The organism is Arthrobacter sp. TJ-58, from assembly GCF_058269295.1.
The window spans coordinates 1-56,458 of record NZ_JBZCNM010000005.1 but is presented as its reverse complement, the minus strand read 5'-3'; the positions used below and the strand labels follow the sequence as shown (position 1 = coordinate 56,458).

52 protein-coding genes, 1 tRNA gene and 2 rRNA genes (1 of these 55 cut by a window edge) are annotated in these 56,458 nt (G+C 65.2%); 25 read left to right on the top strand and 30 right to left on the bottom strand.

Going from position 1 to position 56,458, the window contains the following annotated elements; genetic code table 11:
- Positions 1–195: the 3' portion of a WXG100 family type VII secretion target gene (locus AC4D2W_RS14775; RefSeq protein WP_490927678.1), read on the top strand. It extends 96 nt beyond the left edge of the window; 195 of the gene's 291 nt are visible here — the last part of the coding sequence; the start codon falls outside the window, past its left edge; its stop codon occupies positions 193–195.
- An 89-nt stretch (positions 196–284) separates the two neighbouring features.
- Here the strand turns inward: AC4D2W_RS14775 and groL are convergent, their stop codons facing one another.
- The 4 genes from groL to AC4D2W_RS14755 form a co-directional block, all read right to left on the bottom strand.
- On the bottom strand, positions 285–1,922 hold the full coding sequence (groL, locus tag AC4D2W_RS14770) for a chaperonin GroEL (protein WP_490927677.1): 1,638 nt from the start codon (positions 1,920–1,922) through the stop codon (positions 285–287).
- Positions 1,923–2,273: 351 nt separating this feature from the next.
- Positions 2,274–2,477 carry a cold-shock protein gene (locus AC4D2W_RS14765; protein WP_400933835.1) on the bottom strand — a complete coding sequence of 68 codons (204 nt, stop codon included), beginning with the start codon at positions 2,475–2,477 and terminating at the stop codon, positions 2,274–2,276.
- Between the two features lie 211 nt (positions 2,478–2,688).
- Complete coding sequence (locus AC4D2W_RS14760) at positions 2,689–3,294, bottom strand: LytR C-terminal domain-containing protein (RefSeq protein ID WP_490927676.1); 606 nt, start codon at positions 3,292–3,294, stop codon at positions 2,689–2,691.
- Between the two features lie 38 nt (positions 3,295–3,332).
- Positions 3,333–3,635, bottom strand: a complete 303-nt coding sequence (locus tag AC4D2W_RS14755; protein WP_490927675.1) for a DUF3263 domain-containing protein — start codon at positions 3,633–3,635, stop codon at positions 3,333–3,335.
- A 320-nt stretch (positions 3,636–3,955) separates the two neighbouring features.
- Here AC4D2W_RS14755 and AC4D2W_RS14750 point away from each other — a divergent pair, with 320 nt between their 5' ends.
- Positions 3,956–4,648, top strand: a complete 693-nt coding sequence (locus AC4D2W_RS14750; protein WP_490927763.1) for a uracil-DNA glycosylase — start codon at positions 3,956–3,958, stop codon at positions 4,646–4,648.
- A 27-nt stretch (positions 4,649–4,675) separates the two neighbouring features.
- Positions 4,676–5,533, top strand: coding sequence for a siderophore-interacting protein (locus tag AC4D2W_RS14745; protein ID WP_490927674.1), 858 nt, complete (start codon positions 4,676–4,678; stop codon positions 5,531–5,533).
- A gap of 68 nt (positions 5,534–5,601) precedes the next feature.
- Here AC4D2W_RS14745 and AC4D2W_RS14740 read toward each other — a convergent pair whose 3' ends face one another.
- Together AC4D2W_RS14740 and AC4D2W_RS14735 are read right to left on the bottom strand one after the other, a co-directional pair.
- Positions 5,602–7,437 carry a threonine/serine exporter family protein gene (locus AC4D2W_RS14740; RefSeq protein WP_490927673.1) on the bottom strand — a complete coding sequence of 612 codons (1,836 nt, stop codon included), beginning with the start codon at positions 7,435–7,437 and terminating at the stop codon, positions 5,602–5,604.
- A gap of 48 nt (positions 7,438–7,485) precedes the next feature.
- Positions 7,486–8,559: a lipid II:glycine glycyltransferase FemX gene (locus AC4D2W_RS14735; RefSeq protein ID WP_490927672.1), complete on the bottom strand. Its 1,074-nt coding sequence runs from the start codon at positions 8,557–8,559 to the stop codon at positions 7,486–7,488.
- A gap of 253 nt (positions 8,560–8,812) precedes the next feature.
- Between AC4D2W_RS14735 and AC4D2W_RS14730 the strand changes: the two genes are divergently transcribed.
- Positions 8,813–9,847, top strand: coding sequence for an LLM class flavin-dependent oxidoreductase (locus AC4D2W_RS14730; RefSeq protein ID WP_490927671.1), 1,035 nt, complete (start codon positions 8,813–8,815; stop codon positions 9,845–9,847).
- A 27-nt stretch (positions 9,848–9,874) separates the two neighbouring features.
- Here AC4D2W_RS14730 and AC4D2W_RS14725 read toward each other — a convergent pair whose 3' ends face one another.
- Positions 9,875–11,443: an MFS transporter gene (locus tag AC4D2W_RS14725; RefSeq protein ID WP_490927670.1), complete on the bottom strand. Its 1,569-nt coding sequence runs from the start codon at positions 11,441–11,443 to the stop codon at positions 9,875–9,877.
- A 13-nt stretch (positions 11,444–11,456) separates the two neighbouring features.
- Complete coding sequence (locus tag AC4D2W_RS14720; RefSeq protein WP_490927669.1) at positions 11,457–12,473, bottom strand: CHAD domain-containing protein; 1,017 nt, start codon at positions 12,471–12,473, stop codon at positions 11,457–11,459.
- Between the two features lie 157 nt (positions 12,474–12,630).
- Here AC4D2W_RS14720 and AC4D2W_RS14715 point away from each other — a divergent pair, with 157 nt between their 5' ends.
- Positions 12,631–13,608, top strand: coding sequence for an aldo/keto reductase (locus AC4D2W_RS14715; RefSeq protein WP_490927668.1), 978 nt, complete (start codon positions 12,631–12,633; stop codon positions 13,606–13,608).
- On the opposite strand, the gene AC4D2W_RS14710 is transcribed toward AC4D2W_RS14715, so the two are convergent.
- From AC4D2W_RS14710 to AC4D2W_RS14700, 3 genes are all read right to left on the bottom strand, one after another.
- A complete protein-coding gene (locus tag AC4D2W_RS14710) occupies positions 13,605–14,540 on the bottom strand; it encodes a sugar ABC transporter permease (protein ID WP_490927667.1) in 936 nt (311 codons plus the stop codon). The genes AC4D2W_RS14715 and AC4D2W_RS14710 overlap by 4 nt on opposite strands.
- Positions 14,537–16,144: an ABC transporter permease subunit gene (locus tag AC4D2W_RS14705; RefSeq protein WP_490927666.1), complete on the bottom strand. Its 1,608-nt coding sequence runs from the start codon at positions 16,142–16,144 to the stop codon at positions 14,537–14,539. The genes AC4D2W_RS14710 and AC4D2W_RS14705 overlap by 4 nt, the downstream gene beginning before the upstream one ends.
- Before the next feature lie 129 nt (positions 16,145–16,273).
- On the bottom strand, positions 16,274–17,563 hold the full coding sequence (locus tag AC4D2W_RS14700) for a sugar ABC transporter substrate-binding protein (protein WP_490927665.1): 1,290 nt from the start codon (positions 17,561–17,563) through the stop codon (positions 16,274–16,276).
- 280 nt (positions 17,564–17,843) lie between these two features.
- Between AC4D2W_RS14700 and AC4D2W_RS14695 the strand changes: the two genes are divergently transcribed.
- The 8 genes from AC4D2W_RS14695 (at position 17,844) to AC4D2W_RS14660 (ending at position 25,660) form a co-directional block, all read left to right on the top strand.
- On the top strand, positions 17,844–19,568 hold the full coding sequence (locus tag AC4D2W_RS14695) for a glycoside hydrolase family 13 protein (protein ID WP_490927664.1): 1,725 nt from the start codon (positions 17,844–17,846) through the stop codon (positions 19,566–19,568).
- Positions 19,569–19,690: 122 nt separating this feature from the next.
- Positions 19,691–20,710, top strand: a complete 1,020-nt coding sequence (locus tag AC4D2W_RS14690) for a LacI family DNA-binding transcriptional regulator (protein WP_490927663.1) — start codon at positions 19,691–19,693, stop codon at positions 20,708–20,710.
- Positions 20,711–20,824: 114 nt separating this feature from the next.
- A complete protein-coding gene (locus tag AC4D2W_RS14685) occupies positions 20,825–21,190 on the top strand; it encodes a DoxX family protein (RefSeq protein ID WP_490927662.1) in 366 nt (121 codons plus the stop codon).
- A 10-nt stretch (positions 21,191–21,200) separates the two neighbouring features.
- A complete protein-coding gene (locus AC4D2W_RS14680) occupies positions 21,201–22,127 on the top strand; it encodes a hypothetical protein (protein ID WP_490927661.1) in 927 nt (308 codons plus the stop codon).
- A gap of 98 nt (positions 22,128–22,225) precedes the next feature.
- Positions 22,226–22,516 carry a DUF1540 domain-containing protein gene (locus AC4D2W_RS14675; protein ID WP_490927660.1) on the top strand — a complete coding sequence of 97 codons (291 nt, stop codon included), beginning with the start codon at positions 22,226–22,228 and terminating at the stop codon, positions 22,514–22,516.
- An 84-nt stretch (positions 22,517–22,600) separates the two neighbouring features.
- A complete protein-coding gene (locus tag AC4D2W_RS14670; protein ID WP_490927659.1) occupies positions 22,601–24,214 on the top strand; it encodes an AMP-binding protein in 1,614 nt (537 codons plus the stop codon).
- 113 nt (positions 24,215–24,327) lie between these two features.
- Positions 24,328–25,263, top strand: a complete 936-nt coding sequence (locus tag AC4D2W_RS14665) for an HNH endonuclease (RefSeq protein ID WP_490927658.1) — start codon at positions 24,328–24,330, stop codon at positions 25,261–25,263.
- Between the two features lie 13 nt (positions 25,264–25,276).
- Positions 25,277–25,660 carry an RNA-binding S4 domain-containing protein gene (locus AC4D2W_RS14660; RefSeq protein WP_400933899.1) on the top strand — a complete coding sequence of 128 codons (384 nt, stop codon included), beginning with the start codon at positions 25,277–25,279 and terminating at the stop codon, positions 25,658–25,660.
- Positions 25,661–25,741: 81 nt separating this feature from the next.
- Here AC4D2W_RS14660 and AC4D2W_RS14655 read toward each other — a convergent pair whose 3' ends face one another.
- The 3 genes from AC4D2W_RS14655 to AC4D2W_RS14645 form a co-directional block, all read right to left on the bottom strand.
- Entirely contained in the window at positions 25,742–27,031 is a 1,290-nt protein-coding gene (locus AC4D2W_RS14655) for an MFS transporter (protein WP_490927657.1), read from the bottom strand.
- Between the two features lie 34 nt (positions 27,032–27,065).
- Complete coding sequence (gene scpC, locus AC4D2W_RS14650) at positions 27,066–28,595, bottom strand: succinyl-CoA:acetate CoA-transferase ScpC (protein ID WP_490927656.1); 1,530 nt, start codon at positions 28,593–28,595, stop codon at positions 27,066–27,068.
- 134 nt (positions 28,596–28,729) lie between these two features.
- Complete coding sequence (locus tag AC4D2W_RS14645) at positions 28,730–28,909, bottom strand: hypothetical protein (protein ID WP_490927655.1); 180 nt, start codon at positions 28,907–28,909, stop codon at positions 28,730–28,732.
- Positions 28,910–28,985: 76 nt separating this feature from the next.
- Between AC4D2W_RS14645 and AC4D2W_RS14640 the strand changes: the two genes are divergently transcribed.
- The 3 genes from AC4D2W_RS14640 to AC4D2W_RS14630 all read left to right on the top strand — a co-directional run bounded on the left by AC4D2W_RS14640 (position 28,986) and on the right by AC4D2W_RS14630 (position 31,089).
- Positions 28,986–29,837 carry a DUF1684 domain-containing protein gene (locus AC4D2W_RS14640; RefSeq protein ID WP_490927654.1) on the top strand — a complete coding sequence of 284 codons (852 nt, stop codon included), beginning with the start codon at positions 28,986–28,988 and terminating at the stop codon, positions 29,835–29,837.
- Between the two features lie 18 nt (positions 29,838–29,855).
- Positions 29,856–30,554 carry a bifunctional 4-hydroxy-2-oxoglutarate aldolase/2-dehydro-3-deoxy-phosphogluconate aldolase gene (locus AC4D2W_RS14635; RefSeq protein WP_490927653.1) on the top strand — a complete coding sequence of 233 codons (699 nt, stop codon included), beginning with the start codon at positions 29,856–29,858 and terminating at the stop codon, positions 30,552–30,554.
- Positions 30,555–30,627: 73 nt separating this feature from the next.
- Positions 30,628–31,089: a GatB/YqeY domain-containing protein gene (locus AC4D2W_RS14630; RefSeq protein WP_490927652.1), complete on the top strand. Its 462-nt coding sequence runs from the start codon at positions 30,628–30,630 to the stop codon at positions 31,087–31,089.
- A 46-nt stretch (positions 31,090–31,135) separates the two neighbouring features.
- On the opposite strand, the gene AC4D2W_RS14625 is transcribed toward AC4D2W_RS14630, so the two are convergent.
- The gene (locus AC4D2W_RS14625; RefSeq protein ID WP_490927651.1) at positions 31,136–31,774 is read right to left on the bottom strand and encodes a peptidyl-tRNA hydrolase; all 639 of its coding nucleotides are present in this window, start codon (positions 31,772–31,774) and stop codon (positions 31,136–31,138) included.
- A 34-nt stretch (positions 31,775–31,808) separates the two neighbouring features.
- The gene (locus tag AC4D2W_RS14620; RefSeq protein ID WP_490927650.1) at positions 31,809–34,853 is read right to left on the bottom strand and encodes an alpha-mannosidase; all 3,045 of its coding nucleotides are present in this window, start codon (positions 34,851–34,853) and stop codon (positions 31,809–31,811) included.
- Positions 34,854–35,041: 188 nt separating this feature from the next.
- Here AC4D2W_RS14620 and AC4D2W_RS14615 point away from each other — a divergent pair, with 188 nt between their 5' ends.
- A complete protein-coding gene (locus AC4D2W_RS14615; RefSeq protein ID WP_490927649.1) occupies positions 35,042–35,626 on the top strand; it encodes a dihydrofolate reductase family protein in 585 nt (194 codons plus the stop codon).
- A 12-nt stretch (positions 35,627–35,638) separates the two neighbouring features.
- Here the strand turns inward: AC4D2W_RS14615 and AC4D2W_RS14610 are convergent, their stop codons facing one another.
- The 4 genes from AC4D2W_RS14610 to AC4D2W_RS14595 form a co-directional block, all read right to left on the bottom strand.
- Positions 35,639–36,058, bottom strand: a complete 420-nt coding sequence (locus AC4D2W_RS14610) for a hypothetical protein (RefSeq protein WP_490927648.1) — start codon at positions 36,056–36,058, stop codon at positions 35,639–35,641.
- A gap of 33 nt (positions 36,059–36,091) precedes the next feature.
- Positions 36,092–37,171 (bottom strand): PLP-dependent cysteine synthase family protein, encoded by a 1,080-nt coding sequence (locus AC4D2W_RS14605; protein ID WP_490927647.1) that lies wholly within the window; start codon positions 37,169–37,171, stop codon positions 36,092–36,094.
- A gap of 5 nt (positions 37,172–37,176) precedes the next feature.
- The gene (locus AC4D2W_RS14600; protein ID WP_490927646.1) at positions 37,177–38,148 is read right to left on the bottom strand and encodes a patatin-like phospholipase family protein; all 972 of its coding nucleotides are present in this window, start codon (positions 38,146–38,148) and stop codon (positions 37,177–37,179) included.
- A gap of 122 nt (positions 38,149–38,270) precedes the next feature.
- Positions 38,271–38,768, bottom strand: a complete 498-nt coding sequence (locus AC4D2W_RS14595; protein ID WP_490927645.1) for a GNAT family N-acetyltransferase — start codon at positions 38,766–38,768, stop codon at positions 38,271–38,273.
- 74 nt (positions 38,769–38,842) lie between these two features.
- Between AC4D2W_RS14595 and AC4D2W_RS14590 the strand changes: the two genes are divergently transcribed.
- On the top strand, positions 38,843–39,589 hold the full coding sequence (locus tag AC4D2W_RS14590) for a dienelactone hydrolase family protein (protein WP_490927644.1): 747 nt from the start codon (positions 38,843–38,845) through the stop codon (positions 39,587–39,589).
- A gap of 30 nt (positions 39,590–39,619) precedes the next feature.
- On the opposite strand, the gene AC4D2W_RS14585 is transcribed toward AC4D2W_RS14590, so the two are convergent.
- The 4 genes from AC4D2W_RS14585 to gap all read right to left on the bottom strand — a co-directional run bounded on the left by AC4D2W_RS14585 (position 39,620) and on the right by gap (position 42,821).
- Entirely contained in the window at positions 39,620–39,847 is a 228-nt protein-coding gene (locus tag AC4D2W_RS14585; protein ID WP_490927643.1) for a hexameric tyrosine-coordinated heme protein, read from the bottom strand.
- A 183-nt stretch (positions 39,848–40,030) separates the two neighbouring features.
- Entirely contained in the window at positions 40,031–41,068 is a 1,038-nt protein-coding gene (locus AC4D2W_RS14580; protein WP_490927642.1) for a CU044_5270 family protein, read from the bottom strand.
- Entirely contained in the window at positions 41,034–41,630 is a 597-nt protein-coding gene (locus AC4D2W_RS14575; protein WP_490927641.1) for an RNA polymerase sigma factor, read from the bottom strand. The genes AC4D2W_RS14580 and AC4D2W_RS14575 overlap by 35 nt, the downstream gene beginning before the upstream one ends.
- Positions 41,631–41,813: 183 nt before the next feature.
- Entirely contained in the window at positions 41,814–42,821 is a 1,008-nt protein-coding gene (gap, locus tag AC4D2W_RS14570; protein WP_490927640.1) for a type I glyceraldehyde-3-phosphate dehydrogenase, read from the bottom strand.
- Between the two features lie 98 nt (positions 42,822–42,919).
- On the opposite strand from gap, the gene AC4D2W_RS14565 reads away from it, so the two are divergent.
- Positions 42,920–44,128: an ROK family protein gene (locus AC4D2W_RS14565; RefSeq protein ID WP_490927639.1), complete on the top strand. Its 1,209-nt coding sequence runs from the start codon at positions 42,920–42,922 to the stop codon at positions 44,126–44,128.
- Between the two features lie 300 nt (positions 44,129–44,428).
- Positions 44,429–45,808: a histidine-type phosphatase gene (locus AC4D2W_RS14560; protein WP_490927638.1), complete on the top strand. Its 1,380-nt coding sequence runs from the start codon at positions 44,429–44,431 to the stop codon at positions 45,806–45,808.
- Between the two features lie 76 nt (positions 45,809–45,884).
- Here AC4D2W_RS14560 and AC4D2W_RS14555 read toward each other — a convergent pair.
- Positions 45,885–45,961, bottom strand: a tRNA-Thr gene (locus AC4D2W_RS14555).
- 151 nt (positions 45,962–46,112) lie between these two features.
- The gene (locus AC4D2W_RS14550) at positions 46,113–46,985 is read right to left on the bottom strand and encodes a DsbA family protein (RefSeq protein ID WP_490927637.1); all 873 of its coding nucleotides are present in this window, start codon (positions 46,983–46,985) and stop codon (positions 46,113–46,115) included.
- 167 nt (positions 46,986–47,152) lie between these two features.
- On the opposite strand from AC4D2W_RS14550, the gene otsA reads away from it, so the two are divergent.
- From otsA to AC4D2W_RS14525, 5 genes are all read left to right on the top strand, one after another.
- Complete coding sequence (gene otsA / locus AC4D2W_RS14545) at positions 47,153–48,613, top strand: alpha,alpha-trehalose-phosphate synthase (UDP-forming) (RefSeq protein ID WP_490927636.1); 1,461 nt, start codon at positions 47,153–47,155, stop codon at positions 48,611–48,613.
- Positions 48,610–49,386 (top strand): trehalose-phosphatase, encoded by a 777-nt coding sequence (otsB, locus tag AC4D2W_RS14540; RefSeq protein WP_490927635.1) that lies wholly within the window; start codon positions 48,610–48,612, stop codon positions 49,384–49,386. The genes otsA and otsB overlap by 4 nt, the downstream gene beginning before the upstream one ends.
- Positions 49,387–49,516: 130 nt before the next feature.
- The gene (locus tag AC4D2W_RS14535; protein ID WP_490927634.1) at positions 49,517–50,608 is read left to right on the top strand and encodes an ABC transporter ATP-binding protein; all 1,092 of its coding nucleotides are present in this window, start codon (positions 49,517–49,519) and stop codon (positions 50,606–50,608) included.
- Positions 50,609–50,729: 121 nt separating this feature from the next.
- Positions 50,730–52,100: a DUF4032 domain-containing protein gene (locus AC4D2W_RS14530; protein WP_490927633.1), complete on the top strand. Its 1,371-nt coding sequence runs from the start codon at positions 50,730–50,732 to the stop codon at positions 52,098–52,100.
- 129 nt (positions 52,101–52,229) lie between these two features.
- Positions 52,230–53,960 carry a glycoside hydrolase family 13 protein gene (locus tag AC4D2W_RS14525; protein ID WP_490927632.1) on the top strand — a complete coding sequence of 577 codons (1,731 nt, stop codon included), beginning with the start codon at positions 52,230–52,232 and terminating at the stop codon, positions 53,958–53,960.
- On the opposite strand, the gene AC4D2W_RS14520 is transcribed toward AC4D2W_RS14525, so the two are convergent.
- The 4 genes from AC4D2W_RS14520 to AC4D2W_RS14505 form a co-directional block, all read right to left on the bottom strand.
- Complete coding sequence (locus tag AC4D2W_RS14520) at positions 53,944–55,317, bottom strand: FAD-binding oxidoreductase (protein WP_490927631.1); 1,374 nt, start codon at positions 55,315–55,317, stop codon at positions 53,944–53,946. The two genes, AC4D2W_RS14525 and AC4D2W_RS14520, sit on opposite strands and share 17 nt — an antisense overlap.
- Before the next feature lie 9 nt (positions 55,318–55,326).
- Entirely contained in the window at positions 55,327–55,812 is a 486-nt protein-coding gene (locus tag AC4D2W_RS14515) for an SRPBCC family protein (protein ID WP_490927630.1), read from the bottom strand.
- Between the two features lie 95 nt (positions 55,813–55,907).
- Positions 55,908–56,024, bottom strand: a 5S ribosomal RNA gene (gene rrf, locus AC4D2W_RS14510).
- 310 nt (positions 56,025–56,334) lie between these two features.
- A 23S ribosomal RNA gene (locus AC4D2W_RS14505) occupies positions 56,335–56,458 on the bottom strand; the annotation flags it as partial.

The following is a 56,458-nucleotide window of genomic DNA, read 5'->3' as shown; positions in this document are numbered from 1 at the left end:
CAGTCAGGCCTGCAGTCCCTCAGCGAGTCGTGGCAGGGCCAGGCGTCGGCGAACTTCCAGTCCCTGGTGGCGGACTGGCGCAGCACCCAGGCCAAGGTTGAGGAGTCCCTGGCCAGCATCAATCTGGCCCTTGGTCATGCATCGGCGCAGTACGCGGAAACGGAAGCAGCCAACGTCGCTCTGTTTCGACACTAGGCCTGTCTGCGAACGCTAAAAGGCGCGGCACCTCAAAGGTGCCGCGCCTTTTAGCTGGCTAGCTGGGCCTTGCGGATCAGCAGTGGGGGCTAGAAGCCGCCCATACCGCCCATGCCGCCCATTTCATCGCCGCCGCCCATGGCCGGTGCAGCCTTTTCAGGCTTGTCGGCAACCACTGCTTCGGTGGTCAGGAACAGACCGGCGATGGAAGCCGCGTTCTGCAGGGCAGAGCGGGTTACCTTTACCGGGTCGTTGACGCCGGCGGCCAGCAGGTCTTCGTACTCGCCGGTTGCAGCGTTCAGACCCCAGCCCTCGGGCAGGCCGCGGACCTTGTCGACAACAACGCCCGGCTCCATGCCGGCGTTGAACGCGATCTGCTTCAGCGGAGCGTCGATGGCAACGCGCACAATGTTTGCGCCCGTTGCTTCGTCGCCCTCAAGGGTCAGGTTGGCGAAAGCCTTCAGGCCGGCCTGGATGAGGGCAACGCCGCCACCGGCGACAATGCCTTCTTCAACGGCTGCCTTGGCGTTGCGGACAGCGTCCTCAATGCGGTGCTTGCGCTCCTTGAGCTCAACCTCGGTGGCTGCGCCGGCCTTGATGACTGCAACGCCGCCGGCCAGCTTGGCCAGGCGTTCCTGCAGCTTCTCACGGTCGTAATCGGAATCGGAGTTCTCGATCTCGGCACGGATCTGGTTGACGCGGCCCGCGATTTCCTCGGCGTCGCCGGCGCCTTCCACGATGGTGGTCTCGTCCTTGGTGACAACAACCTTGCGGGCCTTGCCCAGCAGGTCGAGCGTGGCATTTTCCAGCTTCAGGCCGACTTCCTCGGCGATGACCTGGCCACCGGTGAGGATGGCGATGTCTGCCAGCTGGGCCTTGCGGCGGTCGCCGAAGCCCGGAGCCTTGACGGCAACGGACTTGAAGGTGCCGCGGATCTTGTTGACAACCAGGGTTGCCAGGGCTTCGCCCTCAACGTCTTCGGCGATGATCAGCAGCGGCTTGCCGGACTGCATGACCTTCTCGAGGACGGCAACGAGATCCTTGACGTTGGAGATCTTCGAGTTGACGATCAGGATGTACGGATCTTCCAGGACTGCTTCCTGACGCTCGGCGTCAGTCACGAAGTAGCCGGAGATGTAACCCTTGTCGAAGCGCATACCTTCGGTGAGCTCAAGCTCAAGACCGAAGGTGTTGGACTCCTCGACGGTGATGACGCCTTCCTTGCCCACCTTGTCCAAGGCTTCGGCGATGAGATCACCGATCTGCTGGTCGCCGGCGGAGATGGAAGCCGTGGCAGCAATCTGCTCCTTGGTCTCAATTTCCTTGGCGGAGGCCAGGAGCTCGGCCGTAACAGCCTCGACGGCCTTCTCAATGCCGCGCTTCAGGCTCAGCGGGTCAGCGCCGGCAGCAACGTTGCGCAGGCCTTCCTTGACCAGTGCCTGGGCGAGGACGGTAGCCGTGGTGGTACCGTCACCGGCAACATCGTCAGTCTTCTTGGCAACTTCCTTGACCAGCTCTGCGCCGATCTTTTCGTAGGGATCGTCGAGCTCGATCTCCTTGGCGATGGAAACGCCGTCGTTCGTGATGGTGGGGGCGCCCCACTTCTTCTCAAGGACCACGTTGCGGCCGCGGGGGCCCAAGGTGACCTTTACGGCGTCAGCGAGGATATTCAACCCGCGCTCGAGGCCGCGGCGTGCCTCTTCGTCAAATGCAATGATCTTGGCCATAACGGCTTTCGTCCTTCCGGAACAGTCATGCTGGGTGCTTAGATGTTGCATTCCAGACTGCGGTGCCCGCGACGGACGGGCCTGTGCGCGCGATCTCTTTTACGCGTACCCAGGCCCTCACCTCAGTGGCTTGCTCTTTCACTCAACGCCGACCGCTTTTTAGCAGTCATCCGGCAAGAGTGCTAAGTCAATAATTAGCACTCCCTCACACTGAGTGCAAGCGATCACGGCTTCGCGCTGTGTCCCTCACGCTCATCTGCAACCCGGAGCACAGGCAGGGGCACGCCAAACGGCGGCGGGCCATGCAGAGGGGGCCGCCGCCGCTTTGCCCGCCGGACGGCGGACGCTCGCCTACACTGCGCGGACGTCTTCCGCCTGCGGGCCCTTCTGCCCCTCACCAATCTCAAACTGCACCCGCTGGCCCTCTTCCAGGGTGCGGTAACCGGACGCCTGGATCGCGGACCAGTGGACGAATACGTCCGTTTGAGCCTCATCCACGGTGATGAACCCGTAGCCCTTTTCTCCGTTGAACCATTTGACGATCCCCTGCGCCATGCTCTTTCTCCCGCCTTGTTGCGAACGTGCCTTCCGCCAGGCTGCCCGTGGCGGAACGGGCCGGCACACAGCCGGTCCGGCGGACAGCGGATTTCCCCTGCTCGATTGGGACCGGGCGCGGCACGGCTGGCACTCACTGTAGCCAGCAGAAAACGGGTCGCGGACCGGGATGGGCGATCGTTATGCAGTTTTTACGAAAAGAGAGTTGTTCCTACTGGAATCCCGGACCGGCCACCACGGTGACCAGGTCAAATTCCGCGGATTCAGAGAGTGCGGGGATCTCCAGGAGCCGGGACAGCTCCTGGGCACCGGCCAGCTGGTCCGCGCCGTTGTAGAAAATGACCGATCCCTGAAGCGGCTGTCCGCTCCACACGGCGATCTCTTCGGCGGTCCAGCCGTCTGCTGCGATCCGGCCGGAAACGATGGAGCCCACCCCGGGAATGCCGGTTCCGTTCAGCACCACCACGGGCTGACTGCGGTCCACCCCGTCCGAGGCCTCCGGGGAAGCCGGAGATTCACTCGGGGAGGCACCGGCGGAGGTATCGGGTTCCTCCGACGGCTCGGGCTCTGAAGCCGGCGCTGAAGCTTGTGCCGCTGCCGCCGGATCTCCGGCCGGCCCTGCGGCGTCGTCCGCCCCGATGCCAAGCCGGGGAAGGACAAAATAGGCGGCGAGGCCCAATACCAGGGCAAGCACCCCCACGGTAATGATCAAGCCAAGTCCGCGGGACCGTGCGGGGATCAGCCGTTCCCGGTGGACGCCCTGGCGCGATGATGTCTCGGGAACCTTGTCAAACTCATCCCGGGGATATGGGCTCATGGTGCGTATCAGTCCTTGGGTCTGCGGCGGCGACGGATTTAGACGTCAAAGCCTGAGCGACGGGCGGTGCGCGCACGCTGACGGGTTGTACGTAGTCTACGCAGTCTCTTGACGAGCATCGGATCGTGCGCGAGGGCGTCCTCGGTGTCGATGAGCGCATTGAGGACCTGGTAATAGCGGGTGGCGGACATGCCGAACAGTTCACGGATGGCCTGTTCCTTCGCCCCGGCATACTTCCACCAGGCCCGCTCCAGCGCGAGCATCTGCTGTTCCTGCTCTCCCAGGGGACTTTCGGGGTCAACCGCGCCGTCCAGCGAAAAGGCTTCGGTTGTTTCGGCCACAGAAATCTCCCAGATAAGTTGACGGTTTCGATCCCATGCTAGTGGGGAAATAACATGCTTGCCATTTTGGCGCCGCCCGTCACACGGGCCCGCAGTCCTGCACGGCGTTGGCACCCGGGCGCGGCTGATCCCGGCGCCGGAACTCCCGCGGACACAGCCGGCGGCCCTAGTCTGGAGGGGTGAGCTCCAATGAACCGACCCTCTTCTCCCTGCCGCCGGATTCTCTTCCGGCCGGTTCCCGCCGTCCCGGGACAGGCACCGCCAACGACGACGCCGCGTCCGGCCCGGGTGCTGAACCTTTTCCTTTCGCAGCGCCCGCCGTGCTCAGGGACGTCATGGCACCGGACTGGGCCGCTGCCCTGGCCCCGGCCGCTTCTGAACTGCACCGGATCGCAGCCTGGCTCGAGGAAGAGCGCGCATCAGGCAACACCGTGCTGCCTGCCCCCGGAAACATTCTCCGTTCCTTCTCCCGTCCCCTGGCCGAGGTGAAAGTCCTGCTCATCGGTCAGGACCCGTACCCCACCCCGGGCCACGCCGTCGGACTGTCCTTCTCCGTGGACCGCGGCGTGCGGCCGCTGCCCCGGAGCCTGAACAACATATATAAGGAACTCGACGCCGACCTCGGCATAGCGCCCTGCGCGCACGGGGACCTCAGCGCCTGGTCGGACCAGGGCGTGCTGCTGCTGAACCGTGTCCTGACCGTTCGGGCGGGAGACGCCGGTTCCCACCGCAGACGCGGCTGGGAGCAGATCACCGAGCTGGCCGTGCGCGCCGTCGTCGCCCGCCGGTCCGCCGACGGCGGCCGCGTACCCCTGGTGGCCGTGCTCTGGGGCAATGACGCGCGCTCAATAGTGCCCCTGCTGGGTGAGGTGCCCCGCATCGAATCTGCCCATCCCAGCCCGCTCTCGGCATCGCGGGGATTCTTCGGCTCACGCCCGTTCAGCCGGGTCAACGAGCTGCTGCAGAGCCAGGGTGCTGAGCCCGTGGACTGGGCCCTGGACGGGATACGGTAGGGGAAACGCCTGACCAAGGAGAATTACATGCCCGACTCTGCTGTGCCCGCCGGAAAGCCTGCCCAGGATCCTCCCCGCCGGTCCCGGCCGCTGCTGACCCTGGAGGTCCTGCGGCGCGAGCAGTTGACTCCGCATATGGTGCGAATCATTGCGGGCGGACCCAACTTTGAGCACTTTGCAGACAACGGCTTTGCGGACGCGTACTGCAAGATCTGGTTTGGGCCGGACGGGAAGCCGCTGGACGGCAGCGCCGAGCTTGAGGCCCTCCGGGAGCAGTTCCCGCGGGAACAGTGGCCGGTCTCGCGGACCTACACCATCCGCAGCGTCAATGCCGCGGCGCGGGAGCTCGCCATCGACTTTGTGGTCCACGGCGACGAGGGGCTTGCCGGTCCCTGGGCGGCCCGTGCGGCCGCCGGCGAAAGCCTTTCCTTCACCGGCCCCGGCGGAGCCTTCGATCCGGATCCCGACGCCGGCTGGTACCTTTTTGCCGCCGATGAATCCGCGCTTCCCGCCACGGCTGCCGTGCTGGAAGCCCTGCCCTCCGCCGCCGTCGGGCAGGTTTTTGTGGAAGTGGGCGGACCGCAGGACCGCCAGCCTCTCACCATGCCGGCAGGCATGACCGTGACCTGGCTCTACCGGGGAGAACTTCCGGCCGGGAACACCGGCCTGCTCGCCGCGGCCGTGGCCGCCGCTTCCTGGCCAAGCAACGACGTTCAGGTCTTCGCCCATGGCGAGCGGGAAGCCATGAAGGCACTGCGGGACGTTCTTTTCGGTGCCAGGGGCCTGGAACGCCGGCAGGTATCGCTGTCCGGGTACTGGGCGGCGGGACGCACTGAAGACGCCTTCCAGGCAGAAAAAAGGACCCCGGTGGGCAAGATCCTCTAGATCTCATCCTCCGGGGCCCTTCGGCCCGGCTGCCGGGAGCCGGTCAGCGGCGTTCGTCAGCCGGGTTCCTAGCGGCGGCGGTTTCGGCGGTCCATGCCTGACAGGTTCCGGGTCAGCGGGCGGGCCAGGTTGTCTCCAAACACCACGCCTCCGGCGATCGCCAGGATCACGGTCAGTGCATTGAAGATCCCCACGGCACCAACCGTGATGTCATCGGACGCGATGCTCAGGCCGTACATGGCGCGGAAAATGGAAAGCCCCGGGAACAGGAACAGCACTGCCGGAACTGCCACAATCAGCTGCGGAGCCCCCATGCGCAGGGCAATGATCCGGGCCATCATGCCAATAAAGATGGCGGCGACGGCCGGAGTGAGCCGCGGTCCCATGCCCACCAGCTCCGCGAGCTCGAACACGAGGAACCCGGCAGCCCCGGTGAGGACCGTGGGCAGCACCAGACTGAGGGGTGACTGCTCCACCACGCAGATGGTTGCCAGCGCCACGGCGAGCAGCAGCAGCGTCAGCACAAATGGATACTGTGACCCTGCCACCTGGGTAACGTCCACGCGCGGCACCCCCAGCAGCGCTCCCGTCACCAGTGCGACGGCGATGCCCGCCACCAGTGCGCCGAACGTCAGGAACGCGGACAGGAAACGTCCCGCAGCCGTCACGGGGAACCCGTTGATCGCATCCTGTACGGCGGAGACAAGCCGGCCTGTGGGCAGGAGCAGCAGGATTCCTCCGGCCACCACAATGCCCGGGGTGATGGGCACCTCGAATGACCAGAAGATCATGGCGATGGCCGTGACCAGGAAGCCGCTCGCCGCAGTGGTGAAGAAGTCCGGCACCCGCCACCGGCCCAGCACGCGCTGCAGCAGGCTCACCAGGAAGGTACTGACAAAAGCCACCGTTGACGCCAGCGGTCCGCCGCCGATGAAACCGACAATGGCGGCGGAAAAGGCGCCGGTGGAAAAGGTCACTGCCCACCGTGGAAACGGCTTGGGCCGGTGCGTGATTTCATTGAGCCGGTTGGCCGCTTCGGCACGGGTGATGCCGTCGTCGATGATGTCCGTGACCAGCTGGTGGACCAGGCCAAGCCCGGCATAGTTGTTGGTCCAGGACCGGACCACCCGCATGACGGTGATGGGGGTCTGGTCCTTGGGCGAATAGTTCAGCAGCACCGACTGGTTGGTGATGTCCACCTCGATGCTGTCCAGGCCGAAGGCAGCGGTCACCGCAATGATGGCAGTTTCCACTTCCAGGGCGCCGGCGCCGTAGCGGAACATGGTTTCGGCCAGGCCGAGGGCAAGGTCAAGAGTCTTCCGTGCCGAGGCATCCGGTCCGGCGCTGCGCACCAGCGGGTTGGCATAGGGAGATCCAGCCAGCCGCTCCACAATGGACATGGCCTGCGTGGGCGGAGTTTCGCCCTGCACCAACTTGCGCAGCATCCGCCGGGCGGCCGCAGAGGACCGGTCCTGCCGCAGGGCATTGGCGCTGCCGGGATGGTGGTGGCTGCCCGGCACGGTTTTGCGCGCCCGGGGCTTCCGCGGCGCCTGGCCCGTGTCCGGCCGTGGCCGGCCGGGCTGGGTTTTATCCTGGGCAATCCCGCCTGCGCCGCCCTTGGCCGGGGTGATCATGACCGAGGTGGTGGGAGGCGGCGGCTTCGGTTTTGTGCTGCGCAGGCCGGTCCCTTCGGGACCGGTGGGCAGGCCCGCTGCCTTAGCTGACTGCGGCGCCTGGCCGGGCGCCGCCGGGCGCCGCACCCGGGCGCCGGGTGTTTTGGACCCGGGCCCCTTGGAACCGGCCGCCTTGGGCTGCCGGACTACTGGAATCGGTCCCACCATCGGATCGGGGTTCTGAGCAGGCTCTTGGCGGTCTGCATCGGACGTGTTCTCCAAAGGACTCACCCTTTCGCCTTTGTTGTGCCTGAATCGGCGTTCAGGCATGCTTCCTGGTTAGTAAAACGGCTGCTGGTGCCGGCGCCAGTAGATCTGGCGGGCCACCCGCTCACCAATGGTGTTCCAGATCTTGTACCGCACCGGATCCAGGACCAGGTCATAACAACCCACAAAATCCGTGACCGTCTTCGAGAAGCTGGTCTTGAACAGGCCAAGGCCGTGGTGCGGGTGCTCCTTGTTTTTCAGCTGATCGCTGGGAGGAGTTCCGCAGAAGTCATACTGCTCAATGCCGAAGTCTTCCTTCAGCTCATTGATGGCGGTCCACTGGACCAGGTGGGAATCCCCGTACTGGTTGCGGCGCGGCTTCGATCCGCCGTCCTTGTACGTGCCCTTTTTGCCATAGGCAATGACAAAGGCACCCACTGTGGGTTCGCCGTTCTCGAAGGCGAAGTAGAACCGGCCCTGGCCGGCGGCCACGAAGTTGGACCAGAAGCGGTGGTAGTACTCATAGGAGCGCATCCGGGCCGAGGACCGGTCCTCGATGTGGCTCATCAGCTTGTACATGATGCGCATGTTCTCTTCGGTGGGTTCCACCCGGCGTACATCCGCTTCCTCGCGGATCGCCCGGCGGACGGCGTTGCGCCCGCGCGAGGAGAGGTTCTTGAGCAGCTGTTCACTATCCGGCGTGGTATCCAGCAGTGCCGTGGAGTCATTGGGCTGCAGATTGAAGGTCTTCACCAGGCCTGCGCCCAGGAACTGGGCACGCACCTCCGGGCTGTCCACAATGTCCGGCTCCACCTTGACGGCGAACACGTTGCGCTTGGTGTCCTTGATGAACCGGCGCAAAGCATCCAGCACCTCGGGCACATGCGACGGTTCCGCTACGTCCGGGCCCTTGATGAGGTACCAGAGACTGCCCAGGCCGGGAACCTTCTTTTCGATGGCCAGGTTGTACGTGGTGTAACCGTGGCCGGTGAACACCAAATGGATCGGATTCCACCCGTGGTGCGACTTGACTTCCGCATAGGACGCCGACTGCAGCACGTTCCCGCCGCACGGGTTGGACAGCACATGGCTGTCCCACTTTTCCATCTCGTCGGCTGTGGCCAGGCGTGCACTAAAGTCTCGCAAAATACCTCAACTAATCACTTGATCGCTTGATCACTTGCGCCATCGGCTGCTGATCCGAAGCGGACCCCGGAATTGCCCAAGGAACCGCCCCCAAGTCTATCCGGTGTGGTGTTCCCAGTATGAAATCCGAGCTCCCGCAGCAGTGTGACGTGGCCCCGGCTGCCGCGGCCTGTGGTGCGGCGCCCCGGCGGCCCCGGCCCCGGCTACACTAGATGCAAAATCATGTACTTTTAGCGGAAGCGGGAAGCACCACATGGGTCAGCATCTGGAACTTGGACTGGACACCTTTGGAGACGTCACTTCGGACCCGGACGGTGAGCGGCTTCCACAGCACCAGGTCCTGCGCAATGTTGTGGCCGAAGCAGTGCTGGCCGATTCGGTGGGCATTGACTTCATTGGCATCGGCGAACACCACCGCGAGGACTTTGCCGTCTCCGCTCCGGATGTGATTCTCGCAGCCATTGCCGGCCAGACCAGCCGGATCCGGCTGGGTTCGGCAGTAACGGTCCTGAGCTCCGATGATCCGATCCGCGTCTTCCAGCGCTTTTCGACCCTGGACGCAGTGTCCAACGGCCGTGCGGAGGTGATCCTGGGACGGGGATCCTTCACCGAGTCCTTTCCCCTGTTTGGCCTGGACCTGGCACAGTATGAGGAGCTCTTTGAGGAAAAGCTCGAGCTCTTTTCCGAACTGCGCCGCGAAAAGCCGGTGACCTGGAACGGCAGCACCCGGGCGCCGCTGCAGAACCAGCGCGTGTATCCGCCCACTGCCTCCGGCGAGCTCCCGGCCTGGATCGCCGTGGGCGGAACGCCGCAGTCCGTAGTCCGGGCTGCCCATTACGGCCTGCCGCTGATGCTGGCCATCATTGGCGGCGAACCGGCACGCTTCGCGCCGTTCGTGGATTTGTACAAGCGGGCGCTGACCCAGTTTGGGCGTCCGATGCTTCCGGTGGGCGCACACTCCCCCGGTTACATAGCGGCCAGCGATGAGCAGGCACTTGAAGAGGCCTGGCCACATTTTGAACGCATGCAGAACCGGATCGGCCGCGAGCGCGGCTGGAGCCCCACCACCCACAGCGACTATTTGGCCTCAGCAGGTCCCGACGGCGCCCTGTTTATCGGTTCCCCGGAGACCGTCGCTGCCAAAATCGTTCGGGTGGCCCGGGAACTGGAGCTGAGCCGCTTCGATTTGAAGTACAGCCTCGGAACATTGCCGCACGAGCTGCTGATGAACTGCATCCGCCTGTACGGCACGGAAGTGGCCCCGCTGGTCCGCGAGCAGCTCGCGTAGCGCCTTCCCGTCTCCGCCTGGTACAGGCTAGACCGAGGCGGGGAGGAACCAGCGCACCCGGGGCGGCTCCTCGGCCATCTCCGCGGCCCGGTCCATAGCCCTGCGGTCCTCGCCCGTGATGCGTTCCTGTTCCTGGCGCAGGTACTCCCGCCAGGTGGCGACGTCGTAAATCTCGCGGAACTGGCGGGAGTCCGTCACCGAGTGGACCAGTTCCCAGTCCCGGGCGCCGGTGCGCATCCTCGCAAGCTTCACTTCATGCATGGCCTGCACAAAGTCGGCCGCCTTGTCGGGAGCAAGCTCATAGGCGATGAGGACGGTGACCGGCCCGGCATCGGGCTCGGGTTCCTCCTCCGCCTCAATGCCGAGATCAGCTTCCGCGACGCTCCGATCCAGCTTGCCGGTGCGCGGAAGCAGCGGCAGGACGGTAATACTCAGCCCCGCGGCCACCAGCAGAATTCCCGCCGCGGCCAGTACCGGGGCATAACCGAAGGCGGTTGCCAGGGATCCCCAAACAACAGCGCCGAGCGCCTGGGCCCCGGTGGTCACCATCAGCTGGACCGAAAGCCCGCGGGCACGCACCCATTCCGGCAGCGTGAGCTGAATGGCGCTGTTAAGAATGGAGAAGGTGGCAATCCAGGAAATGCCCGCGAACACCAGCAGCGCAGCCAGCACGCCGGCGGGCAGGAAGCCGGCGGCAAACGTCGCGACGCCGAACACGGCCGCCGCCAGCCCAAGCATCAGGTTGTCATTGATCCGGTCCGTGACCCTGGGCAGCAGCACCACACCGACGACGGCGCCGCCGCCCAGCGCGCCCAGCAGCAGGCCGTAGCCGGTGGACCCGAGGTGGAGGTGCCCGTTCACGGCCACCGGAAGCAGGGCATACAACGCGCTCGCGGGCGTCACAAAGAAACCGGTCCGCAGAAGAATGCGCCGGATCCGCGGTGCTGCCCGAATGTAACGCATTCCGGCCGCAAGTGCCTCGCGCAGCCGTTCCGGGTCATCCGGGCCCGGGGGCGCGCGCCACACGTAGACGGCCAGCGCCGTTCCCAGAAACGACACCGCGTTGAGTCCGAAGACAAAGGCCGGACCGAAGAAGGAGACGAGAACACCTGCCACGGCAGGACCAACGGCTCGGGCACCGTTTACCGCCATGCTGCCCAGGGCAGCCGCCGCCCGAATCTCCTCCCGCGGCACCAGGTCGGGGTTAATGGCCTGCCATGCCGGCTGACTGAGGGCCACCCCGCAGCCGATCAGGAAGGTGTACAGAAGCAGCGAATCCGGATTCAGCAGACCCAGCGCCGCAATCACGGTCAGGACGGCGGCAGCGGCCGCCGCAAAAAGATTGGCCCCGAGAATCAGGCGCCGCCGGTTGAAGGCATCGGCAAGGAATCCGGCAATGAGTCCCAGCAAAAGGGAAGGCAGCAGATTGGCCGTCTGGACCAGGGATACCAAGGCGGGATTGGACGCTTTCTCCACCAGAAACCACTGCGCGCCCACGGTCTGCATCCACGTGCCAATGCTGGACCCGAGATTGGCGAGCCACAGAATCAGGAAGGCGCGGCGCCGCAGGGGCGCCCAGGGCGATACCGAATCCATCAGGACACCTCCGTCAGACCACGCGCGGGAATCCTGCCCATGCTTTCCGGAACCGCTTCCGTGCTGTTCTTCCGCGTTCCTCTTCCGCCGCGTACATCAGTCCGTAGGTGAACCCGTTCCGGCCGGCGCCCGCGGCTTCGGCACCGAGCCGGCGCAGATACTCCCGGCTGACCACACTGTCCTGATGCTCGCCAAGGATTTTTTGGATATGTTCGGCACCGGCCGCAAGCTCGGCCGACCCTTCGGTACACACCGGCTGAGCAACCTCAGCCGCGTAGCGCAGGCGTTTGGCATCCTTGCGCGCCTCGTGCAGGGATTCGGACCGGAGATCCTCGCTGCCCGCCGTGCGGGCGTCCCGCACCTGCCGGTGCAGGCGTTTTCGGTCCCGGGTCAGCATGCGGGCTGCTGTTTGCGCGGCCGGCGCATCAGCTTCGGGAGTGAAGTCCGGTTTGGTGACCACAATCTCCAGCCGCTCAAGCAGGCTGCGGTAACGCCCGCCGTCGAGCGCCTGCAGCACCAGTGCGTGAGCGGCCCGATAATCCCCCAGCAGCTCTTCGTCGATGCGCTGGCGGACCGGCCCCATGACCAGCTCGGCGGGCTGCGCTGCCGCCAGGGACTGCAGGCGTGCCCGCATCACCTGGGCGTCGCGGGCGGCGCCCAGAACCCCGGCCAGCCATTTCAGTTCATCCCGCACCTCCTGCACCTGTTCAGGACCCAAAACCTTGCGGTAGCTGGCCAACGCCGATCGCATCCGTCTGGTACCCACGCGCATCTTGTGGATGGCATCCGCCTCGTTGGCCCGCACCCGCGGATCCTCCCGAAGCATGGCCAGGAGCTGTCCGTGCAGATACTCCACCAGAAGCAGTCCAACCGGGCCGTCGGGTTCGGGCGGCGCCGGTTCGCTGGCGGCCACTCGCACCGCAATGTGTTCCGCGGCTGCGGCTGGGATCGGTTGGGCGGGAGAAGAGGCATCCGTGTTGCCGGGGATCCGGAAAGCTGCCCGGATCTGCGGCTCCTGAGCGGTAGGCATGGCTCAGTATAGAACCGCGAAACTGGTTCCCGGCAGGGGTTCGGCGCGGTGCGGAGGCGCAGGCCGGCCAGGCTCTTTCCGCTTCTCGGCCCCGGCTGTAGCATCGCCGGTACCCGGGCCGCCGGGCCCTGTTCCGCCAAGGCAAAAGAGCGAACGCATGAGATACGTAAAACTGGGAAACTCGGGCACCACGGTGTCGGCACTGGGCCTGGGATGCATGAGCTTCGGCGACCCGCAGCGCGGGACCCACGGGTGGACGCTGCGCGAATCCGAGTCCCGGCCGGTGCTGCGCCGCGCCCTGGAGCTGGGTATCACTTTCTTTGACACCGCAAACGTCTATTCCTCGGGGGACAGCGAGCGGATTATCGGCGGCACAGTCCTCAGGGACGCACGCCGGGAAGAGGTGGTCATCGCCACCAAGGTCCACGGGGAAATGGCGCCCGGCCCCAACGGATGGGGCCTGTCGCGCAAACACATCCTCTGGCAGGTGGACGAAAGCCTGTCGCGGCTGGGGACGGACTACATCGATCTCTACCAAGTCCACCGGTGGGACAATTCCACCCCGCTGGAGGAAACCCTTGAGACCCTGGACGGCCTGGTGCGGGCCGGAAAGGTCCGTTACCTGGGCGCCTCCACCATGTACGCCTGGCAGTTCGCGCAGGCGCTGGCGCTGCAGCAGGCGCACGGCTGGTCCCCCTTCGTGACCATGCAGGCGCATTACAACCTGATCTACCGCGAGGAGGAGCGGGAAATGTTTCCTCTGTGCACGGCCGCGCGCACCGGCGTGCTCGCCTACTCGCCGCTGGCCCGCGGCAGGCTGGCCCGCGGATGGGACGAGGTCAGCCTCCGGCAGCAGCAGGATGAGCTGGGCCACTCCCTCTACTCCGGGCAACAGGACGCCAACCGGGCAGTGGCCGACGCGGTGCTGCGGGTGGCCCTGCGCCACGGAGTAACCCGTGCCCAGGTGGCTCTTGCCTGGGTCCTGGCCCACCCGGTGGTGAGCGCGCCCCTGGTGGGCGCCTCCGCCGTCGGACACCTGGATGACGCGGTGGCCGCCCTGGACCTCCGGCTTTCGCCGGAGGACCTGGACGAATTGGAGCAGGACTACACTCCGCGGGCCCCGGCGGGGTTTTAGCCCTTCACCGCTCCGGAGGTCAGTCCGGAGGAAATGAACCGCTGCAGGAACAGGAACAGGGCCATGACGGGCAGCGCGGCCAGGACGGCGCCGGCTGAGAAGACACCCCAGGTGCGGGACTGGCTGTCCCCCACGAAGGAGTACAGGCCTACGGCCAGTGTCTGGCTGTCCGGATCGTTCAGCACAATGGAGGCGATCAGGAATTCGCCGGTGGCGGTAATGAAGGACAGCAGTCCCACGATGGCCAGGATGGGCGTGACCAGGCGCAGGATGATCGTGAAGAAGATCTGCACATGGCTGGCACCGTCAATCCGCGCCGCCTCGTCCAGGGACTTGGGAACGGTGTTGAAGAAGCCGTACATCAGATAGGTGTTCACACCCAGCGCTCCGCCGAGGTAGACCATGATCAGGCCGGTCTGGCTGCCCAGTCCCAGCCAGGGCACGACGTCGGAGATGCCGCTGAGCAGCAGGAAGATGGCCACCACGCCGAGCATCTGCGGGAACATCTGCAGGAGCATCAGGCTCATCAGCCCGAACCGGCGGCCGGTGAACCGCATCCGGGAAAATGAATAGGCCGCGAGGGCGCCCAGGAAGACGGTGCCGGCACTGGTGATCAGCCCGACGACGAGCGTGTTCACGAACCACTTGGCGAACGGCTTCTGCGGATCCGAGAACAGGTCGACGAAGTTGTCGAACTTGACGGTGGTAAACAGTCCGTTGGAGGAGACCAGCGTGCCGGTGGGGCTCAGCGCCGCCGAAAGCACATAGGCCAGCGGGAAGAGCGCAAAAACGCCCATGACCACGCCTACGAGGTGGCGCCAGCCCTTGTCCCGGAACCAGTGCCCAAAGCTTTTGCGGGGCTGAGGAACAGCCCGGCCCGTTGTGCCCGCCGGGGATTTATTGCCGGCCGGGGTTTGAGTCGAAATGCTCATGAGTTCACTTCCTCCAGCGCCCTGGTCTGCCGGAAGCTGACCGCTGAGATAACTGCCACGATGATGAAGATCAGGACTGCCAGCGCACTGGCCAGCCCGTAGTCACGTCCGGACCCCTGGCCGAATGCCACCTTGTAAACCAGCGTGATCAGCAGGTCGGTGGCTCCGATGTCCATGTTGGTGTCGGAGAACCGGGGGCCGCCGCCGGTGAGCATGAAGATCACGTTGAAGTTGTTGAAGTTGAACGCAAACGTGGAGATCAGCAACGGAGCCGTGGAGACCAGCAGCAGCGGCAGCTTGATGGACCGGAAGATCCGCCAGGCGGAGGCTCCGTCCATGCGCGCGGCCTCATTGACGTCTTCGGGCAGTGACTGCAGGGCGCCGGTGCACACCAGGAACATGTAGGGGAAGCCCAGCCACGTGTTCACCAGCAGCACACTGAACTTGGCCAGCCACGGATCGGTCAGCCACGGGATATCCGCCCCGCCAAAGAGCGCTTCGTTGATGAAGCCGAACTGCTCGTTGAGCATTCCGGACCACACGAGCCCGGCCAGGAAGGCCGGGAAAGCGTAGGGAAGGATCATGATGGTGCGGTAGATCTTCTTGCCCCGCAGGTTGGAGTGGTTGAACGTCAGGGCCAGGAACAGCCCCAGCCCAAAGCACAGCAGCACGGAGCAAAGGGCAAAGGCGAAGGTCCACAGGATGACGCTGACCAGCGGGCCGCGGAGGTCCGGGTCGGTGAAGGCGCGCTCGAAGTTGTCGAAGCCCACGCCCACCTTCCAGCCGGTGGCCAGCCGTTCGCCGTTGTCCGCCACAAAGGAGCCCTCGCCGCCGTCCTTATATACGGCGCCTGTTTCAGTGTCGGTGAAGGTGTCGGCTGCTTCGTCGTAAACCAGTACCGGTTTGAAGACGTAGGCATTGGAACCGTCCGCGGTCTGCAGGGTGCCGTCGGCGAGATCATCCGAGAGCGGCACCTTGATGGCGGTGATGTCCTGCTGGACGGAAAGCAGTTCGTTGAAAGTCAGGGTGCGGTAACCGTCGGCGCCCACGGCTTTGCCGGTGCCGCCGATCTCAGCGTCATCGACGTCCTCCAGCGGTTCGCCGGTGGTGCCGATGCGGACGCTGCCCTCGGGGTCGGTGACCAGCAGGGAGAGCACGTCATCCTTTTCCACGACGGACACCTGATAGGCGGGAGAGTCCGGAACGCGCTTCTGGGCGCTCATGGAAATGGAGGAGACGGCGTCGTCCTTGGTGCTGTTGTGCCCGTCACCGTAGTTGGTGAATGCCACGTAGCCGCTGTACACCACCACAAAGACCTGGAAGATGAGCAGGAACAGGACCCCGGGGGCCAGGTATTTGGCCGGGAGGCCTCCGCGGCGCAGATAGATCCAGTTGATCAGCACCGTCACCGCGGCGGCGACGGCGAGAATGAGCCATTTCTCGTTCATGAACAGGGCCATGAGGACGAACACCGCAAACGCATCTGTCAGGCCCAATAGGAGGATCTTGGCCAGCAAACCGGCTGTTGAATCGGGGCTGCGGCGGGGCTTTTTGGGCGGTGCGGGACTGTCGGAGCGGACAGGTGTGTCCAGCTGGTCAACCATCGGGGTTCTCCTTGAACCGGTTCGGGCCGGGACGGCGCTCAGAAACTGGGCGCCGTCCCGGCCCGCAAACCTGGTCCGCCGGCGAAACCGCCGGCGGACGTATCTAACTTAGGTGCGGCTGATGCCGGACTACTTGGCGATTTTGGCTTCCACGTTGCCGACCATGGTGGCCCAGGATTCGGCGGGATCGCCCTGGCCCTTGATCAGGGCAAGCTCGGTGCCGCCCCAGTCGGCCCAGACGGAGCCCATTTCGGGGATGGCGGGCATGGGGACGCCGTCCGCGCCGATCTTGCCGAAGGCGGCAACGATCGGATCTTCGGCAGCCTTGTCGAAGGAGGCAGTCAGGGCCGGAGGACGTCCGCCGCCTTCGAACATGGCGTCCTGGACGGCCTCGGTGGTGAGGTAGTTCAGGGCGAATTCGGTGGCTGCCAGGGAGTTCTGGCTCTTGGAGCTGATGAAGAAGCCGTTCACGCCGATGAAGGGCTGGGCGGGCAAGTCACCGGTGGTGGGAAGGGGATCGACGACGACGTTGATCCCGGCTTCCTGCGCCAGCGGCACGTTCCACGGGCCGGTCAGGAAGTACGGGGACGCTCCGGCGTTGAACTTTTCCTTGGCGATGTCAGCGGTGATGTTGGAGTTCAGGATGCCTGCGCCGGCCTCGCCCCATTCCTTCACCTTGGCGGCGAAGGCCGCACCGTTTTCGTTGCCCAGTTCCAGCTTGGAGGCGTCATAGCCGCCGTCCTCGTCAGTTCCGAAAACGGGCACGCCCATGGAGGTCTGGAACGGGTACAGGTGGTACGGATCGCCCTGCTTGGGATCCATGCCCACCAGGAACGGGAACTCGGCACCCTTTTCCTCGACCGCGGCCTTGCCGTTGGCAATGACTTCGTCCATGGTGGCTGCCGGCTCGGGAACCAGGTCAGCGTTGCGCAGCAGGCCAATGTTCTCGATGGAGTAGGGAACGCCGTAGGTGCTGCCCTCATAGGTCATGGCGGCGACCGAGGACGGCTGGAATTCGTCTGCCTTGTCACCGAGCTCGATGGGCGCAATCACGCCGTTCTGGACAAACTTGCCCAGCCAGTCGTGCGGGCCGACAATCAGGTCCGGGCCCTTGCCGGTGGGAACCTGCGTGATGAAGTCATCGGAAACCTGCTCAAAATCCTTGGTCACCAGCTTGATTTCAATGCCGGTGTCTTCCTTGAACTGGGCAGTGACATCGGTCAGGGCCGGGGAACGCTCCGCGTCAACCCACATGGTGAGGGTGGTGGCGCCGGCGCTGGCCAGGTCGGTGGAGTCCTTGCTCTCGGCGGCGTCGCTGCCGCCGCAGGCGCTGAGGACAAGGGCAGCGGTGACCGAAACGGCCCCGAGAGCGAAGGAACGGCGGCCAAACGCCGTCGTTCCCGTGGTGTGCACCTTCATTGGTGTACCTCTCCTAGATTTTCAAGTGGTTACCGGCGTTCTCGTACCGGCACGGAAACCTCTTTGAACCGCGCCGGCACAAGGGTCGGGAGCAGACGGAACTCTCCGTCAGAACCTATGTATGGAGAAAGTGTAAGCGTGTACACGTTGTGCGTCCAATCACAGATCTGCATCACTTTGGAGGGTGTGGCGGGTCACAAAAGATAAGCGACCTGAGGGGTTGCAGGCGCACATGTAAGCGTTTTCATTAATGGGCCGAGATGCCCCTAGTATGGCTCCCATGCTCAGCGATGTAATCTCCGTCACCGGCCCTGTTGCCGGACCCTCCCTTGTTCCCCTCCACGCCGCCTCCAGCGAGCACGACCGCCAGTGGTGGCGTTCGTCGGTCATCTACCAGGTGTATCCGCGCTCCTTCCGCGACCTGAGCGGAGACGGCATCGGGGATCTGCCCGGAATCACGGCTGAGTTGGGCTCGCTGGCAGAGCTGGACATTGACGCCCTGTGGCTTTCCCCGTTCTACAAGTCCCCGCAGAACGACGCCGGCTATGACGTGGCCGACTACTGCTCCGTCGATCCCCTGTTCGGAACGCTGGAAGATTTCGACGCCCTGGTGGCGGCTGCGGACGGCCACGGAATCCGGATCATTGTCGACCTCGTTCCGAACCACTGCTCCAACGAGCACGCCCTCTTCCAAGCCGCGCTGGTCTCAGGGCCGGGTTCCCCGGAACGGGACATGTTCATCTTCCGCGACGGCACCGGCCACAACGGCGATGCTCCGCCCAACAACTGGCAGTCCCACTTCGGCGGATCCGCCTGGACCCGGACCACCGCCGCAGACGGAACCCCGGGCCAGTGGTACCTGCACCTCTTCGACTCCACGCAGCCTGACTTCAACTGGGACAACCCCGCCGTGCACGCCGAATTTGAGCGCGTCCTGCGGTTCTGGCTGGACCGCGGCGTGGGCGGCTTCCGTGTGGACGTGGCCCACGCCCTGGTCAAGAAGTCAGGCCTCCCCGACTGGGGCGGCCGGGCAGACGGCTGCTCCTCGGACGGTTTTCCGGGCCATGAGGCGCCCATGTTCGGCCAGCAGGAAGTCCATGACATCTTCCGTTCATGGCGGAAACTGCTGGAAGAGTACGACGGCGAGCGCGTGCTCTGCGCCGAAGCCACCATCGATCCGCTGGACCGGCTCTCCGACTGGGTCCGCCCGGATGAAATGCACCAGACGTTCAACTTCGCCTATCTGAACCATGACTGGAATCCCGGCTCCGTCCGCCACGTCATCGGCTCCTCACTGGAGGCTTTTGACAAGGTGGGGGCACCCACCACCTGGGTGCTGTCCAACCATGACGTCGTCCGCCACGCCACGCGTTTTGGCATCGAAGGCCACCAGGAGCGCCCCGGCGACGGTTTGGGCCCGGAGGATCCGCAGCCCAACCACGAACTGGGCCTCTCCCGCGCCCGCGCGGCCACGCTGCTCATGCTGTCCCTGCCCGGGGGCGTCTACCTGTACCAGGGCGAGGAACTGGGCTTGCCGGACCACACCACCATGCCGCACGATTTCCGGCAGGACCCCAGCTACCACCGCACCGGCGGTGCGCGCCTGGGCCGTGACGGCTGCCGCGTTCCCCTGCCCTGGTACTCGGCCGTGGACAGCTTCGGTTTCAGCAGCACCGGCCAGGCCTGGCTGCCCCAGCCTGCGGACTGGGCTTCGATGGCCCGCGACGTCCAGCGCGAGGATCCGGCCTCAACCCTGAACCTGTACCGCAGCGCCCTCGCCGTGCGCCGGGAATACGCCCTCGGGGCCGGTTCGCTGGCCTGGTGGCCCGACGTCGACGGCGACTCAGTCGTGGCCTTCCTCAACGGGAGCGTGCTGACCGTGCTGAACATGGGCACCGAACCGGTGGCCCTGCCGGAAGGTGAGGTGCTGGTGGCCAGCGAGCCGGGCGCAGCTGCCGGTGGAATGCTGGCATCCAACCGCGCCGTCTGGCTCCGGCTAAGCTAATGCGTGCGGCACCGGACCCCGGTCCGGTGCCGCAGCCCGGTTCTGCTTCTCCCAGCAGCCGGTTTTCCCCAACCAGCAGCTAAGGCAGCCGCCAGGCGGTCGCCGAATTGAGGCAAAATTACGTGGCAGGCATCAAAGATGTGGCCGCACGTGCCGGAGTTTCCTCGGCCACGGTCTCCCGTACCCTCAGCGGCAACGGGAAAGTCTCCGAGGCTACCCGCCAAAAGGTGCAGGAAGCCGCAGATGAACTGGGCTACGTCCTGTCCTACAACGCGTCATCGCTGGCCTCCGGCCGCAGCCGCAATATCGGCATCGTGATGCCCACGGTTGGCCGCTGGTACTTTTCCCAGGTGCTGGAAGGTGCTGCCGCCGCCCTGATCGATGCCGGGTATGACCTCACGCTCTACAACACCAGTGACGGACCGGGCCACCGCGAAAGCGTGTTGACCGAAATGCTGCGGCGCAAGCGGCTCGATGCCGTCATAGCCGTGGCACTGAGACTCACCGATGAGGAACTGGCCCAGCTCCATGCCGTCGGAAAGCCGATTGTCGCCATCGGCGGCCCGCTGCCCCAAACCCATACCATCCGGGTGGACGAGGCCAACATCTCTGCGTTCGCCACGGAACATCTGATCTCGCTGGGGCACCGCAGGGTTGCCCACATCGGCGGAGGCGAGGAACTGGTGCGTGACTTCCGGCTGGGCAGCACCCGCCGGGACGGCTATGAACAGGCCATGGGCCGGGCGGGGCTGGACTGCCTGCACATTAACAGCGCCGACTTTTCCGTGGCCAGCGGTACACAGGCCGCCAAGACGCTGCTGGCATCTCCTCACGGCCGGCCCACCGGCATCTTCTGCGCCTCGGATGAGCTGGCCATCGGTGCCATCCTCGCCGCCGGAGCCCTGGGTCTGCGTGTTCCCGAGGACCTGTCAGTCATCGGCATTGACGGACATGAACTCGGAGAGGTTTTTGGGCTGACCACCATCAGCCAGGATCCGAAGGGCCAGGGGGCAACCGCCGTCGCCGCCGTTCTGTCCCTTCTGGCGCAGACACCGCTGGAATCCGACTGGATTCAGCGGTTCTACCCCACCGAATTCGTGGTCCGGTCCAGCACTTCGGTGCCGGCCGATCTGCGCCGGTGACCGGACGGACCGGACCCGCCCCCTCCGCAGCGGCACCCGCGCCCTCGTTTTGGTGTTCCAACCGTGCTTGACTGAAACGTCAATTAGTCCTGCTGAAGGAACACTCTCCCGGCCATGTCTCTCTTTCTTTGGATCCTGCAGATAGTCCTGGCCCTGATGTTCATGGGAATCGGCGGCCAGCGACTGACGCGATCCTCCCGGCAGCTGGGTAAACTGCCGTGGACTGACGGCTACTCCCCCGCGGCCATCCGCGTCCTGGGAGCCGTGGAAGTTCTTGCCGGGCTCACCCTGCTGCTCCCCGGAATTCTGGGCTGGGCTCCGGCCCTCACACCCCTGGCCGCCTGCGGACTGGTGGTCCTGATGGCCCTGGCAGTCCTGCTTCACCTTCACCGGAACCAGCGGCAGGCGGCAGTCCTTCCGGCTATCCTGCTGGTGATGGCTGCACTCGTGGCGTGGGGCCGGATTGACCGGATGGAGTGAGTAAACCGCAATGACGGACAATGCCCGGATCATCGCCGACCTGTATGCGCTGATGCCGGACGGCTTCACGGCAGCCAGGAACAAGCTCGCCGCGGAAGCGTCCAAGGCCGGAGACAAAGAGCTGGGCAGGGAAATCCGGTCGCTGCCCAAGCCGTCCGCCGGCGCCTGGCTGGTCAACATGCTCGCGCTGCACCGACCGGAGCTGGTGTCCGAGGTCTTGGAACTGGGCGCCGTCCTGCGCGAAGCCCAGCAGGACCTTGACCAGCAGGAACTGCGCCGTCTCAGCGGTGAACGCCAGCGCCTGCTGCGTTCAGCCGCCCGGGAGGCCCGCGCACTCGCCCAGGAATTGGGCCGCCCCGTCAGCGCGGCCGTTGGTGCAGAGGTGGAACAAACACTGTGGGCCGCCATGACCGACGCCGAAGCAGCCGACGCCGCCGCCAGCGGCCAGTTGGTCCGGGCGCTCGAAGCCAACGGCTGGGACCCCGTAAACGTTGACGGCGCCGTCGCGGATCCTGCGCTGGTCCGGCCTGCTGCCGCACTCGCCGGGAGGCGGCCGCCCCGGTCCCCCCGGACCAGGGACGGGGAGACCCACGCCGGAAGCGCGCCGTCACCAAAGGAAAAAGCTGCGTCCGTCCGCGCGCTCCGTGCCGCGCGGACCACCCTGGCGGACGCGCAGCAGCGTGCCGAGCAGGCCGAAGATGCCCTGCGGACCGCTCAGGAGGAGGTCGGCACCGTCGCGGACCACCGGGATGAGCTGACGGATGAAATCGACGAGCTCCGCGAACGCATCCGCACCCTTGAAAGTGAAGTGGTTGCCGTGGACCGCCGCGCCGGCACCGTGGAACGCGCCCGCGATGCTGCCCGCCGCTCCGCGCGCGCCGCACGCCGGGCCGTGGAAAAAGCCCAGGCAAGGCTGGAGGCCCTGGATGAGGGCTGACCTGGGCCAAATACGTCCAACAAATTCGTCCTAATTATTGGCGTCCGCCGGTGGTACGTTCGGAATTCGACAGACAGCAACTCCCCCTTGGAGGAACCATGACTGATCATGTGGCGCCCGTCAGCGATTGCTCCGTCCACAGCTGCGATTACAACCATGACGGCTGCACGGCCTATGCCATTACCGTTGGCGGAGCCCCGGACCACGCCAGCTGTTCCACGTTTATCGACACCACGGCCACCGGAGGCCTGCCGAAGGTCCTGGCCTCGGTCGGAGCGTGCGCCCGGAGCGAGTGCACCCACAATGACCACCTCATGTGCACCGCCCACGATGTCAGGGTGGGCCCCGGAGCAGAGTCGGCGGACTGCTTGACCTACCAGTCCCGCTAACCGGCCGCCACCAATCGGATATGTGACCCAAGCCTCACAGTCCCTGTAACGTTGGGTGCCATCGACCTGCCCTAAAGGAGAACAATGCCCGGCTTGGACACTGCTTTGACGCCCCTGCGCTTTCTGGAACGTGCAGCTCAGGTACACCCGGACAAGACGGCTGTGGTCGACGGCGACCGCACCCTGACCTACCGGGAGCTGGCCGCAGAGGTCACCCGCACCGCTTCCGCCCTGCGGGCGTCCGGACTGGAAGAGGGCGGCCGTGCGGCGTTCCTCGGCACCAATTCCGCCGAACTGCTGATTGCCCACTACGCGGTGCCCTTGGCCGGCGGCGTCATCGTGGCGTTGAATACCCGTTTGTCCTCGCCCGAAACCGCCTACATCTGCAACCATTCCGGAGCCACACTGCTCTTCGGGGATCCGGACCTGCTCCGCGGCCTGGGTTCGCCGGAACTGGAAACCGTCACCGAAGTCTTCTCTTTCCCCCTGCAGGACGGAACCGCGGACACGGTGGAGGGAACGACGTCGTACGCTCACTTCCTGGACCGCGGAACCGACGCTCCGCTTTCCTGGGAGGTGCCGGACGAAAACGCCGTCATCAGCCTGAATTACACCTCGGGCACCACGGGAGCGCCCAAGGGCGTGATGTACACGCACCGCGGGGCGTACCTGAACTCGCTCGGCGAGGTGCACCACCAGGGTTTCGATGCGGACACCGTCTATTTGTGGACGCTGCCCATGTTCCACTGCAACGGCTGGTGCACCACGTGGGCGCTGACCGCCGCTTCGGGCACGCACGTTTGCCTGCGTGCCGTGCGCGGGCCGGACATCTGGCGTCTGATTGACACCCACCGGGTCGACCACCTCGCCGGCGCCCCCACGGTCCTCAGCGCCATTGCCACCGCAGCGGAAGCCCATGACCTCGAGCATCCGCTGACGATCGTCACGGCCGGCGCCCCGCCCAGCCCCACCATCATTTCCAAGATCCATCAGTTGAAAGCCGCCGTGGTGCATGTCTACGGGCTCACGGAATCCTACGGCCCGTATGCGGTCTGCGAACCCCAGGCTGCGTGGTCCTCGCTGGATGAAGACACCCTGGCGCGCAGGATGGCGCGGCAGGGCGTGGGGATGCTGACGTCGGACCGGATGCGCGTTGTCCGCGACGAGGTCGGAGCCTCCGGAGACCTCATCGACGTCGCCGACGACGGCGTGGAGATGGGCGAGATTGTCATGCGCGGAAATTCCGTGATGAAGGGCTACTACCGCGACGACGCCGGCACCGCAGATGCTTTCCGCGGCGGCTGGTTCCATACCGGGGACCTGGGTGTCATGCATGCGGACAGCTACGTCCAGCTGCTGGACCGCTCCAAGGATGTGGTGGTCTCCGGAGGTGAGAACATCTCCACGATCGAGGTGGAACAGGCCCTGGCCAGCCACCCGGCCGTGGCGGATGTGGCCGTGGTCGGTGTTCCGGATGACCGCTGGGGTGAACGGCCCAAGGCATTTGTGGTGCTGTCCCCCGGCTGCACCACAACGGCGGAGGAACTGACGGCACACGTTAAGGCCCAAATCGCCTCCTACAAGGCTCCGCGCAGCGTGGAATTCATTGTGGAGCTGCCCAAGACATCCACCGGGAAAATCCGGAAGAATGAACTGCGTGCCCGCGAATGGGACGGCCGGGAGGCCCGGATCAACTAGGCCCTCCCGCCGCAGCCCGCGGCAAGCACCTGCCCGCTGATGATTCACACCGTCACGGCGGGTAAGCTCGGCCGGGTCAAACACGCCCGTGGAGAACAAGCAGAGGAGAACTAATGGCCGCCGTAGTGCTCGGCTGGAATCCGGCCACAGCATTTGGTGCCGGCCCCGGCCGTACGGATTACGCGATGGCTGCCGCGACGGTGGACAGCACGGGGCTCTTCGGCACCCGGTGGCGCGTGGGGCGCGGTCAGCATCTGGACCGCGGAACCGATGTGTGGCTGTTTGCCCAGGGCCGGCACGGCCGCGGACTGCTCGGACACGGCGTCGTGGCTTCGGGTCCACAGCCCGGGGCAGCCCTGCCGGCCCGGCTGGGGCTGCTGGCAGGCATCGTCTTTGATCTGCTTCTGCCTCCCGGTGACGCCCTGCCGGCCGAGGTGCTGACGGCGAGCGTTCCGGATCTGAACTGGAGCGCGGTGCGCAGTACGGGAACCGTGGTTCCGGAGCAGGTACAGGGACAGGTTCGTGCGGCGTGGGCCTCATATCTGCGGTCGAGGCCGGTCCCGGAAGGCTGGCAGGGCGCAGTGGATCCCACCATCCCGGTTCCGGGAAGCATGTCCCAGGACACGCTCAGGCAGGTGGCCGTGAACCGCTATGAACATGATCCCGATGCCGTTCAGCGGTGCGTCGCGTTCCACGGCACCTCCTGCGCAGCGTGCGGGTTGTCGATGCAGCAGGTTTACGGGCCGAACGGGGCGAACTTTGTGCAGGTGCATCACATTGTCCCGCCCGCCGCCATCGGACCGGACTACACCCTGGATCCGGTGGCTGATCTGGTGCCGCTGTGCCCCAACTGCCATGCCATGGCCCACCGCGGCGCCCCCGATCCCTACACTCCGGCGGAGCTTCGGCAGATGCTGGCCTCGGCCGCCGGCCCGCTGCCCGTCCGGAATTCCCTGCCCGGCACGGTGCCCACACCCGAACAGCTGGACGCCCAGGACGACGCCGACCGCCTCCGGAATGCGCCCTCCAGCGGTGCGGACACGCAGTAGAATCGGTAACCCCATGAGCATTCCAGCCAGTACCTCAAAATCAGTCCGCGTGGATGCCTGGCTCTGGGCCGTTCGGGCCTACAAGACCAGGTCTGCTGCCACCGCCGCCTGCCGGGCCGGCCATGTGCGGCTCAACGGCAACCCGGCCAAGGCTGCCCAGCCGGTCCAGCCCGGGGACACCATCCGGGTGCGCCAGCCGGGCTACGAACGCATCTTGGAAGTCCGCCAGCTGATCGCCAAGCGGGTGGGCGCAGAGGCTGCGTCCCATTGCTTTACCGACCACACGCCGCCGCGCCCCGTTGGTCCCGCCCTCGGGATACCGATGCGGGACCGGGGCGCGGGACGCCCCACCAAGAAAGACCGCCGCGAGATCGACCGGCTGCGCGGGGACCGCTGACCCGGCCGGACCGGCGGTAACCGGCGGGTCAAGGTATGCGGGTCAGGTCTGCGGGTCAGGCCTGCGGGTCAGGCCTGCGGGTTAGGCCTGCGGCAGGACTCCCGCGCCGGCAGGGCGCAGCTGATCGTCCACAAACCGCGGGGCGGCCGCAAGGATCCCGGCGGCGGCCATGGCCGCGGAGGAAGCGATCAGGATGATCAGCGGCACCGTCCAGCTTCCCGTGGATTCATGCAGCGCGCCGATGGCGAAGGGCCCCAGCGCCGCCAGCAGGTATCCCGCGGGCTGGCAGAATCCGGATAGCTCGGCCGTGACCAGAGGGCTTCGGGAACGCGCGATGATCAGGGTCAGCGCCGTCGGGAAAGCGAAACCTCCCACGCCCAGCAGGAGGGCCCAGAGCCAGGGCACCTCGGCGGGTGCCAGCAGCAGGCCCACGTAGCCGGCACCGGTGCAGACGGCCAGCGCGGCAACATAGAACTTCAGGCCCGGCGCCCGTGCCACCAGCGAGGGCATGATCAATCCGCCCGGAATTCCGAGTGACGCGATAATGGCTGTCATCAGGCCCGCGGAGGACTGGCTCAGCCCCGCGTCGCGGTAGATTTGCGCGGCCCAGCCAAACTGCACGTACGCATTCATGGACTGGACACCAAAGTACACGCACAGAGCCACAGCAGTGCGCGACGACGTGATGCGCACGCGCCTGGCGCCACCCGCCGTCGTTCTTCCGGCCTCGGCGCGTTCGTCCGCTCCCGCGCGCCGGTCCCGAAGCGAAATCAGGGTCCAGGGGACAACGGCAATCAGCGCGGCGGCGCCCCACACCCTGATGCTGAGCTGCCAGCCGTCCGCGCCGCCCGCGGACAGCGGTCCGGCGATCAGCAGCGGAAGGGTTGCACCCACCGCCAGCGTAGTGCCGTACACGGAGTTCAGCAGGGCAGTCCGAGCACCCCCGTGCCGTTTAATGAAGGCCGGGACGAGGATGTTGCCCACCGCCATGCCGGAAAATGCCAGTACTGTCAGGGCCAGGAACACCGCGGAGGACTCCACCACGGACCGCAGCAGCAGCCCCGCCGCCACTGCGGCCAGCCCCATAGTGATGGTGCGGCTGAGCCCTGCCCTGCGGGAGAGGGACACGGCGAGCGCTCCAATGACCGCGAACGTGAGCCCGGGCAGAGCGGTCAGGACCCCGGCCTGAGTGGATCCCATGCCCAGGGCTGCTTCCAGCTCGGCCAGGACCGGGCCCACCGACGTCGCTCCGGGACGAAGGTTGACGGCAATCAGGACGACGGCGGCAGCAGCGGCCCAGAGGGGCAGCGCAACACGTCCCTTGCGCCGGCCTTTTGGTTTTCCGACTCCCGGGCTTTGAATTTCACTCACTGAAGAGTTCTAGCATGCGCCGGGGAAAATTACGTTAGGCCGGAACCTGCTCCGGAATACGGCTGTCACCGGTCTCCACGAATCGCTGATGCCAGGACAGGGCCTCGTCCAGCAGATGCGGGGTGTGCTTGCCGAAGCTCTCCCGGCAGGCGCGGTCAAAGTAGTCCTGCAGCAGCGGCTGGAAGTCCGGGTGCGCGCACTTTTCAATAATCGTGCGGGCGCGCTGCTTGGGAGAGAGGCCGCGAAGGTCGGCGAGGCCCCGCTCGGTCACAACCAGCATGGTGTCATGCTCGGTGTGGTCCACGTGGCTGACCATCGGAACGATTCCGGAAATCTTGCCTCCCTTAGCCGTGCTCGGCGACAGGAAGGCAGACAGGAAACCGTTGCGGGCAAAGTCGCCGGATCCGCCGATCCCGTTCATCATGGCGGTTCCGGCAACGTGGGTGGAGTTCACATTGCCGTAGATGTCCGCCTCGATCATGCCGTTCATGGCGATGCAGCCCAGGCGGCGGATGAGTTCGGGATGGTTGGAGATTTCCTGGGTGCGCAGGATGATCCGCTTGCGGTAGAAGTCGATATTGGAGTTGAACTCCTCAATTCCTGCCGGGCTGAGTGAGAAGGATGTTGCGGACGCCACCCGGATAACCCCGTCCCGGATCAGGTGCAGCATGCCGTCCTGGATCACTTCGGTGTAGGCAGTCAGGCCGGTGTATCCCGAGGTGGCCAGCCCGCCCAGGACCGCGTTGGCAATGTTGCCCACGCCGGACTGCAGCGGCAGCAGCTTGTCCGTCAGGCGGCCGGCCCGGATTTCGTCGCCAAAGAAGTCGATCAGGTGTCCGGCTATCTGCTGCGAGGTTTCATCGGGGGCCGCGAACGGCGTCATGCGGTCCGGAGCGTCGGTTTCGACAACGGCGATGACCTTCTCGGGGTCCAGCCGCAAATAGGGTTCACCGATCCGGTCATCGGGGTTCACCAGCATGATGGGTTTGCGGTGCGGCGGCAGGGCGGTCCCGTAATAGACGTCGTGCATTCCGTCCATGGCTTCGGGCTGCTGGAGGTTGACCTCCAAGATGATCCTGTCCGCCTGCTCGATCCAGGTCTTGTTGTTGCCAACTGACGACGACGGTATCAGCGAGCCGTCCTCGTTGATGCCCACCACCTCGATCACGGCAAGGTCAATATGGCCGTAGAACCCAAACCAGGTGTACTGGGCCACGTGCCCAAGGTGGATGTCGATGTACTCGAGTTCGCCGTCGTTAATCCGCTTCCGCAGGGTGGGATCGGACTGGTACGGCAGACGCAGTTCCATGCCTCCGGCCTTTGCGAGCACGCCGTCGAGCTCGGGGGCGGTGGAGGCGCCGGTCAGCACCTTGATCTGGAAGTCCTCGCCGCGGGCATGGGCTTCCTCCATTTGGAGGGCGAGAGCCTGCGGCACTGCCTTGGGATAGCCTGCTCCGGTGAAACCGCTCATCGCCACGGTCATGCCTGGTTTGATGAGCGCGGCGGCCTGTTCAGCAGACATCCTGCGCCCAAAAAGTCCTTCGTGGTGAATGCGGTCGTGCATGGTGGCCTTTCCTAGATGGGACCAACCAACACTATCCGCTGTGAGGCGTGCGTCATATTCGGGTGTCTTTCAGGACACAGCCGGGGCCTGCCGCGGGACGAGTTTCGCGCGAGGAAGGAGGCGGCAGGAGTGCGCTACACCGACCGGCCGGAGGTCTGCTGGATTTGTTTCAGGACGGACTCCAATTCCGTGCTCAGGGCGCCCAGCGCGGCACTGTTGTTTTCGACGGCGAGGGCAGCCACCAGTTCTGTCTGGCGGCGCCGCAACTGCTCAAGTGAAGGACCGGATGTGTTGCTGTTTTCCATGTTTTCCATGCCTCATCCTACAAAGCTCCCCGCTACACTTCCTCAAGCGGCGGGTTAAACAATCGTCCGCTGAACCGGAGGAACCATGGACACCCCCACGCCCGAAGCTTTGGAGCAGTGGCACCACTTTCGCAGCACCAGAAACGCCGAGCTGTTGCAGGAGCACGGCTGGCTGACCCTGACGTCCCTGCAGTGGCTGACGGACCGGCCCGCACCGGCGGAAGGCCTTCCCGGGCTGTGGTCCGCAGACGGCGCCGCCGCAGTGCTGTCCGCCGCCGCGGCGGACGGCCTGGCCCTGGCATCAACCGGCCTCCCCGTTGACGGGACAGTGACCGCGTCCCTCGAGGACGAGGAATCGCTGTCCTGGGTGTACACCGGCGGCCCCGGCGGCCGGCAGATTTTGGTGGAGCTGGCCCGTCGCGGAGGGCGCTTTGCGCTGCGCACCCGGGACTCAGCATCTCCCGTATTTACCGCTTTCACGGGCGTCCCGATGTTTGATTTCCGGCCGGATCTGGTAATCCGGGGCCGGTTTGCGGCGTATCCCGAGCCGGTGGAGGTCCCGATCCGCACCGCTCATCCCGCCGTCGACGGCGTGCATCTCACGGTGGGTGAAGTGGTGTTCCGCCTGCCCGGTTCGGAACAGGACTGCCGACTGCAGGTCAGCGGCGAAGGGGACAGCCGTCTGGCCCTCACCTTTCACGACGCAACCAACAACCACAGCACGGCCGGATGGCGGAAGGTCGCCTTCGAGGTGCCCGCACCGGGGACGTCCGAGGTGACGGTGGACTTCAACCGCGCCGTCAATTACCCCAGCGCGTTCACGCCTTTTGGAACCTGCCCCATGCCGGTGGGCGGCAACATTATCGGTTCCCCTGTGGAGGCCGGTGAAAGGCAGCCGGAGATGCAGCCAAACATACAGCCGGCGCCGCACGAGTAGCGTCCCGGAGGTTTCACCGTGAGCACCGAACCCGTCAGCCCCCTGCCAAACCGGGCCCCGATGGGCGGCGCCCTCCAACAGAGCCGGATCATGGCAGTGCTTGAGACGGGCGCTTTCCCGGATGCCGGATCCGGCCCGGACCTCACCCGGGTCGCGGCTGCGGCGGACACGCTGGTGGCCAACGGTGTGGGCTGCCTGATGCTGGCACACGCTTCGCCGGGAACTCTCCAGGTTCTGGAACATCTCCGGCTGCGGCTTCCCTCGGACGTGGAGCTGGGTATCGGCGGGGTTCTGACTCCCGACGACGTGGTCCGGGCCGCCGGTGCCGGAGCCCGCTTTGTCACATCTGCCCATGTGGCCCCGGACGTCGTCCATTCCGCCCACAGCTGCGGAATTGCCAGTTATCCCGGTGCCCTCACACCGAGTGAGGTCCACCTCGCCTGGCGGACCGGCGCAACAGCGGTGCAGCTCTTTCCCGCCGGGTTCCAGGGACCGGCCTATCTGACCGCGATCCGGCGGGCGCTTTTTTCGGTGCCTCTGATCGCTGCCGGCGGCATCGAGTGGAAACAGGCGGCCGACTGGCTGGCAGCAGGTGCAGCCGCCGTTGGACTGGGCCGTTCCCTTCTCGGCGATGCCCTGCTCCCCGGCGGGAACCTCCGTGCCCTGGGTGTTCGGACCCGTTTGGTCTGCGCCGCCGCGGCGGAAGCGCCGCTGTGATCTCCGGGCTAAGACCGCGCAGCTGAGATCATGGAAGAAGCATCCCCACGTTCTCCACCGGAAATGAGACCCCATGACACTCAAAGAACAGCTCCAGGCCGATATGAAGACCCATATGAAGGCCGGCAACCGCACCGCCCTGATGACGGTGCGCAACGTGCTCGGTGAAATCGAAACCCGGGAGAAGTCCGGCAAAACCCCCGTGGAACTCGACGACGCGCAGGTCATTTCCCTGTTGCAGAAGGAATCCGCCAAGCGCCGGGACACCGCGGGAATTTACCGTGAGGCCGGCGAAACTGAGCGCGCTGACGCTGAAACCGCGGAAGCCGAAATCATCGAAGCCTACCTGCCGGCGCCCCTCACCGCGGCTGACGTCGAAGCCATTGTGGACGAGGCTGTGGCTGAGCTGACGGCCAACGGCACCGAACTGTCCATGCGCCAGATGGGTGCGCTCATGAAGCCGGTTACGGCCAAGGTTGCCGGACGTTTCGACGGCAAGGCTGTCAGCGAGATTGTCCGCAGCCGCCTCTCCTGATTTCAGCATTGCTCCGTATCACCGCCGGAGTGCGCGGCCGCCGGATCTAGCCGGCGGCCGCAACGAAGGCGGTAGCCGTATTCGGGGCAATCTCCGTCATCCCCGCATCAACAATCAGCGGTCCGGCGCCCGGATCCTTTGCGAGCGCAGTGAACTCGGTTCCCGCGGCGAGCCGGACGCTGGCCGGGCGTCCGCCGTCGTACCAAGCGGTCCGTTCCTCACCGGACAGTGTCAGGTACCAGGCCAGCAGGGCATGGGCTGCCTGGGCGCCGGCTTTACCCGTGGACATCTCCAGATCCTCGTTCACCACGATCACCGGCGCCCCGGGCGCCCCGGGAGCCGGAGCATCATCGGGCAGATGCGTGCCGGAAACCTGCAGTCCGCGCAGTTTCTTGGGCATCTCCTCGTAGGTCACCGGCTCAAAGGCAACAGCCTTCGCGCGGCCGACGACGACGGTTCCCGACGGCGCTGAAGCCGCCATCTTTTCGAACACCTTCGGTCCCGCCCGCCGAACGGTCTTGGTGAACCGGCCGAACACCCAGTTCTCCCAGGCGGTGTCCTCGGTCCTGCGGGCGTAGGCGCTCACGCTGGCGACGGCGGCCGCAGCCACCGCATCCAGGTGGGCTGCGGGATCTTCCTTATCCACGAGCAGGACGATCGGCTGGACAGTGTCGCTGGGTTGCATGCTTCTAGTTTTTCACGACCCGGCAGTCTGTTTTTTACCGCCCCCGTGCCCCGCGCCGGAATCGCAGCGTGGCGATCTGGAACGGACGGAGCAGCAGTTCCACCGTTTCCCCTTCCGCTCCCCCGCCAATCACCAGCGGCAATCCGGACGGTACGGCCCGTTCCAGCAGGTCGGCGGCGACGACGTCGTCGTAGCTGAACCCCGTCCGCACCGTTGCGCCGGCACGGCTTCCGTGCGCTTCATACAGCCGCACAATGACATCGCCGCTGCGGTCTTCGGCCAGTTTCACTGCTTCCACCACCACGGCCGGGTTGTCCACCGTCACCACCGGAGTTACGGCCGTGCCGGCAACGCCGCTGATCCGGCGCAGGGGAAGGTTCAGCCGGTAGCCTTCGGCAACCGCCTCCGGAATTCCGGCCGCCGGACGCAGCGAAAACCGGAAGCTGTGCGGACCTTGATCAGCCGTGGGATCGGGAAACACCGGGCCGCGCAGCAGGGACAGCCGGACAGTGGTGCAGCTCCGGCCCTCCACCAGTTCGCGGAAGGTGTCATGGCCGTAGGTGGAATCGTTGGCCACGGCCACCCCGTAGCCCGGCTCCCCCACATGGATCCACCGGTGTGCCACTGCCTCAAACCGTGCCGCGTCCCAGGAAGTGTTGGCGTGGGTGGGCCGGTACAGGTGGCCAAACTGGATTTCCGATGCCGCTTGGGCGGCGTGAACGTCCAGCGGGAAGGCGAGTTTGAGCAGTTTCTGCTGCTCATGCCAGTCGACCTCAACCTCCAGGTCCACCGCGGCTCCGTCCGGGCTCAGGGAGATCCGCTGCACGAGGGTGGAGTTGCCAAAGGAGCGCGTGATCCTCAGGATGCGGTTGCCGCTGCCGTTCTCCATCTCCATGGCGTCCGGCTGCATCAAATCCAGGGTGCTGAACTTGTAGGAGGCATCGAGGTCCCAGGCATCCCACTGGTTGGGGGTGTCTCGGAAGAGCTGGAACAGGTTGCCCGGACGCCCCGGCAGGAAGACTTCCCGGCCGCCGGGCAGGTCCGACAGTGAACGGAACAGCCCCTCGCTGTCTACGGCCAGCCGCAGCCGGCTGCTGCTGATGACCCATCCGTCCATCCAGCGCTGCCAGGTCCACGGACCGGGTTCGGGCGCCGGTCCCGCTCCGCCGGCCGGCACTCCCGCCACGGGATACGGCCCGGCATTCAGCGCCGCCCTCTGGCCGCCGTCGCCCAGCAGCGCCCGCGCGGAGTTTTCAATCAGAACCCGCAGCCCGGCGGCCACGAGCGCGTAGTTGCGCTCAGCCTCCTGGTAGACCCAGGCGATGGACGTACCCGGCAGGATGTCATGGAACTGCTGCAGCAGAACCGTCTGCCACGCCTGTTCCAAGCCCTCGTAGGGGTATTCAGCGCCCATGCGCAGGTGCGCAGCCACAGCCCACAGCTCCGCTTCGCGCAGCAGGTGTTCGCTCCGGCGGTTTCCCTGTTTGGTGTTGGCCTGGCTGGTGTAGGTGCCCCGGTGGAACTCCAGGTACAGCTCTCCGGACCAGATGGCCGGCTCCGCGAGCTCGGCCTCCGCCGCCGCAAAGAACCGCTCCGGTCCGGAGAGCCGGACCGCAGGGGATCCTTCCAGCGAGGCCGTGCGGCGGGCAGCCGCCAGCATCTCCCGCGTGGGCCCGCCACCGCCGTCGCCCCAGCCGAACGGCACCAGCGAGGTGTTTCCGAACCCCTTTTCCTTGTACTGGCGCTGGGCGTGGGCCAGCTCCCGTCCGGACAACTCGGAGTTGTACGTATCCACCGGCGGGAAGTGGGTAAACAGAGATGAACCGTCGATGCCCTCCCACCGGAAGGTACTGTGCGGCATGACGTTGGTTTCATTCCAGGAAATCTTCTGCGTCAGGAACCAGCGCGCACCGGCCGCCCGGGCAATCTGCGGCAGGGCCGCCGAGTATCCAAATGAATCCGGCAGCCACACCATCTCCGATTCCACCCCGAAGTTCTCCAGGAAGAACCGCTTGCCGGCCAGGAACTGGCGGGCCAACGCCTCTCCTCCGGGCAGGTTCGTGTCCGCTTCCACCCACATGCCGCCCGCCGGAACAAACCGTCCGGCCGCCACCTGTTCCGCCACCCGGGCGAACAGCTCCGGGTAATACTGCTTCAGCCAGGCGTACTGCTGCGCCGAGGAGGCAGTAAAAACGAAATCAGGGTCCTGCTCCATCAGCTCCAGCACGTTGGCAAAAGTGCGTGCCACCTTGCGCACCGTTTCCCGCACCGGCCACAGCCAGGCACTGTCAATGTGGGCATGCCCCACTGCGTGGACCCGGTGCGCGCTGGCGTAGGCCGGAGATGACAGCACTCCGGCCAGCTCCGCCCGGGCCGCCGCTGCCGTACCCGAAACATCCGCGGGGTCCACCGTGCTGACCGCCCGCTCCATGGCCCGCAGGATGTCATAGCGGCGGGGCAGGTCCATCGGCAGTTCATGCATCAGTCCGTTGAGGGTGATGAAATCCTGGGCCAGATTCCACGCCTCGACATCCAGCAGGGCGGCGTCGGCCGTCCGGAAAACGTAGAGCGGATCAGTGCCTGCCGTCGCCGGGTCGCCCAGCGGGGTGGGCGCATAGCTAAATCCGGCAATGACATTGGGGTTGGAAGCGGCTTCCACGTAAAACTCAAAGGGCTCGCCCGGACCCTGCCGGAGCGGAACGTGCAGGTTCCGCGGTTCCACCGCTTTCACAATGTTGCCGGACGGCGTGTAGACCAGAGCTTCCGCCTGAAATCCCGGACCCTGCCCGTCAAAGCCGAGATCGATGAGCAGCTCCGGCCGGTACCCGCTGCCCTCATTGATTTCAGGAACCAGCCCCGACACGTGGAACCATGTGGTTCCCCACGGGGCGCCCCACGGCTGTCCAGCACTGAAGGGCAGGAATTCCCGGGTGACCGCCTGGGTGAACGGCACCGGTTCCCCCGGCGCCTCCCAAACAGAGACTTCCGCCGGCGTCCGGTTTCTCCAGAGGCTGCCGGGCAGGCGTTCACGGAGGAACCTGTTGATGCGGGCTTCCGCCAGTTCGCGGCTGTCGTGCACGGGGAACCTACCCTCTCATCAGCCTGCTCCTGGCGAAGGCACCGTCCTCTTTACCGGAGGAGCCCGCATTGGCAGATACCGGATGCTAACGTGGCGGCACGACCCGGCGGAAGGCATCGGCCGGGTCCCTTCAGCAACATCCCTTCAGCAACATTCAGCGGGATCCCTTCAGAGAAGAGGAGGACGGCATGGGGCGGTTGATCTATACGTGCATTACTTCGCTGGACGGTTATGTGGCGGATGCGGACGGGAACTTCGACTGGAGCATGCCGGATGAGGAAGTCCACGCCTTCGTCAACGACCTGGAGCGCAACACCGGCACCCAGCTCTACGGCCGGGGACTGTATGAGGTGATGGCGGCCTGGGAAACCATGGACACCGCTTCCGAGCCGCCGGCTGTCCGGGATTACGCCGAAATCTGGAAGGGTGCGGAGAAGATTGTCTTTTCCCGGTCACTGGCAAACGCGGACACGTCCAACACCCGGCTGGAGCGGGACTTCGATCCCGGCGCCGTCCGCCGGCTGAAGGAAGAATCCGGCCGGGACCTGTCCATCGGCGGCCCGCTGCTGGCCGCTCAGGCGCTGCGGGCAGGGCTGGTGGATGAGATACAGCAGCTGCTCTCGCCCGTCGTCGTCGGCGGCGGAAAACCGTTCCTGCCCGACGGACTGCGGCTCAACCTCGAACTGCTCGACGAGCGCCGGTTCAACAACGGCGTGGTGTTCCTGCGCTACGGTATCCTGCCCGGCACCGCCGGACGCGCGGGCGCCGGTTAGAGCCCGACCGTTCTACAGGCTGACGGCGGCGGTGATTTCGTTGACGAACGTTTCGGTTTCGGCAGCGTTCCGGAAACCGTAGGACACTTCGCGGACTGCGTCTTCCCGGGACTGGGGAACCGTGTGGTACTTCAGCGCTTCAAAGCTGCCGGGCTCGGTAACCGGCTCCACCAGTGACCGGTGCACCAGATGCGGGAACTGGCGCAGGGTCGGATCGATGCGCCACTGGTCCGTTTCAATCCAGAAATGGTCCCCCATGCCCGAGCTTCCGCTGGCCACGCGGACGCCCTCAATGCCCGCGCCCGCCATCAGCCACGCCAGGGTGAACGACGCCGGGGCGCCCAAACCTGATCCGTAGGGGATGTGGGCCTCAGCTACTGCCGCTGTCTGTTCTGCAAGGCGGGTGGCTTCCTGGTGGCTGAGTGATCGCATAGTTCCATATTCCCAGTCCGATGCCAGCAGAACCTATTTGGGCCAGCGCCCGGTCTCGAACAGCTCCTTCAGCTGCGCGGCCGCCGGGGCCGGATCCAGTCCCCGGGAGGCCAGCCAGGCGTCGTCGCCGTAGGAGGCCGCGTACCGGTCCCCGGAATCACACATGAGGGAAACAATGCTGCCGGCCCGGCCCTCGGCTTCCATCTGCGCCCCCAGCTGCCACACTCCCCACAGGTTGGTTCCGGTGGAGGGCCCGGCATGAAGACCGGCGGAGGCATAGAGGTGCCGGGCAGCGGCAACGGAGGCACCGTCGGGCACCTGGATCATGTGGTCGATGACGGCGGGAACAAAACTGGGTTCCAGCCGCGGCCTGCCTATGCCCTCAATGCGGGAGGGACCGCCGACGGCGGATGTCCCGGGACTCTGCCAGGCCGGGAAAAACGCGGAGTTTTCCGGGTCCACCACTGCCAGCCGGGTTCCATGGCGGTGGTACCGGATGTAGCGGCCGATCGTCGCGCTGGTTCCGCCGGTTCCGGCTCCCACCACAATCCACTCCGGCACGGGGAAGTCCTCCAGCTTCAGCTGTCCGAACATCGATTCGGCAATATTGTTGTTTCCGCGCCAGTCCGTGGCCCGCTCCGCGTAGGTGAACTGATCCATGTAATGCCCGCCGGCGGTGCGCGCTATCTCCTCCGCAGCCGCGTACACCTGGGAAGGATCATCCACAAAGTGGCAGGTGCCGTTGTACTGCTCGATCAGCGCGATCTTCTCGGCGCTGGTGGTGCGGGGCATGACGGCCACGAACGGCAGATCCAGCAGCTGGGCAAAATAGGCTTCGGAGACGGCGGTGGAACCGCTGGAGGCCTCCACGATGGTCATCCCGCGGGTAATCCAGCCGTTGACCAGGCCAAAGAGGAACAGCGACCGCGCGAGCCGGTGCTTGAGGCTGCCGGTGCGGTGGGTGGACTCGTCCTTGAGGTACACCTTCACGGACCAGCCCGCCGGGACGGGAACTTCAAACAGGTGGGTGTCGGCGGAGCGGTTGTTGTCGGCCTCGATGCGCCGGATGGCGTCCTCGGACCAGCGTCGGTTTTCCGCCTGGGTAATAGTCACCCGATTCAGCCTACAGGCGGCTCCTGCAGCGCAGCGGACAACCGGTCCAGCTCAGCGGATGACTCCAGGACCATTTTCTCGGCCGTGGCCAGCAGCCCCAGGATGTTTTTCGGGCTCGCGTCGTCGGAGTCGTGGTGCGTGCCGGGCAGCAGACGGGTCTGGATCCGGACATAGTCCCTGCCCAGGAATTGACGCAGGCTCTCGCGCATCAGCTGCCCCGGACCCTCGAGCACCATGGAGAAGTCAGGCTCGGGACCCCGGGTATCGGCTCTGTTGCGGGTCTGTTCCGAACTCAGCAGCAGCCCGGACGATGTCTCGCTGGTGCCGGTGCCCAGCGAGACCAGCAGCACGCCGTCGTCGGCCGCCGGAAGTGACCGGCCCAGCGTGTAAGCCACCAGCGCCGGATCATCGGCGGCCAGCCCGCCGTCCACCAGTTCCCGGGCTGCGCCGCCCGGATCGGTGTAGTCCACGGCGGGAAAGTACTTCGGCAGGGATGAAGTCGCCCGGGCTGCAAGCGCCATATCCGCATCACCGAGCTGTGACTGGTCCAGCCCGCCGCCGGTAAAGTGCAGCGCCCGGGTGTGGACCAAATCGCACGTCACAACGCCCACGGGACGGTATGCCTCGGACAGTTTCGTGTCTCCCATGACCTGGTGCAGGAACTCCTGCAGCGGTGCGGCGGAATAGGCGGCCGCTCCCGGCGCCGGCGCCTTCGCCGGCTGTTTCGCACCGTGGCGGGGGAATATCTTCTTCACGCTGCGCAGGTCCAGGTGCCGCAGGTCGGCGGCACTGTAGGGAGCGCCGCCGTCGCGCGGGCAGGTCAGAGCCAGGGCGATCATTCCGCCCACGGACGTTCCCACAATGAGGTCAAAAAGGTCTGCGGTGCGCTTCCCGGACCGCTTCTCCAGGTGGGTCAGCCAGATGACCGGGATGATGCCGCGGACACCACCGCCGTCAATCGAGAGTATGCGCAGCATGGCGGCTCCTGAGGGGTGCGGTGTAGTGCCAAGGTGCGGTTAACGCTTGCCGCGGGGCCGGGCAGGGTCAAGGTTGCTTTACGGCTGACACTGCTCCGGCGCTGTTTTTTACGCCTGAGGTTCTAGGTGAACCGGTGCACGGCCAGTTCGGAGGCCGGTCCGAAACCGAGCCGGGCATAGAAATCCGCGGATTCCGGCGAGGGAGCCAGCACCATCCGGACGGCTCCGAGGTCCCGGGCAAAAGCCATCGCGGCCTGCATCAGGGCGGTGCCGGCACCGGCGCTGCGGTGTCGAGGCAGCACATACGCATTGCCCAGATACACCCAGCAGGAGGACCCTTTACCCGGCTTGGGCATTCGTTCAAAGATCAGCAGGTTCACCATGCCGATCAGCTCCCTGCCCTCCTCAGCCACGAAGAATTCCCGGGGATTGCCTTCCGCCCAGTGCCGGAAGTCTTCTTCGAATCCATCCGGCAAACCGTCTCCGGCCCCGTCCCCGGCCATGCCGCCGGTTGCTGTGAGCTCCGGGACTGGGCCCGGAGCCTGTTCGGCGCTCCAGAGCGCGCGGAGCCTGGCCAGCTGCGGCACATCTGCAGGGTTCCCCTGACGAACGGTGTACATCGGGGCAGGCTACCAAACCTGCCCTGCCGACGGTCTTCGTGGCTTGGCGGTGCGTTGTGTGGCAGGGTGTCGGCATGGACGAATTGATTGTTATGGGTACGGGTTCCGCTGCGGTTCATTCCTATGTTGCCCGGCCGGAGGGAACTCCGCGGGGCGGCGTCATTGTCATTCACGAGGCGTGGGGGCTGGTCAACCAGATCCGCAGCGTGGCGGATCGGTTTGCCGCGCAAGGCTACCTGGCTGTCGCCCCGGATTTGCTGGGCGAACACGGCATCACCGATGACGTCGCCACGGAACTCGGCGAGCAGCTCTTCAACCCGGATCCCGAGCAGCGCCACGCCGCGCAGCCGAAGCTGCGGGAACTGATGTCACCGTTCCGCTCCCCGGACTTCTCAGCCCAGGCTTCGGCGCGGGTGCAGTCCTGCTTTGAGTATCTGGAGTCCGCCGAGGGCGTGAACGGGCGGATCGGCGTCGTCGGCTTCTGCATGGGAGGAACCTTTGCCCTCTCCCTCGCCGTCCAGGAACCGCGGCTCAAGGCCTGCGTCTCCTTCTACGGCCGGGCCGACTTCTCCGTTCCCGAGCTTTCAACCGTCACTTGCCCTGTTCTGGCCTTCTACGGTGATCAGGACACCGATTTGGTGGATAAGCTCCCCGATTTGGGAGCTGCCATGACCGACGCGGGCATCGATTTCACGGCAGAGGTCTATCCCGGCACCGGCCACGCGTTCTTCAACGACACCAACCGGTTTGCCTACGATAAAGGCGCCGCCGACGACGCCTGGCAGCTCACGCTGGAGTTCCTGGGCAGGACGCTGGCCTAGTTCCGCCCAGCCCCCTCCGGAGGGAGCAGGTCAGCGCCAGTAGTTGTTGGCGGCAGCGATCGTCGCGAACTCGGTGGCAACCACATGGCCGGCGGCAATCAGGCCCTCAGGGTTGTTCGCGTACGCGTCGCGGATAATTTCCTGCACGCGGTCGTCAGGCTGGATCGCGAAGGAGGTCTGCAGGGCCAAGCTGAGGGCCAGCCGGCGGCCGTCCTCCGGGCTTGCGCAAATCAGGGTGTTATTAGGAACGAGCTCCATGGTGTCCGTCCTCTCAGGGTGGGCGCGGTGCCCGCGGACCCGCTGTTGCTGCTGGTGAGCGGCGCTGACTGCCCCATTGTGTGCGGCGGTATCTGCCGTTGACAAGGGCCGGGTAAAGCAGGATCACGGGCTCAGGGGCCTTTCGATTCCCACAAGGCCCCTGAGCCCGCGTTGTCCTGCAAATTACGGTGCCGAATCCACGACGGACGTGGTGACCGCGGTCCACTCGATCGCAGTCCCGGCGGGGACGCCGTCAAGGTCCTCAAGCAGCATTTCCCGCTCACCAATGAGCTGACCGGTGGCGGGGTCGATGATGATTTCCTTCCTCGCCTCGTATCTGCTGGTCTTCATTCCCAGGGAGATCCCGGTTCGCCCGTCCAAGGTTGCTTCCTCCTCCACCACGGTCAGGCCCGGAATCAGTGAAGCAGCCTGATAAAGAGCGGCCCGCAGATCGGCAGGGATGACGCCTGTGCGCAGGGTATCGGCAATCGTGATGAAGGCTTCCTCGTCGGGAGTCGGCCCTGCCCCTTGCGTATTTCCATAGATCAGGTCCAGCAGCTTCTTTGGATCTCGGGGGGCGGTGGCGATCGACTCCTCGAGTGGCTGGGCGCCCAGGATGCGCTGCGGCGAACCATAGAACTGTCCCTCCGGTGCTCGCAGGAGCTCACCCTGATAGTCGCTCTCTGCCCCCATCCGCTCGGCCTCCCGGCGCGAGGCGTCGTCAAAGAACTCCACGGGCTCCCCGGGCTCGCGGTTCCAGATCCACTCGCCGCCTCGGTCCGCCGGTATATACAGCTGCCCGTCTTGGCTTTGCAGCCAGACGTACTGCTCCCCTGTCTCCGTGCTCGTATAAGAGGAGTACACAGCTTTGGTATCAACCAGCAGGTACTGCCCCGGCGCCAGCACCGGATCCGAGGCGGCAATGGTGGTGGCGGCGGCGTCATTGAGCACCTGGGCCGCTGCAGCCGTCGCTCCCGACTGTTTATCCGCCCCGACCACGTCCACCGCCACCAGCGCCGCGATCAGCGCGGCTGCCGCAGAGACGGCAAACACCGAGCGGCGCCAGGGTCTCCGGGAGTGCAGAACGGGCGCCGGCACATCGTGTGCGGGCTCTTCCCCTGCGGCCTTCTGCATCAGTCTCTCCCGCCCCGCGGCCAGGACGGCCGGGGGCACGGTTCCGGTCGTGTTACGCGTGGCGCGGAGCAAGTGCAGTTCGTCCATGATCACTGTCCATTTCGTCGAAAAGAGCAAAGCCGAGGTCCGCACGGAGCTTGCGCCGGGCACGGTTAATGCGGGAACGGACGGTGCCAATGGGCACTCCGATGGCAGTGGCGATGCCGTCATAGGTCAGGTCCGCCCAGGCATAGAGAAGGATGGCCTCCCGGTCGATCGGTGCCAGCGCCTGCAGCGCCGCTCCAATCCGTAACCGGTCGCCGTCAGCATCCACCGTCGCGTCCACTAGATCCAGTCCGTCGGCAGCTTCCGCGCGGTGGCCGTTCCGCGCCAGGGCGCGCAGCATTCGCGCTTCGGCCCGGTGATGCCGGCGAAGCAGATTGGTGGCGATGCCAAAAAGCCAGGGCCGTACAGCCTCGGCCGGACCGTCAAAGCTCCCCCGGCGTTCAAAGGCAATCAGAAAGGTCTCCGCCATCACGTCCTCGGCGGCGAAGTCACCGGCACGGCGGGCCGCGAACCGGTAGATGTCCGGCGCATGCCGGTCATAGAGTTCCCCAAATATGGCGGGGCCGCTGTGCGACCGCTCCACAATCTCTTTGTCTGTCTTCACACCCTGTAATGCCCGTTCACCAAAATTGGTTCACGGTTCCCCCGTTTTTATTTTTCTTTCAGCTTTCAGTTTTCTTGGACACTGCATTAAACGACGACGGCGCCGCCCGGACCGTGGAAGCGGTCCGGCGCGGCGCCGTCGTGCGTTGTTCTGTGCTGGTCTCCGGAAGGAGAGCGCTTGCCCCTAGAGCTTGGAGGCAACCAGACCGGTCAGGTCGACCAGGCGGTTGGAGTAGCCCCACTCGTTGTCGTACCAGCCGACAATCTTGACCTGGTTGCCCATGACGCGGGTCAGACCGGAGTCGAAGATGCAGGAGGACGGGTCGCCCACGATGTCCGAGGAAACAATGGGATCCTCGGTGTACGTGAGGATGCCGGCCCAGCGCGGGTCCTGTGCAGCCTTGGCGTAGGCGGCATTGATTTCCTCGACCGTGGCTTCCTTTTCCAGCGTGACCGTCAGGTCGGTGACGGAGCCGGTGGGGACGGGAACGCGGATGGCGAAGCCGTCCAGCTTGCCCTTCAGCTCCGGCAGGACCAGGCCGATGGCCTTGGCGGCACCGGTGGAGGTGGGAACCATGTTCAGGGCTGCGGCACGGGCGCGGCGCAGGTCCTTGTGCGGGCCGTCCTGCAGGTTCTGGTCTGCCGTGTAGGCGTGAACCGTGGTCATCAGGCCCTTTTCGATGCCGAAGGCGTCGTTGAGGACCTTGGCCAGCGGGCCCAGGCAGTTGGTGGTGCAGGAAGCGTTGGAGATGATGTTGTGCTTGGCGGGATCGTAGTCGCCGTCGTTCACGCCCATCACCACGGTGAACGCATCACCGGATGCGGGTGCGGAGACCAGGACCTTCTTGGCACCGGCGGAGATGTGCTTCTGTGCGTCCTCGGCCTTGGTGAAGAAACCGGTGGACTCGATGACGATGTCAACGCCGAGCTCGCCCCAGGGCAGGTTCGCGGGGTCGCGCTCAGCCAGGACCTTGATGGTGGATCCGCCCACTACCAGGTTGCCTTCTTCAACGGAGACCTTTTCGCTCAGGCGTCCGGCAACGGAATCGTACTTCAGCAGGTGCGCCAGCTGGGCGGGATCGCCGAGGTCGTTGACTGCAACAACCTCAAAGCCTTCTCCGTGCTCCAGTGCTGCTCGCAGGAAATTGCGGCCAATGCGACCAAAACCGTTAATTCCGACTCGTACCGTCATGGGGGCCTCCTCAGGCTCGTCAGGATTAGATTTAGAAACTAAATTTATTACCTCCTACAATTATGCTGTTATCACCGCCACACGTCAAAGGCAGCCTCATGGACCCCTCGGCCAACACGCCCCAGCTTCTGCGCCGCACCAACCTTCGTGCGGTGCTCGAGGTGCTGCGTTCCACCCCCTCTGCAACGGGCACCGACCTGATCGAGGCCACCGGCCTGACGCGGGCCACTGTCATTGCCGTTTGCGATGACCTGATCAGCCGCGGCTGGGCGCGGGAGACGGTGCCTCCCCGGCCCGAAGGCCAGAAAGGACGGCCCGCCCGGCGCTTCGAATTCAACGAAAACGCGGGCTACGTCCTGGGGCTCGACGTCGGCATCGCCACCGTCCGGGTATTGGTTGCCGACCTGGCCGGCACCGTCGTCGGCGGCTTTGAAGCGCGCTTCCCCCGCCACGGCGGTGCACCGGTTGAACGACGCCGGGTGCTCACCAACGCGGTTGATGCCGCCCTCAGCGACGCCGGCATCACGTCCGCTGCGGTGCTTTGCGTCGGAACGGGCATCGCGGCACAGGTGTCCGGTGACGGCACCCTCGCCCCGGGACAGCCAACGGCACCCATGTTTGAACTGGGGCTGCAGAAGGAATTCCGTGAAGTCCGGGGATGGCCGATGCTGGTGGAGAACGACGCCAAACTTGCCGCTCTGGCAGAACGCTGGCGCGGCGTGGGTTCCGGCGAAAAGAACCTTGCCGTCATCCTCGCCGGCGAGCGCCTGGGAAGCGGCATTATTGACGCCGGACGGCTGCTGCGCGGCTCCCGCGGCGGGACCGGAGCCATGGGCGGGCTGGAACTCGTGGAGGGTGTGGGCAATGAGGACGGCATCGCCAAACTCGCCCGCGTCTGGGGCAGCGCGGCCCTGAAGGCCGGTCACAGCGGGCGGATCCGGGAACTGGTGGGCCCCAAGACCAACCGTGCGTCCGCCCGGTACGTGTTTGAGGCCGCTGCGGATGGTGATCCCGTGGCAGAAGAAATCCTGGACCGGATCGCCCAGCGGATGGCGCGGGTGCTGGCCCTGGTTTCTTCGTTCTTTGATCCCCGGCTGATCGTCATTGGCGGCGCCGTGGCGGCGTCGGCCGAGGCACTGCTGCCGGCCATGACGCGCGAACTTGCCGGCTACGTGGCGGAGCCGCCGAGGTTGGCCGTCTCAAACATGGGCAAACTGCTGGTCCCTACCGGCGCCCTGCGCCTGGCCCTGGACTATGTGGAGGAGCATCTGCTGGAACTGGTGCCGCAGGTCCGCCGTCCCGGCTGAATCCACCGGATCCGCATCCTGCCCAGCTGCGGGTGCCCGGATAACGGCGGCCTGTCCTGTCCTGTCTGAACTTGTCATCTTCCGGTGGGTTGTTGTTTGGCTGCAGGTCACCTGCCCGTCGCCATGAGCTCCTACGCTCAGAAGCCGGCCCGGGGGACCTGAGCAATCGGCTTGGGTCACCGCCGCCGATGATGACCCGCAGGAGAGAAAACCATGTCACCAGCGACCCGTCCAACGGCTTTGCCTGCCCAACGGGAATGTCGCCCTGCACAACGCCGGCGAACTGTGCTGACAGCGGGAATGGTCGGTGCCGTCCTGATACTCACCGGCTGCGGCGCCGAGTCGCTTCCGGCGTCTGCCGAGAATGCTCCGGCCACGTCCTCGGCTGATGTAGCCAGGCTGGCCCTGGGGTCCAAGGCGACCTATGCGACACCTCATTCCGGACAGGAACTTCAGTCCCCGCCCGAGGGGTACGAGCCGGTACTCGTGGAACATGTTGCCCGCCACGGTTCGAGGCTGCTCTCGAGCAAGAAGTACGACGACCTCATCACTCAGCTGTGGGACCTTGCCAATGCCGAGGACGCCTTGACCGAAACGGGCCGCAAACTTGGGCCGGCGGTTCAGGAAATCACTAAAGTCCATGACGAACGGGGCTACGGATCTTTAAGCGGGCTCGGCGAGCGCGAACACACCGAGATGGCCGGCCGCGCCTATGACAGGATGCAGCCGCTGTTCGATGCCGCGGCGTCGAAGAACACTCCCATCAACATCGTGACGTCCGGCGTGGACCGCGCAGTGGACAGTTCCGCGAGCTTTGTTGCCGGCTTGGAAAAGGCGCAGCCCGCACTGGCATCAGTCATCCAGACGCCGGTCACGGACAAGGAGCTGCTGTACTTCCACGACACCGACGAGGCGTACAACGCCTATCTTGAAAATGACGAACGTCTTGCCGCAGCCATGGATAACGTTGAGGCAGACCCGGAGATCGAAGCTGCCGCCCACCGGGTCCTTGCACGCCTGTTTACCCCGGAGTTCATTGCGGAACTCAACGCCGGAACGATCAGCCTGTCGGATCGAGGCAAGGGCGAACAGAAGCTGGAAGGCGTCGTTGATGCAGCCATGTATCTCTATGAGCTGTACGTCATCGCCCCGGGAATGGCAGACGAACAAGCGATTGATTTTACGCAGTTCCTGACCGTAGAGGATGCCCGGACCCTGTCAGGAGTTTCCGAAGCCGAGGACTTTTATGAGAAGGGTCCCGGTTTCGAAGGCGAGGATGTCACGTACCGCATGGCGAAGGTCCTGTTGCGGGACATGCTCGGCTCGGTGACTGGAGTGCGGACCGGAGCAACCAGCCAGGCCGCAGACTTCCGGTTCACCCATGCCGAGGAGATCATTCCGTTTGCAGCGCTGCTGCAGCTGCCGGGAAGCGTCCAGCAGCAGGACGTCGACGAGACTTTCTCGTATGACAGCAATGAATGGCGCGGTGCAGAGGTGGCTCCGATGGCGTCAAACATTCAATGGGACGTCTACACCAATTCCAGCGGAGAGGTGCTCGTGCGGATGCTCTACAACGAGCAGGAAATTCCCTTCTCGTTTGACTGCCATCCGGCCCAGCCGGACAGCCTCTTCTACACGGACATCGAACTGGAGCGTTGCCTGGCCGACGCCGCGGCCTAGGTTCGGCAACTGCCGGCAGGGCATAAAAAAGCCGCTCCGCCTCAGAATTACATCTGAGGCGGAGCGGCTTTTCCCGTGGAGCCCCCTGCCGGATTCGAACCGGCGACCCCCTGTTTACAAGACAGGTGCTCTGGCCAGCTGAGCTAAGGGGGCGGCGCCGGCCAAAGCCGGCAACCGCCGTCGTCGTGCTTGAAAAAGGCAAACACGGCAACTGCGCTAGACAAGGTTAGCCCAGAGCGCCCGTTCCCGCGAAACCCGTAAGGGGCGGCGCTGGAAACGGGCGCACCGGAGAACCGAAAAAGAGTTACTTGGTGGCTGCGATTGCGCCCTCAACGGCGGCGGTGAAATCGTTCGCGTTGGTCTCGGCACCGTTGACGTACACGGCGGGGGTCCCGCCAACGTAGTCAACGCGGGCCAGGCGGTCGGTGTACTTCACGAAGGCACGGAAGCCGTCGTTCTTGATGCAGTCGGCGGCGTCGCCGGCGCCCACGGAATCAGCCATGTCAGCCAGTTCGGCGTTCTTCATTTCGCCCTGCTCATAGTGGCCGAAAATTGCAGTCATGAAATCCCAGTAGGACTCAGGATTGGTGTCCGCGACACAGGCGGCGGCATTAGCGCCCCGGGAAGAATAATTGCTGGGTGAACCGCGGTCCAGGAAAGCAACCGTGCGGTACTGGAACGTAACGTCCCCGGCATCCAGCCACGAGGCGATCTGGGAGTTGTAGGCAGCCTCAAACTCTGCACAGTGAACACAGTTCACGTCCACGTACACCACAATGGGCACCGGCTGGCCGGCCTCGGCGGGAGTAATACCCGGGGGAACCGGGGCGTCTTCCTTATCCTCGGTCGGTGCGTCCGGCAGCGTCGTGACGTCCACATCGAACGGTTCCTCGGGCTGCAGCGAGTCCGTGGACGTAACCGTAATACCGCCGTACTGGTTGGCATTGGCCGGAGACGTACCGGTTTCCGCCTCAGCGCCGTTGCCGCTGCGGATGGAATTAATCACGATCAGCGCAACGATCACGATGATGGCCACCACGGCAACCACCACGCCCCAGCGGATCAGGAGCTTGTTGCGCCGCTCCTTTTTCTTCTGGGCTTCACGCAGGGCGCGCGCCTGGTCACGCGCAGCAGCCGTACGATCAGCTTTGCTGGGCTTGGGGTTCCGCTCAGTCATAGTTCCTCATGTCTCTCTCGCACCTGCCCGTCTGGGCGTGCGGCCGGCAGGCAACAGTTTAGGCCAACGAGTGTGCAGGCCCTTACTTGCAACGGCTTCAACGGGCACAAAGTTTCCGGCCTTGGATAGAGTGGCCTAAACACTTAAGCCAACAAGGGGTCCATATCGTGAACGCTGCTGCCGCCGATTCCGCAGAAAATGCCAGGGACGGGTATGGCGATTTCGACTTCATCGTAGTTTCCAACCGTCTTCCGGTGGACCGGGTTAGCACCGACGAAGGCGAAAGCTGGCGGCGCTCCCCGGGCGGGCTGGTCACAGCGCTGGCCCCGGTCATGGCCAAGGCCGACGGCGCCTGGGTGGGCTGGCACGGAGCTCCGGACGAGGAACTGAACGAGTTCGATCATGACAACATGCATCTGCTTCCGGTCCCCCTGAGTGCTTCCGAGGTGGAGCTGTACTACGAGGGCTTCTCCAACGCCACCCTCTGGCCGCTCTACCACGATGTGATTGCACCGCCGGAATTCCACCGCACCTGGTGGGACTCCTACCGTACGGTGAACCGCCGTTTCGCCGACGCCGCGGCCACCATGGCGGCCAAGGGCGCCACCGTCTGGGTTCAGGATTACCAGCTGCAGCTGGTCCCGCAGATGCTGCGCAAGGACCGGCCGGACCTGAAAATCGGCTTCTTCAACCACATCCCCTTCCCGCCGCTGGAGATCTTCGCCCAGCTGCCGTGGCGCCGCAACATCATTGAGGGCCTGCTCGGCGCGGACCTGATCGGCTTCCAGCGTCCCTCCGACGCCAGCAACTTCCTGCGCTGCGTCCGCCGCTTTGCCGGCCACACGGTCCGGCAGCAGCAGGTGCACGTCACCACCAACGACGGCGTCTCCTACGTTTCGCGGGCCGAGGCCTTCCCGATTTCCATTGACGTGGACCAGATCACCGAGCTGGCCAAGCGCGAGGACATTATCGAGCGGTCCAAGCAGATCCGGCGGGAACTGGGAAATCCCAAGACCATCCTGCTCGGCGTGGACCGGCTGGACTACACCAAGGGCATCAGCCACCGGCTCAAGGCCTACGGCGAGCTCCTCGAGGACGGCAAGCTCAACGTCGAGGATGCCTCCCTGATCCAGGTGGCCAGCCCCAGCCGGGAGCGCGTGGAACAGTACCGGCTCCTGCGCGAAGAAGTTGAAGGCACCGTCGGCCGAATCAACGGCACGTACGACACCATGGGCAACACTGCCATCCGCTACCTCCACCACAGCTACCCGGTGGAGGAAATGGTGGCCCTGTACCTGGCCGCCGACGTCATGCTGGTCACTGCCCTGCGGGACGGCATGAACCTGGTGGCCAAGGAGTATGTGGCCGCCCGCATCAATAACACCGGTGCCCTTGTGCTCAGCGAATTTGCCGGCGCCGCGGACCAGCTGCGCCAGGCCATTCTGATGAACCCGCATGACATCGACGGGCTTAAGGACTCCATCCTGTCGGCGATCAACATGCCGGACCGCGAAGCCCAGCGCCGCATGCGTCTGATGCGCCGGCAGGTCCTGCAGAACGACGTCGAACGCTGGTCCAAGAACTTCCTCAATGCCCTGCAGCAGGTGGAGCCGGAGGCTGCCCAGTGAGCAATCTTCCCGAGGGGCTTGCAGAAGCACTGGCCCGGCTGGCCTCATCCGAAACACTGCTGGTCGCGCTGGACTTTGACGGCACCCTGGCTCCGCTGGTGGAACATGCCGACGACGCACGCCCGCTGCCGGAATCCGCTGCCGCGGTTGCCGCGCTGGGGGCCCTTCCCGGAACCTTCACGGCACTCATCTCCGGACGTGCCCTGGACAGCCTGCGCCGGACGGCCTCCCCCGAGCCGGAAACCATGCTGATCGGCAGTCACGGCGCGGAGGCCTGGACGGGGCCCAATGCGCAGCCGCTGCGGCTGACCCCGGAGCAGGCAAGCCTGCTGGCCCGCGCACGGCAGGCCGTGGAAACCGTGACCAGCGCACACCCGGGCACCTGGCTGGAAGAAAAGCCGGCCGGCGTCGTCCTCCATACCCGCAGCGCCCCTGATGACGTGGCATCCGCTGCGACCGATGCCGCCCGGCGCGGCCTCGGCGCGCTCGACGGCGTGCAGGTCACCGACGGGAAGCGGGTATTAGAAGCCTCCGTGGTGCACACGAACAAGGGCGAGGGCATCCGCGCGCTGCGCGAACTCACCGGAGCCGGGGCCGTGCTCTTCGCCGGGGACGACGTGACCGACGAGCGCGGATTCGCCGCCCTGCAGCCCGGCGACCTGGGTATCAAAATCGGGCCCGGCGACACCCGGGCGGCTTTCCGGGTCGAGTCCCCGGAAGCCTTTACCCAGGTCCTGGAAACACTGCTGGAACTGCGCCGCGGCGGCAGTTAAGCAGTACGGGCCGAGCGTATGGCATACTGACCCTGTGACCGCGGCCACAACCGCTGCCACTCGCTCTTTAACTCAATAGCACTTCACAACGGATCGTCGGGCACGTACCTGCCCGTGAAGGAGAAATATCATGGCAACGGTAACGTTTGACCAGGCCACACGCCTGTACCCGGGCACTGAACGCCCCGCAGTGGATAACCTCACCCTGGAGATCGCCGACGGCGAATTCCTGGTTCTGGTTGGTCCCTCCGGCTGCGGAAAGTCCACCTCGCTGCGCATGCTCGCCGGACTCGAAGACGTCAACTCAGGCCGCATCCTCATCGGTGACCGCGACGTCACCGATGTTCCGCCCAAAGACCGTGACATTGCCATGGTGTTCCAGAACTACGCTCTTTACCCGCACATGTCCGTGGCGGACAACATGGGATTTGCCCTGAAGATCGCCGGCGTCGGCAAGGAAGAGCGGATGGAACGCGTCCGCGATGCCGCCAAGCTGCTCGACCTTGAGGATTACCTGGACCGCAAGCCGAAGGCACTCTCCGGCGGTCAGCGCCAGCGTGTCGCCATGGGCCGTGCCATCGTCCGTAACCCACAGGTCTTCCTTATGGATGAGCCGCTGTCCAACCTCGATGCGAAGCTGCGCGTGCAGACCCGTACCCAGATTGCGTCCCTGACCCGGCGCCTGGGCGTCACGACGGTGTACGTCACGCACGACCAGGTTGAGGCCATGACCATGGGTGACCGCGTGGCGGTGCTCAAGGACGGAATCCTGCAGCAGGTGGACACCCCGCGCAACCTGTACGACCACCCCAAGAACGTCTTCGTCGCCGGCTTCATTGGTTCTCCGGCCATGAACCTGCTGGAACTGCCCGTAGTGGACGGCGGCGTGGCCTTTGGCGGCGCCATCTACCCGGTATCCAGCTCGGTGCTGGGCCAGGCTGCCGGTAACACGGTCACCGTTGGTGTTCGCCCCGAAGATCTGGAAATCGTGGATTCCTCCGGCTCCGGCCTGAAGGTGGAAGTTGACGTGGTTGAGGAGCTCGGCGCCGATGCTTACGTCTACGGCCACACCACGCTCGACGGATCCGATCGGGACATGGTCGTCCGTGTCGACGGCCGCCGTCCCCCGATGAAGGGTGACACCCTGTATGTCCGCCCGCAGCAGGGCCATGTGCACCTGTTTGACGCCAGCAACGGGGAGCGTCTGGCCGATCAGGCCTAAACCTCTCCGCTGATATGCGGTGGCTCCTGCACCTGTTCTAAACTCGTGTATGGGGCCACCGCATTGCTGTTTAACTCAGTACTGTCTTCCAGACAGAACGTTCACCCAAAGGCATGTGCTTATGACCGAACCCGCAGGCGCCCAGTGGCGAGATGAACCAACGGACTACGAGCAGACGGGCAAACTGCCGCGCCTGAGGACTGCTTCGCCGGAAAAAGCCCTGGCGTCCCTGAACATTACGGCAGCGTCCATGGACCCGGCGCTGCTGGACCTGCCCTGGCACCTGCCGCTGGAGGAGTGGCCCAAGGAGAATCTTGCCGCCCTGCCCCGCGGCATTTCCCGCCACGTCGTCCGTTTTGCCCGGATGGGCGACGAGTTGATCGCCATCAAGGAAACCAGCGAGCATGTAGCCCGGCAGGAATATCACATGCTGCGCAAGCTTCGCCGGCTCAATGTCCCGAGCGTGGCGCCGGTGGCCGTGATTACCGGCCGTTTTGATGCGGACGGCAACGAGCTGCAGCCCGTCCTGGTCACCAAGCACCTGCGCTTTTCCTTGCCGTACCGCGCCGTCTTTTCCCAGACCCTGCGCCAGGTGACGCTGACCCGTCTCATCGACGCCCAGGCCCTTCTCCTGGTGCGCCTGCATCTGGCCGGGTTCTACTGGGGCGATGTTTCCCTTTCCAACACGCTTTTCCGCCGCGACGCCGGCGCCTTTGCCGCCTACTTGGTGGATGCGGAAACCGGAGAACTCTATCCCGAGCTCTCCCGCGGGCAGCGCGAATATGATCTCGAGATCGCCCGGGTGAACATTGCCGGAGAACTGATGGACCTCGCCGAGGGCGGCCTGATCGAGGACACCGTTGATCCGCTGGCCACCAGCGAGCGGATCATGGACAGTTACCGGAACCTCTGGGCGGAGCTCACGGAAAAGGAGTCCTTCGAACTGGGTGAACGCTGGCGCGTGAATGCGCGTATTCGGCGCCTGAATGACCTCGGGTTCGACGTCGACGAACTCACCATCAAGACCACCGCCGACGGCACCCAGGTGCAGCTGCAGCCCAAGGTGGTCGACGCCGGCCACCACCAGCGCCGCCTGCTGCGCCTGACCGGTTTGGACGCCCAGGAAAACCAGGCCCGGCGCCTGCTCAATGACATGGATTCCTACCGGGCGGACAACAACCCGGACCTGGAAGAGGAACTCAGCGCACATCTGTGGGTCACCCAGGTCTTCGAGCCGATCGTGAAGTCCGTGCCGCGTGAACTGGGCAGCAAACTGGAACAGGCCGAAGTGGTGCACGAGGTGCTCGAGCACCGGTGGTACATGTCCGAGAAGGAAAACCGCAACGTGCCCATGGCGGAGGCAGTGCAGTCCTACATGGACACGGTGCTCCGCCACCGCCGGGATGAGGCCGCGATTCTGCTCAGCACCGACACCCGCACCATGAACATCCTGGAAGCGGGCGGCTCCCCCGATCAGATGGCTGACGGCTAACCTTCGCCGAGCAGACCGTCCCGCTCCCGCCTGTGGTGCAGTTCATGGCAGCACGGGCAGCGATTCGCTTTAATTGCGTTGATGGAACTGATTAAAGACCTTCCCCAGACAGGAGGACGCTCCTCAAGTATGTCCACATCAGCACTTTCCCGCTTACCAGGAGGGGTGCTCCAGACAGTACCCGTCCACGACGGACAGCCCGGCAAAGAGTGGTGGCGGTCCTCGGTGATTTACCAGATCTATCCGCGGTCCTTCCGCGATCTGCGCGGAGACGGTGTCGGCGACCTCCCGGGCATCACCGAAGAGATTCCCGCCCTGGCAGAACTGGCAATCGACGCCATCTGGCTCTCGCCGTTCTACCGCTCCCCCCAGAAGGACGCCGGCTACGACGTTGCCGATTACTGCGCCGTCGACCCGATCTTCGGCACCCTGGATGACTTCGACGCCCTCGTGGCCAGGGCCGGAGAGTACGGGATCCGTGTCATCGTGGATCTGGTGCCAAACCACTGCTCCGACCAGCATCCCCTTTTCCAGGCCGCACTGGCTTCGGCCCCCGGATCCCCGGCCCGCGACATGTTCATTTTTCGCGATGGTACCGGCGAGCACGGTGAATTGCCGCCGAACAACTGGCAGTCCCACTTTGGCGGTCCGGCGTGGACCCGCATCACCAACCCGGACGGCACCCCCGGCCAGTGGTACCTGCACCTCTTCGATACTTCCCAGCCGGACTTCAACTGGGACAACCCTGCCGTCCGGACGGAGTTCGAGCGCATTCTGCGCTTTTGGCTGGACCGCGGCGTGGGCGGCTTCCGGGTGGACGTGGCGCATGCGCTGATCAAGAAATCCGGGCTGCCGGACTGGGGCGGGACGGCCGACGGCGCGTCCTCGGAGGGCTTCCCGGGATACGAGGCCCCCATGTTCGGCCAGGCAGAAATCCACGATATCTTCCGGTCCTGGCGGAAGCTCCTCGATGAATACGACGGCGACCGGGTGCTCTGCGCCGAAGCGAACGTGGATCCGCTGGACCGGTTGACGGACTGGGTCCGCTCGGACGAGATGCAGCAGGCCTTCAACTTCGCCTTCCTGACGCATCCGTGGGATGCCCCCAAACTGCGCGAGATCATCGATTCTTCGCTGAAGGCTTTCGACAAGGTGGGTGCGCCCACCACCTGGGTGCTCTCCAATCACGACGTCGTCCGGCATGTGTCCCGCTTTGGGCTGGAAGCCAACACCCTGCGCAGCGGCGACGGCATTGGCCCCCTCGACACCCAGCCGCAGTATCAGCTGGGTGCGGCGAGGGCGCGGGCAGCGACGCTGCTGATGCTCGCCCTGCCCGGCGGGGTCTACCTCTACCAAGGTGAGGAGCTCGGGCTGCCCGACCACACCCTGATGGCCGATGAATTCCGGCAGGATCCGACGTATCACCGCACGGCCGGGCTCCGCGTCGGCCGCGACGGCAGCCGCGTGCCGCTGCCCTGGAAGGTCAGCGAACCGTCCTACGGGTTCAGCAGCACCGGAAAAACGTGGCTGCCGCAGCCCGGTTACTGGGGCCGTCACGCACGCGATATCCAACGCAGCGATCAGTTCTCGTCGCTGAACATGTACCGCAAGGCTCTGGACCTGCGGCGTGAGCTTGGACTGGGTGCCGGAACCCTGGCCTGGTGGCCCGACCATGACGGCGAGGGCCTGGTGGCCTTCGTCAACAACAACGTCCTGGTTGCCATGAACATGGGCGAAAACCCGGTGCAGCTCCCGGAACTTCCCGTCCTGGCCACCAGCTCGGCCTCCGCCCTTGAGGGGACGAAAATCCGCCCCAACAGCACGGTCTGGCTTCAGCTGCCGGCTACCGCGGAAGAATAGCCTTTCCGGGATTGAGAATCCCGGCAGGATCAAAGGCAGCTTTAATGCGCCGCTGCAGTTCCAGCACTTCCTCCTGCTGTTCCTGCGCGAGCCAGCGAAGCTTGAACTGGCCCACTCCGTGTTCGCCGGTGATGGTGCCGCCCATCGCAAGGGCGACGGCAATGGATTCATCGAGGGCAGCGTCCAGCCGTTGAACGGCAGCGCTGCCCTCAGCCTTTTCCACCCAAAAGGTCGGGTGCAGGTTGCCGTCCCCGGCATGTGCCACCACTTTCAGCCGGACCTGGTGCCTGCGCGCCATGGAGTTGAGTTCAGCTATATAGGACACCAGCCGGGACCGCGGCACCGCCACGTCCTCCCCCACCCGGTGTTCGGTGTGGACAGCGTCTCCGCGGCTGTGCCGGCGCAGGTCCACCATCTCCACCGCTTCATCCGAACCTTCCACGGTGACCAGCCCGCCGGCGGCGGTGAGGACTGAACGGACAACGTCCGCCTCGGCATCTGCCCCGTAGCCGTCAGTTTGAATCAGCAGCAGTGCAGCGCCGCGGGAGCGCAGAAGGGACCCGTGGGCGGTATCCAGCGCCACCATGGTCTCGGCGTCGAGCAGCTCCATAATGGCCGGCTGTACACGCGCACGGCCGACCGCCAGCACGCCGGCTGCCGCGCTTTCAATGTCCGGGAAGAAGCCGGCGAGCGTGCATACTTTGACGGGCAGGTAGCGCAGCCGCACGGTAATTCCGACGACGATGCCCAGGGTTCCTTCGGAGCCCGTGAAAAGCCCGGTCAGGTCGTATCCCGCCACTCCCTTAAAGGTCTGGTGTCCGGTGCTGATGAGTGTGCCGTCAGCGAGTACGACGTCGAGGGCAAGTACCGAGTCCCTGGTCACCCCGTACTTGGCGCAGCGCAGCCCGCCGGCGTTGGTCGCCACGTTCCCGCCAACGGTGGACATCCGGTAGCTCGCCGGGTCGGGTGCATACATCAAGCCGAACTCGGCAGCTGCATTGTTGAGATCCGCATTGATGACTCCGGGCTCTACCCTTGCCAGTTCATCTTCGGGCCGAATCTCGAGGATCCGGTTCATTCGTTCCAGGCTGAGCACAATGCTGCCTGCGGTGGCGTGTGCGCCGCCGGAAACTCCCGTCCCGGCGCCGCGCGGAACAACTGCTGTTCCGGTGCGCGAGGCCCAGCGCAGGACCTGCTGTACGTCACCGACGGTCCGCGGCCACACAACGGCCAGCGGATTGACGTACTCCAGCACGGGCCCCTGGTCGGTGCCGTAGGCCGCCAACACCTCGTCTGAGGTTTGCACCTCAATGTCCGGCAGGGAGCGGGCAAGATCCAGGAGCGTGTCGGGCGTCATACGAGGATGCTACCGGGCACCCATGAAACGTGCGTAACGGTCAAGGATCTGCGGCCAGGCCACTGCAAATTTCCCCGCCGCTTCCTCGGCTTCCGGAACCGTTGCGAACCCCGAATGCTGCACAGTGACACTGGTGGTTGCCGCGTCCACCGGCTCAAAGGAAATACGGACTTCGGTTGGGGTCTGCGGGCTGTGGCCACGTACCCAGTCCAGGACAATTTCGGAATCCTGGACCCGTTCTGCCACTGTGGCCCATACGGCGCTCTCCCCCTCGGGGCCGCTTTCCGTCAGCGCGGCTGATTCAATCTCGGGGTGTGTTCCCTCGCCGAACTCAGTGAATTCTTCCGGCCACCAGAGATGCAGGTATTCGGTGAAACCGTTGAACGCTTCATGCAGCTCGCGGGGCACTTGACGCTTTACGACGACGTCCGGAACGGAGGCTGCATCCTTCGCCGGCTCGGGCTGCTCAGCGTGCGAAAAAAGGGAAGAGTTCATGGTCCAAGCCTAGCCCGCCCGCGATATGTCCCGGGGTGTTAAACAGTTCAGGCCCGCACCATACGGTGCGGGCCTGAACCTCTCTGCCAAATATTGTCCGGCGGTGACCTACTCTCCCACACCCTCCCGGATGCAGTACCATCGGCGCTGTGGGTCTTAGCTTCCGGGTTCGGAATGGGACCGGGCGTTTCCCCCACGCTATGACCGCCGTAACCCTAGCCCCGGCCACACACGTGCGGCGGGAAATCTGTGGGTCACGACCAGGACACCATCCCTGGCATCCCGTCATGAACATGATCGTTCCAAGCAGACACGCCACCCCTCAAGGGCACGCACCTGCTCATTGTGACCACCCATCACAATCCCCCGGTCAAAGGGGGACAGCAGTGGTGGTCTGTTCCACGGGTAACAAACCCCTCGGGTTTGTTGTCCGGGAACCACATAGTGGACGCAAGCAGCATGATCTAACACAATCCTTCTTTGGCGGGAACGTTTGAAGTCGTTTCCTGCCCAGACTGTGGTGTGGTGTAAGTTATCGGCCTATTAGTACCGGTCAGCTTCACGGGTCTTTAGTCCCCGCTTCCACATCCGGCCTATCAACCCAGTGGTCTGGCTGGGGGCCTCTCACACACAAGGTGTATGGAAA

Coding starts and splice junctions, on each gene's coding strand:
- groL (WP_490927677.1), bottom strand. CDS start 1,922: ATGGCCAAGATCATTGCATTTGACGAAGAGGCACGCCGCGGCCTCGAG.
- AC4D2W_RS14765 (WP_400933835.1), bottom strand. CDS start 2,477: ATGGCGCAGGGGATCGTCAAATGGTTCAACGGAGAAAAGGGCTACGGG.
- AC4D2W_RS14760 (WP_490927676.1), bottom strand. CDS start 3,294: ATGAGCCCATATCCCCGGGATGAGTTTGACAAGGTTCCCGAGACATCA.
- AC4D2W_RS14745 (WP_490927674.1), top strand. CDS start 4,676: ATGCCCGACTCTGCTGTGCCCGCCGGAAAGCCTGCCCAGGATCCTCCC.
- AC4D2W_RS14730 (WP_490927671.1), top strand. CDS start 8,813: ATGGGTCAGCATCTGGAACTTGGACTGGACACCTTTGGAGACGTCACT.
- AC4D2W_RS14725 (WP_490927670.1), bottom strand. CDS start 11,443: ATGGATTCGGTATCGCCCTGGGCGCCCCTGCGGCGCCGCGCCTTCCTG.
- AC4D2W_RS14720 (WP_490927669.1), bottom strand. CDS start 12,473: ATGCCTACCGCTCAGGAGCCGCAGATCCGGGCAGCTTTCCGGATCCCC.
- AC4D2W_RS14715 (WP_490927668.1), top strand. CDS start 12,631: ATGAGATACGTAAAACTGGGAAACTCGGGCACCACGGTGTCGGCACTG.
- AC4D2W_RS14710 (WP_490927667.1), bottom strand. CDS start 14,540: ATGAGCATTTCGACTCAAACCCCGGCCGGCAATAAATCCCCGGCGGGC.
- AC4D2W_RS14705 (WP_490927666.1), bottom strand. CDS start 16,144: ATGGTTGACCAGCTGGACACACCTGTCCGCTCCGACAGTCCCGCACCG.
- AC4D2W_RS14700 (WP_490927665.1), bottom strand. CDS start 17,563: ATGAAGGTGCACACCACGGGAACGACGGCGTTTGGCCGCCGTTCCTTC.
- AC4D2W_RS14695 (WP_490927664.1), top strand. CDS start 17,844: ATGCTCAGCGATGTAATCTCCGTCACCGGCCCTGTTGCCGGACCCTCC.
- AC4D2W_RS14685 (WP_490927662.1), top strand. CDS start 20,825: ATGTCTCTCTTTCTTTGGATCCTGCAGATAGTCCTGGCCCTGATGTTC.
- AC4D2W_RS14680 (WP_490927661.1), top strand. CDS start 21,201: ATGACGGACAATGCCCGGATCATCGCCGACCTGTATGCGCTGATGCCG.
- AC4D2W_RS14675 (WP_490927660.1), top strand. CDS start 22,226: ATGACTGATCATGTGGCGCCCGTCAGCGATTGCTCCGTCCACAGCTGC.
- AC4D2W_RS14670 (WP_490927659.1), top strand. CDS start 22,601: ATGCCCGGCTTGGACACTGCTTTGACGCCCCTGCGCTTTCTGGAACGT.
- AC4D2W_RS14665 (WP_490927658.1), top strand. CDS start 24,328: ATGGCCGCCGTAGTGCTCGGCTGGAATCCGGCCACAGCATTTGGTGCC.
- AC4D2W_RS14660 (WP_400933899.1), top strand. CDS start 25,277: ATGAGCATTCCAGCCAGTACCTCAAAATCAGTCCGCGTGGATGCCTGG.
- scpC (WP_490927656.1), bottom strand. CDS start 28,595: ATGCACGACCGCATTCACCACGAAGGACTTTTTGGGCGCAGGATGTCT.
- AC4D2W_RS14645 (WP_490927655.1), bottom strand. CDS start 28,909: ATGGAAAACATGGAAAACAGCAACACATCCGGTCCTTCACTTGAGCAG.
- AC4D2W_RS14640 (WP_490927654.1), top strand. CDS start 28,986: ATGGACACCCCCACGCCCGAAGCTTTGGAGCAGTGGCACCACTTTCGC.
- AC4D2W_RS14630 (WP_490927652.1), top strand. CDS start 30,628: ATGACACTCAAAGAACAGCTCCAGGCCGATATGAAGACCCATATGAAG.
- AC4D2W_RS14625 (WP_490927651.1), bottom strand. CDS start 31,774: ATGCAACCCAGCGACACTGTCCAGCCGATCGTCCTGCTCGTGGATAAG.
- AC4D2W_RS14615 (WP_490927649.1), top strand. CDS start 35,042: ATGGGGCGGTTGATCTATACGTGCATTACTTCGCTGGACGGTTATGTG.
- AC4D2W_RS14610 (WP_490927648.1), bottom strand. CDS start 36,058: ATGCGATCACTCAGCCACCAGGAAGCCACCCGCCTTGCAGAACAGACA.
- AC4D2W_RS14600 (WP_490927646.1), bottom strand. CDS start 38,148: ATGCTGCGCATACTCTCGATTGACGGCGGTGGTGTCCGCGGCATCATC.
- AC4D2W_RS14595 (WP_490927645.1), bottom strand. CDS start 38,768: ATGTACACCGTTCGTCAGGGGAACCCTGCAGATGTGCCGCAGCTGGCC.
- AC4D2W_RS14590 (WP_490927644.1), top strand. CDS start 38,843: ATGGACGAATTGATTGTTATGGGTACGGGTTCCGCTGCGGTTCATTCC.
- AC4D2W_RS14585 (WP_490927643.1), bottom strand. CDS start 39,847: ATGGAGCTCGTTCCTAATAACACCCTGATTTGCGCAAGCCCGGAGGAC.
- AC4D2W_RS14580 (WP_490927642.1), bottom strand. CDS start 41,068: ATGGACGAACTGCACTTGCTCCGCGCCACGCGTAACACGACCGGAACC.
- gap (WP_490927640.1), bottom strand. CDS start 42,821: ATGACGGTACGAGTCGGAATTAACGGTTTTGGTCGCATTGGCCGCAAT.
- AC4D2W_RS14565 (WP_490927639.1), top strand. CDS start 42,920: ATGGACCCCTCGGCCAACACGCCCCAGCTTCTGCGCCGCACCAACCTT.
- AC4D2W_RS14560 (WP_490927638.1), top strand. CDS start 44,429: ATGGTCGGTGCCGTCCTGATACTCACCGGCTGCGGCGCCGAGTCGCTT.
- AC4D2W_RS14550 (WP_490927637.1), bottom strand. CDS start 46,985: ATGACTGAGCGGAACCCCAAGCCCAGCAAAGCTGATCGTACGGCTGCT.
- AC4D2W_RS14535 (WP_490927634.1), top strand. CDS start 49,517: ATGGCAACGGTAACGTTTGACCAGGCCACACGCCTGTACCCGGGCACT.
- AC4D2W_RS14530 (WP_490927633.1), top strand. CDS start 50,730: ATGACCGAACCCGCAGGCGCCCAGTGGCGAGATGAACCAACGGACTAC.
- AC4D2W_RS14525 (WP_490927632.1), top strand. CDS start 52,230: ATGTCCACATCAGCACTTTCCCGCTTACCAGGAGGGGTGCTCCAGACA.
- AC4D2W_RS14520 (WP_490927631.1), bottom strand. CDS start 55,317: ATGACGCCCGACACGCTCCTGGATCTTGCCCGCTCCCTGCCGGACATT.
- AC4D2W_RS14515 (WP_490927630.1), bottom strand. CDS start 55,812: ATGAACTCTTCCCTTTTTTCGCACGCTGAGCAGCCCGAGCCGGCGAAG.